The organism is Labrys sp. HAY1-8F (assembly GCF_056754975.1).
On the sequence record NZ_JBPGWZ010000001.1, the window covers coordinates 1,260,646 to 1,318,316 of the forward strand.

Annotated in this window: 46 protein-coding genes and 2 pseudogenes (2 of these 48 only partly in view); 25 read left to right on the plus strand and 23 right to left on the minus strand. The window is 58.6% G+C overall.

Annotation, left to right across the window (positions count from 1 at the left end):
- The 4 genes in view from ACR9ZN_RS05745 to ACR9ZN_RS05760 are tightly spaced (at most 39 nt apart) and all read right to left on the minus strand, a layout consistent with a single transcriptional unit that may run on beyond the window.
- On the minus strand, positions 1-480 hold the 5' portion of the coding sequence (locus tag ACR9ZN_RS05745; protein WP_434960146.1) for an amino acid ABC transporter permease. The gene continues 171 nt to the left of window position 1, outside the view; the window shows 480 of its 651 coding nt (coding positions 1-480); it begins with the start codon at positions 478-480; the stop codon falls past the left edge of the window.
- Positions 481-489: 9 nt separating this feature from the next.
- Positions 490-1,158, minus strand: a complete 669-nt coding sequence (locus tag ACR9ZN_RS05750) for an amino acid ABC transporter permease (protein ID WP_481271575.1) — start codon at positions 1,156-1,158, stop codon at positions 490-492.
- A gap of 12 nt (positions 1,159-1,170) precedes the next feature.
- Positions 1,171-1,926 (minus strand): amino acid ABC transporter ATP-binding protein, encoded by a 756-nt coding sequence (locus ACR9ZN_RS05755; protein WP_481271576.1) that lies wholly within the window; start codon positions 1,924-1,926, stop codon positions 1,171-1,173.
- 39 nt (positions 1,927-1,965) lie between these two features.
- Positions 1,966-2,439 carry a RidA family protein gene (locus ACR9ZN_RS05760; protein ID WP_454819271.1) on the minus strand — a complete coding sequence of 158 codons (474 nt, stop codon included), beginning with the start codon at positions 2,437-2,439 and terminating at the stop codon, positions 1,966-1,968.
- Between the two features lie 475 nt (positions 2,440-2,914).
- On the opposite strand from ACR9ZN_RS05760, the gene ACR9ZN_RS05765 reads away from it, so the two are divergent.
- The 7 genes and pseudogenes from ACR9ZN_RS05765 to ACR9ZN_RS05795 all read left to right on the plus strand — a co-directional run bounded on the left by ACR9ZN_RS05765 (position 2,915) and on the right by ACR9ZN_RS05795 (position 8,569).
- Positions 2,915-3,664, plus strand: coding sequence for a FadR/GntR family transcriptional regulator (locus ACR9ZN_RS05765; RefSeq protein ID WP_481271962.1), 750 nt, complete (start codon positions 2,915-2,917; stop codon positions 3,662-3,664).
- Between the two features lie 65 nt (positions 3,665-3,729).
- A pseudogene (locus ACR9ZN_RS05770) lies at positions 3,730-3,924 on the plus strand (CapA family protein); the annotation flags it as partial.
- Positions 3,914-4,045 (plus strand): DUF3761 domain-containing protein, encoded by a 132-nt coding sequence (locus ACR9ZN_RS05775; RefSeq protein WP_481271963.1) that lies wholly within the window; start codon positions 3,914-3,916, stop codon positions 4,043-4,045. The pseudogene ACR9ZN_RS05770 and the gene ACR9ZN_RS05775, both read left to right, overlap by 11 nt.
- Positions 4,046-4,164: 119 nt before the next feature.
- On the plus strand, positions 4,165-5,616 hold the full coding sequence (locus ACR9ZN_RS05780) for a hypothetical protein (protein WP_481271577.1): 1,452 nt from the start codon (positions 4,165-4,167) through the stop codon (positions 5,614-5,616).
- Positions 5,617-5,668: 52 nt separating this feature from the next.
- A complete protein-coding gene (locus tag ACR9ZN_RS05785; RefSeq protein ID WP_454817194.1) occupies positions 5,669-6,421 on the plus strand; it encodes a hypothetical protein in 753 nt (250 codons plus the stop codon).
- 62 nt (positions 6,422-6,483) lie between these two features.
- On the plus strand, positions 6,484-7,497 hold the full coding sequence (locus ACR9ZN_RS05790) for a hypothetical protein (RefSeq protein WP_454817192.1): 1,014 nt from the start codon (positions 6,484-6,486) through the stop codon (positions 7,495-7,497).
- Positions 7,490-8,569, plus strand: coding sequence for an OmpA family protein (locus ACR9ZN_RS05795; RefSeq protein ID WP_481271578.1), 1,080 nt, complete (start codon positions 7,490-7,492; stop codon positions 8,567-8,569). Before ACR9ZN_RS05790 ends, ACR9ZN_RS05795 begins: the two co-directional genes overlap by 8 nt.
- Positions 8,570-8,866: 297 nt before the next feature.
- Here the strand turns inward: ACR9ZN_RS05795 and ACR9ZN_RS05800 are convergent, their stop codons facing one another.
- Positions 8,867-9,241, minus strand: coding sequence for a VOC family protein (locus ACR9ZN_RS05800; protein WP_481271579.1), 375 nt, complete (start codon positions 9,239-9,241; stop codon positions 8,867-8,869).
- 346 nt (positions 9,242-9,587) lie between these two features.
- On the minus strand, positions 9,588-10,406 hold the full coding sequence (locus ACR9ZN_RS05805) for an AraC family transcriptional regulator (RefSeq protein WP_481271964.1): 819 nt from the start codon (positions 10,404-10,406) through the stop codon (positions 9,588-9,590).
- Between the two features lie 76 nt (positions 10,407-10,482).
- On the opposite strand from ACR9ZN_RS05805, the gene ACR9ZN_RS05810 reads away from it, so the two are divergent.
- Genes ACR9ZN_RS05810 through ACR9ZN_RS05820 form a run of 3 tightly spaced genes read left to right on the plus strand, consistent with a single transcriptional unit; the run spans position 10,483 to position 13,702 of the window.
- Positions 10,483-12,597: an FUSC family protein gene (locus ACR9ZN_RS05810; protein ID WP_481271580.1), complete on the plus strand. Its 2,115-nt coding sequence runs from the start codon at positions 10,483-10,485 to the stop codon at positions 12,595-12,597.
- Complete coding sequence (locus ACR9ZN_RS05815; RefSeq protein WP_454817184.1) at positions 12,594-12,809, plus strand: DUF1656 domain-containing protein; 216 nt, start codon at positions 12,594-12,596, stop codon at positions 12,807-12,809. Before ACR9ZN_RS05810 ends, ACR9ZN_RS05815 begins: the two co-directional genes overlap by 4 nt.
- Entirely contained in the window at positions 12,806-13,702 is an 897-nt protein-coding gene (locus ACR9ZN_RS05820; RefSeq protein ID WP_454817182.1) for an efflux RND transporter periplasmic adaptor subunit, read from the plus strand. Before ACR9ZN_RS05815 ends, ACR9ZN_RS05820 begins: the two co-directional genes overlap by 4 nt.
- Before the next feature lie 1,065 nt (positions 13,703-14,767).
- Here ACR9ZN_RS05820 and ACR9ZN_RS05825 read toward each other — a convergent pair.
- The gene (locus ACR9ZN_RS05825) at positions 14,768-15,025 is read right to left on the minus strand and encodes a hypothetical protein (RefSeq protein WP_454817180.1); all 258 of its coding nucleotides are present in this window, start codon (positions 15,023-15,025) and stop codon (positions 14,768-14,770) included.
- Between the two features lie 467 nt (positions 15,026-15,492).
- Complete coding sequence (locus tag ACR9ZN_RS05830; protein ID WP_454817178.1) at positions 15,493-16,434, minus strand: LysR family transcriptional regulator; 942 nt, start codon at positions 16,432-16,434, stop codon at positions 15,493-15,495.
- Positions 16,435-16,810: 376 nt separating this feature from the next.
- Here ACR9ZN_RS05830 and ACR9ZN_RS05835 point away from each other — a divergent pair, with 376 nt between their 5' ends.
- The 6 genes from ACR9ZN_RS05835 (at position 16,811) to ACR9ZN_RS05860 (ending at position 22,328) form a co-directional block, all read left to right on the plus strand.
- Positions 16,811-17,611 (plus strand): amino acid ABC transporter ATP-binding protein, encoded by an 801-nt coding sequence (locus tag ACR9ZN_RS05835; RefSeq protein WP_481271581.1) that lies wholly within the window; start codon positions 16,811-16,813, stop codon positions 17,609-17,611.
- 13 nt (positions 17,612-17,624) lie between these two features.
- Positions 17,625-18,284, plus strand: a complete 660-nt coding sequence (locus ACR9ZN_RS05840) for an ABC transporter permease (protein WP_454817174.1) — start codon at positions 17,625-17,627, stop codon at positions 18,282-18,284.
- 11 nt (positions 18,285-18,295) lie between these two features.
- Positions 18,296-19,027 (plus strand): ABC transporter permease, encoded by a 732-nt coding sequence (locus tag ACR9ZN_RS05845; protein ID WP_481271582.1) that lies wholly within the window; start codon positions 18,296-18,298, stop codon positions 19,025-19,027.
- Entirely contained in the window at positions 19,017-20,150 is a 1,134-nt protein-coding gene (gene alr / locus ACR9ZN_RS05850) for an alanine racemase (protein WP_481271583.1), read from the plus strand. Before ACR9ZN_RS05845 ends, alr begins: the two co-directional genes overlap by 11 nt.
- 28 nt (positions 20,151-20,178) lie before the next feature.
- Positions 20,179-21,024: a transporter substrate-binding domain-containing protein gene (locus tag ACR9ZN_RS05855; RefSeq protein WP_454819264.1), complete on the plus strand. Its 846-nt coding sequence runs from the start codon at positions 20,179-20,181 to the stop codon at positions 21,022-21,024.
- 68 nt (positions 21,025-21,092) lie between these two features.
- Positions 21,093-22,328, plus strand: coding sequence for a CapA family protein (locus tag ACR9ZN_RS05860; RefSeq protein WP_481271584.1), 1,236 nt, complete (start codon positions 21,093-21,095; stop codon positions 22,326-22,328).
- Between the two features lie 212 nt (positions 22,329-22,540).
- On the opposite strand, the gene ACR9ZN_RS05865 is transcribed toward ACR9ZN_RS05860, so the two are convergent.
- On the minus strand, positions 22,541-23,449 hold the full coding sequence (locus ACR9ZN_RS05865; protein ID WP_481271585.1) for a LysR family transcriptional regulator: 909 nt from the start codon (positions 23,447-23,449) through the stop codon (positions 22,541-22,543).
- 108 nt (positions 23,450-23,557) lie between these two features.
- Here ACR9ZN_RS05865 and ACR9ZN_RS05870 point away from each other — a divergent pair, with 108 nt between their 5' ends.
- The 3 genes and pseudogenes from ACR9ZN_RS05870 to ACR9ZN_RS05880 form a co-directional block, all read left to right on the plus strand.
- Positions 23,558-24,616, plus strand: a complete 1,059-nt coding sequence (locus ACR9ZN_RS05870) for an alkene reductase (RefSeq protein ID WP_481271586.1) — start codon at positions 23,558-23,560, stop codon at positions 24,614-24,616.
- A 269-nt stretch (positions 24,617-24,885) separates the two neighbouring features.
- Positions 24,886-25,583 (plus strand): IS6 family transposase gene (locus tag ACR9ZN_RS05875; protein ID WP_481271587.1). Its coding sequence is split into 2 segments (ribosomal slippage): positions 24,886-25,549 and positions 25,549-25,583, totalling 699 coding nucleotides; the frame shifts between segments, so codons are not numbered across the junction.
- A gap of 65 nt (positions 25,584-25,648) precedes the next feature.
- Positions 25,649-26,518: pseudogene (locus ACR9ZN_RS05880) on the plus strand (recombinase family protein); the annotation flags it as partial.
- A 486-nt stretch (positions 26,519-27,004) separates the two neighbouring features.
- Here the strand turns inward: ACR9ZN_RS05880 and ACR9ZN_RS05885 are convergent.
- From ACR9ZN_RS05885 to ACR9ZN_RS05940, 12 genes are all read right to left on the minus strand, one after another.
- The gene (locus ACR9ZN_RS05885) at positions 27,005-28,696 is read right to left on the minus strand and encodes a recombinase family protein (protein WP_481271588.1); all 1,692 of its coding nucleotides are present in this window, start codon (positions 28,694-28,696) and stop codon (positions 27,005-27,007) included.
- A 20-nt stretch (positions 28,697-28,716) separates the two neighbouring features.
- Positions 28,717-28,968, minus strand: a complete 252-nt coding sequence (locus ACR9ZN_RS05890) for a hypothetical protein (RefSeq protein WP_481271589.1) — start codon at positions 28,966-28,968, stop codon at positions 28,717-28,719.
- Between the two features lie 214 nt (positions 28,969-29,182).
- Entirely contained in the window at positions 29,183-29,653 is a 471-nt protein-coding gene (locus tag ACR9ZN_RS05895; protein WP_481271590.1) for a Ros/MucR family transcriptional regulator, read from the minus strand.
- A 278-nt stretch (positions 29,654-29,931) separates the two neighbouring features.
- The gene (locus ACR9ZN_RS05900) at positions 29,932-30,732 is read right to left on the minus strand and encodes a class I SAM-dependent methyltransferase (protein WP_481271591.1); all 801 of its coding nucleotides are present in this window, start codon (positions 30,730-30,732) and stop codon (positions 29,932-29,934) included.
- A gap of 464 nt (positions 30,733-31,196) precedes the next feature.
- Complete coding sequence (locus ACR9ZN_RS05905; protein WP_481271592.1) at positions 31,197-32,549, minus strand: M48 family metalloprotease; 1,353 nt, start codon at positions 32,547-32,549, stop codon at positions 31,197-31,199.
- A 94-nt stretch (positions 32,550-32,643) separates the two neighbouring features.
- A complete protein-coding gene (locus ACR9ZN_RS05910; protein WP_481271593.1) occupies positions 32,644-32,928 on the minus strand; it encodes a hypothetical protein in 285 nt (94 codons plus the stop codon).
- A gap of 68 nt (positions 32,929-32,996) precedes the next feature.
- On the minus strand, positions 32,997-34,463 hold the full coding sequence (locus ACR9ZN_RS05915; protein WP_481271594.1) for an HlyD family type I secretion periplasmic adaptor subunit: 1,467 nt from the start codon (positions 34,461-34,463) through the stop codon (positions 32,997-32,999).
- Positions 34,463-36,631: a type I secretion system permease/ATPase gene (locus ACR9ZN_RS05920; RefSeq protein ID WP_481271595.1), complete on the minus strand. Its 2,169-nt coding sequence runs from the start codon at positions 36,629-36,631 to the stop codon at positions 34,463-34,465. The genes ACR9ZN_RS05915 and ACR9ZN_RS05920 overlap by 1 nt, the downstream gene beginning before the upstream one ends.
- Positions 36,632-36,676: 45 nt before the next feature.
- Positions 36,677-37,081, minus strand: a complete 405-nt coding sequence (locus ACR9ZN_RS05925) for a hypothetical protein (protein ID WP_481271596.1) — start codon at positions 37,079-37,081, stop codon at positions 36,677-36,679.
- A 108-nt stretch (positions 37,082-37,189) separates the two neighbouring features.
- Complete coding sequence (locus ACR9ZN_RS05930; protein ID WP_481271597.1) at positions 37,190-48,616, minus strand: DUF4214 domain-containing protein; 11,427 nt, start codon at positions 48,614-48,616, stop codon at positions 37,190-37,192.
- A 60-nt stretch (positions 48,617-48,676) separates the two neighbouring features.
- Complete coding sequence (locus ACR9ZN_RS05935; RefSeq protein ID WP_481271598.1) at positions 48,677-48,955, minus strand: hypothetical protein; 279 nt, start codon at positions 48,953-48,955, stop codon at positions 48,677-48,679.
- 590 nt (positions 48,956-49,545) lie between these two features.
- Positions 49,546-49,830, minus strand: coding sequence for a helix-turn-helix domain-containing protein (locus ACR9ZN_RS05940; protein WP_481271599.1), 285 nt, complete (start codon positions 49,828-49,830; stop codon positions 49,546-49,548).
- 107 nt (positions 49,831-49,937) lie between these two features.
- On the opposite strand from ACR9ZN_RS05940, the gene ACR9ZN_RS05945 reads away from it, so the two are divergent.
- The 3 genes from ACR9ZN_RS05945 to ACR9ZN_RS05955 are packed head-to-tail and all read left to right on the plus strand — an operon-like array spanning position 49,938 to position 51,305.
- Positions 49,938-50,282, plus strand: coding sequence for a hypothetical protein (locus ACR9ZN_RS05945; protein WP_481271600.1), 345 nt, complete (start codon positions 49,938-49,940; stop codon positions 50,280-50,282).
- Between the two features lie 34 nt (positions 50,283-50,316).
- On the plus strand, positions 50,317-50,913 hold the full coding sequence (locus ACR9ZN_RS05950; RefSeq protein ID WP_481271601.1) for a hypothetical protein: 597 nt from the start codon (positions 50,317-50,319) through the stop codon (positions 50,911-50,913).
- A gap of 59 nt (positions 50,914-50,972) precedes the next feature.
- A complete protein-coding gene (locus ACR9ZN_RS05955) occupies positions 50,973-51,305 on the plus strand; it encodes a hypothetical protein (protein ID WP_481271602.1) in 333 nt (110 codons plus the stop codon).
- 30 nt (positions 51,306-51,335) lie between these two features.
- Here the strand turns inward: ACR9ZN_RS05955 and ACR9ZN_RS05960 are convergent, their stop codons facing one another.
- The gene (locus ACR9ZN_RS05960; RefSeq protein WP_481271603.1) at positions 51,336-51,548 is read right to left on the minus strand and encodes a helix-turn-helix transcriptional regulator; all 213 of its coding nucleotides are present in this window, start codon (positions 51,546-51,548) and stop codon (positions 51,336-51,338) included.
- A 130-nt stretch (positions 51,549-51,678) separates the two neighbouring features.
- On the minus strand, positions 51,679-54,729 hold the full coding sequence (traA, locus tag ACR9ZN_RS05965; protein ID WP_481271604.1) for a Ti-type conjugative transfer relaxase TraA: 3,051 nt from the start codon (positions 54,727-54,729) through the stop codon (positions 51,679-51,681).
- 167 nt (positions 54,730-54,896) lie between these two features.
- Here traA and ACR9ZN_RS05970 point away from each other — a divergent pair, with 167 nt between their 5' ends.
- From ACR9ZN_RS05970 to ACR9ZN_RS05980, 3 genes are all read left to right on the plus strand, one after another.
- A complete protein-coding gene (locus ACR9ZN_RS05970; protein WP_481271965.1) occupies positions 54,897-55,223 on the plus strand; it encodes a conjugal transfer protein TraD in 327 nt (108 codons plus the stop codon).
- Between the two features lies 1 nt (position 55,224).
- Entirely contained in the window at positions 55,225-55,443 is a 219-nt protein-coding gene (locus ACR9ZN_RS05975) for a conjugal transfer protein TraD (RefSeq protein WP_481271605.1), read from the plus strand.
- A gap of 457 nt (positions 55,444-55,900) precedes the next feature.
- Positions 55,901-57,671: the 5' portion of an NACHT domain-containing protein gene (locus tag ACR9ZN_RS05980; protein ID WP_481271606.1), read on the plus strand. 1,631 nt of this gene lie beyond the right edge of the window; 1,771 of the gene's 3,402 nt are visible here — the first part of the coding sequence; the start codon lies at positions 55,901-55,903; its stop codon lies beyond the right edge, outside the window.

Genomic DNA, 57,671 nt, shown 5'->3' on the forward strand with positions numbered 1-57,671 from the left:
CAGGGCGGTGCCCTTGATCAGGTTGACGAGAAAACCAATGGTTGCGGGAAGGCCGATGCGAAACGCCTGCGGCAAGACTACGTCGACCATCCGGTGGAAATAGCCGATGCCAAGAGCGCGAGCAGCCTCACTCTGGCCCGAGGGAACGGCTTGGATACTGCCGCGCCAGATTTCGCCCAGGAACGCGCTGGCATGCAGCGACAGGCCGATCGTCAACGCGATCCAGATGTCGACTTTCATGCCAAGGAGCGGCAGACCAAAATAGACGAAGAAGAGCTGAACCAGCAGCGGCGTGCCCTGGAAGATCTGGATATAGGCGGCCGTCAGCCCGCGCAGCATCGTCCATTTTGCGGTGCGGCACAAAGCAACCGCAAGGCCAAGGGCGCCTCCGCAGACAAAGGCGAGCAATGATAGGATGATCGTCCAGCGAGCCCCTTCAAGCAGGAACGCAAACTCGCCGAAACCAAATTCGCGGATCATCGCCACACCTCACTTTGCCGGATAGGAGAAGTAGGTTTTGCCGACGAGCCGGAGGGCGACGGCGAAGAACTGCGACAGCAAGAGATAGATCGCCCCGAGCACAAAATAGATCTCAAAACTACGAAAGGTCTGCGCATCAAGCGTCTGAGCAACATAGGTCAGTTCTTCGGCCGACACCGAAGCGACCAGGCTCGAGTTCAGCATCATCAGGATGAACTGGCTGCACAGGGCCGGATAGACCGCACGGATTGCAGGACGAAACACGATGAAGCGATAGATATCGAGGGTATGAAGGCCCAATGCTCTGCCCGCCTCGATTTGGCCTGGTCGGATCGCCTGCACGCCGCCCCGGACGATCTCGGCCGCATAGGCCGCACAATTGAGCGTCATGGCCAGGACCGCAGCCTCCTCGCCGCCCAAACGCACGCCGAGAGACGGCATGCCGAAATAGATGAAGAACACCTGGACGAGAAAGGGCGTGTTGCGGATCAGTTCGATGTAGCAGATTGCCAGCAGCCGGAGTGGGATGAGCCTGCTCATGCGCATCAGCATGAAGATGATGCCAAGCGCCAGGCCCGCGACCATGGAGATCGCCGACATCCGCAATGTCTGGATGGCGCCCTCCACAAACAAGGGCCAGGCGGCAAAAACCGGAGCGAAATCGAAGGTATAGTGCATCCCCTTCCCCGCTCAATGATTGAGAATTTGGCTGAGAAAGGCTTTGGTGCGCTGGTGACGCGGATTGCCGAAGAAGTCCTCCGGCTTGGCGCTTTCGATGATTTCACCGCGGTCCATGAAGATAACGCGATGGGCCACTGCACGGGCAAAGCCCATTTCGTGGGTCACGCAGATCATCGTGATGCCGTCGTCGGCAAGCGAGATCATGGTGTCGAGGACTTCCTTGACCATCTCGGGGTCAAGAGCGGAGGTCGGCTCATCGAACAGCATGATCTTGGGGTCCATGCACAGAGCCCTGGCGATTGCGACGCGCTGCTGCTGCCCCCCCGACAGCTGCGCGGGATATTTCAGCGCTTGCTCGGCAATGTGCACACGTTCGAGATAGCGCATGGCCTTCACCTTGGCCTCAGCCATGGAAGCCTTGCGCACCCGGCGCTGCGCCAGCATGCAGTTTTCAAGCACGCTCAGATGGGGGAAGAGATTGAACTGTTGAAACACCATGCCGACATCGCGGCGGATATGATCGGCGTTCGAGCCCCTCTGGCTGAGCTGCGTGCCGTTGACGGTAATCGCGCCTTCCTGGATTTCCTCCAGGTGATTGATGCAGCGGATCAGCGTCGACTTGCCTGACCCGGACGGGCCGCACAAAACGATATGTTCGCCACGAGCGACGTTCAGGTTGATGCCCTTCAGTACCTGTAGAGAGCCGTACCACTTGTTGACATCGACCATCTCGATGGCTTTTTCCAATATACCGCTCTGGCCCATGACCAGTTCCCCTTCCTGTTGTTGTCAGGATTTTTGCCGTCAGGATTTCGGTGTGACTTCGAATATGGCGTCGACTTCTACCGAGGAGCCACGCGGCAGCGATCCGGCACCAAGCGCGGTGCGGACATGGCGCCCTTTGTCGCCGAAGACCTCAACGAGCAGATCGGAGGCGCCATCGATGACGGCAGGATGGTCTTTGAAGTCGCGCCGGGCATTGACGAAACCACGAAGCTGGAGACAGGCGACCATGCGGTCGAGATCACCATCAAGCGCGGCGTGGACGCGTGCCAGGAGGTTGAGCGCACAAAGGCGGGCCGCCTGATAGCCCTCCTGCGGTGTTACGTCTTCGCCCACGACGCCAGGAAAATGGTCCACGCCGTCGATCTTCGGAACCTGACCGGAGACATAGAGAAGATTTCCAGCCAAGCGGCAGGGGAGATAATTCCCCGCAGGCGAGGCTATCGCAGGTAATACGATCCCCAACTTGGTAAGGCGTGCAGAAACATCACCCATCGTCGTTTTGCACCTGTTTTTGAAGGCACGAATGCGCCCATTTTCGCTCCCGGGCCGCTCGCTACGTCCGGAAGGATCCCGAAAATTGCGGTTGGCGCACCTTTTTCTGAAGGTGGAGATTATAGAAATAGTATCTCATGTCAACCTTAGCAGAAGAGATATTATCTCTTTGCGATTTTATAAGCTATATTAGAAAAACATTTATATTTTCAATAAGATATGAAAATTGCAGATCGCGATCCCAAATCCGGAACCAGCTCAATGTCGAAAAAATTTTTGTTTTTCGACGCTGGACAGGCCCGAGTGAGCGCCAATCACACGGGTGATACTATCAGTGAGCACCTGTCCAGGAGCCGTAGACTCGTATTGAGGTAGTACCACTAATCGACGTTGTGCTACCTTGTGCTGGATCGTGAAATCCCTATCCACAAAGGCGGCAGGCTGGATGTGGTGGAACGAACTGGACGGGTGGCATTTGGATACTTTGACAGGCCGGACAATCAAGGCGCTGAAAACGCATATCGCAGAGGGACAGCTTGCCAGAGGACACAAGCTCGGATCACTCAACGAATTGTCGCAGACGTTTGGCGTAAGCCGGACGGTCATACGCGAAGCCGTATCCGCACTGCGCTCGGATGGTATCGTCGAGGCTCGTCATGGAGTGGGCGTGTTTGTCGTGACTCCTCCCACGCCCGCCTCTGAGACGCATGCCGAACTTGAGGCCGAAGCGGCACTGGCCCCGCTCGCACGGCTGAAGACGTCTTTCATGGATCTTCTGGAGCTGAGAATGGCCTTCGAAGTGCACGCCGCCGGGCTGGCCGCTTCGCGCCGCTCCTGGGCTCAGGAATCAAACATCTGGAATGCCGCCCGCCAATTCGAAGCGTCGTTGGACGACGAAGACTCGCTCGACGATCTCGACTTCGTCTTTCATCGCTCCATTGCCGAGGCAACGAACAACGGTGCGTTCATCGAGTTCTTCAATCTGATGAGCTTGAAGATCTTGCCCCAACCGGCCTTCTCCCGAGAACTCAACCCGGCGCTCATCACACCGGGCTATATCCAAAATACCGTTGTCGAGCACCGTGCCATATGCGAGGCGATCGGCGTCGGAAATCCAGAACTAGCGCGCGAAGCGATGCGGGCTCATTTGAATAGAAGTCATTTGCGCTATCGAGGGTTTTCCGATGACAATGCATCTCCGTTGAGCAACATCGCTGGAGAATGACCCAGGCCCGCTCACGAGCGCGGGCGGAAGACCGCTGTTCGCTGCTGAACGGCGATATCGCGGTGTTCGGTCGTCACGGCGGATGGCCGATGAAGGGCAACTATTTCGGTTGCTCGAAGCCTATAGTTCTGAATGTGTTGAAGGACATTTGCTTCAATGCCCTGGCGCTCTCCAATAACCATGCCTTCGATCTGGGCCCGCCCGGCTTCCTGTCCGCTCTCGAAGAGGTTGCGGCCAGGGACTTCCTTCATGCCGGTATCCAATCATCGCGACCGCAAACACCAGATCGCCGTCTGCAGGGACGGCTCGACAAGCCACTCCTATCACCCTCGAGGCACATGCTCGCGTCATGGCGGTGTACGAAGTTGGCTCAAGGGGTAACGGCAAGGCACTTCCCGCCGCAGAACCGCCGCTATGATACGCTTGGCACTGCCTGTATAACGATGACGTCGCGAATAATCTCGACCCTTTGTCACGTTTGAGTTTCCGGATAATTCATCTTGAAGAGCACTGCCCTCGCCCGCCTGTTGCAGGGGATCACGAAGCCTTCTCACGACCAGCGTCCATCGATCGAGACCTTTGCGGATATCGACACGGACCGGCTCGCTGTCGAGCTCGATCTCGCCAATCGAGGGGCAGAACGCGGATCGAAGGATGAGCCTCCCACCGCGTCGGTAACGGCCGATCCTGTCGAGGCTCAGATCATCGAGCGGATCGAAGCGGCCAAGAAAGCCGCCCACGCCACGATCGAGGATGAGCTGCGCACCTATGCCGAGCGTCTGGCGGCGCTCGATTTCGAGGATAGGTTCACGCAGATCCAGCACACAGCACCTGCGGCCGTGGGTGATTTCAAGCTGGAGGCTCGCGCAGGCAGAGACGACCTTTATGCCTTGCGGCGAAACCTGCGCGACCTCGATGCCGAACAGCAATCGTTCCGCCGCAAGCACAAGATCGACCGCACCGCACGTGTCCATGGCGGAGGGGCGACCTTCCTCAAAGTCGCCCTTCTCATCGTGATGTTCGTGATCGAGGCCTTTGCGAACGGCAACTTCCTGGCCAAAGGCAATGAGCAGGGCTTGCTCGGCGGCGTCACCGAGGCCATCTCCTTTGCCGCCCTCAACATTTTCGGCACCTTCGTCATCGGCCATTTCGGCGTCAAGCAGATCGCGCACAACAGCGTGGTCCGCAAATGCCTTGGTGTGCTCGCCTTTTGCTTCTATCTGGCCTTTGCCCTCGGCCTCAACCTCGCCTTGGCCCACTACCGCGATGTATCAGCCCAGTTGCTGGACGGTGGCGGCGATCGTGTCATGCAAGCCATGGCTGCGACGCCGTTCCAGTTGCGCGATATCAATTCCTGGCTCTTCTTCGGACTTGGCCTTCTGTTTTCGGTGGTCGCTCTCATCGACAGTTTGACCTTCTCCGATGCCTATCCGGGCTATGCCGATGTCCAGCAGCGGCTCGAAGATGGCAGGGATGCCTATCGCAACCGCCGGGCTGAGCTCGATGAGAACCTGAAGGACGTCCGGGACGAATATCAGGAGAAAATGGAGGACATCAGCCGGGACCTGTCGGTGCGCCGGGGTGAGTATGAGGCGATTGTCGCCAATCGTTCGCGCATGCTGAAGCTCTTTGCCCAGCATCAGGAGCATCTGGAGCGGGCCGCCAACGCGCTGATCAGCCTCTATCGCGAGGCCAATATCAAGGCCCGCAAGACGCCGCCGCCGACACGGTTCGCCGCGGCTTTCTCGCTCACCAAGGTAAGCGTGGAGGCCAACACCGACGGCGAATGGAGCCTGCGCGACCTCAGATCACGCATCGAGCAGATCCAGGACATGCTGACGACCGAAGTGAAGGAGATTCACACCGCCTATCAAACCACGATGGACGAATATCAGCAGCTCGACGACGTCGTTCCCGAGCCGGGAGTGGGTGATGGCTCGAAACAGGCGTAGGCGCTCGCGCAGCCGGGGTGGCATGTCGAGCTACCTAATTGGCGCTGTTCTTTTGCTCATCGCCGCCGCCGTCGCCGGTGGGTTTGCCTATCTCAAGCTGACGGCAAAGGTTCCGCCAAAACTGGATAAAACGACGCTTTGCCCGCTCGATGGACCGACCTCCATGACAATCGTGCTGCTCGACGCGTCAGACGCGCTGCCGCCGATCGGCCGCCAGCAATTGATGACGGAGCTCATCGATCTGGCTGAGTCCACACCCGACTATGGCCTGTTCGAACTGCGTGTCCTGGAGCCGAATGCCTCGGGCGGTGCCGTGAAATTTCATGCGTGCAATCCCGGAGACGGATCGGGCGTGGACGCTTTGACCGGCAACAAGGAACTTGCCAGGAAGAAGTGGACGCAAGGCTTCAAGCTGCCTCTTGAACAAGCGCTTGCCGCCGATCTGGGCGGTGTGCCGTCCGACAACTCGCCGATCATGGCCACGATCCAGGCGATTGCGGTCGAACGGTTTACAGGCGCCAAGGCGGACGACGTTGCCAAAAAGCTGGTCGTCGTCTCCGACATGATCGAGAACGAACGCGATTACAACCAGTATCGCGGCGATCTTTCGTTCGCGCGTTTCAAGAAATCCCTCGCCTACCGGCAATACCGGACCGATCTCGACGGCGCCGAGGTGAAAATCAAATATGTGCAGCGCCAAAAGCCGCCGATCGATAGCGTTGCCCATATCCGTTTCTGGCAGGAGTGGATCGCCGACAACAACGGCAAGTTCGACAGCGCCGACCGGCTGCAGGGAGTGAACTGAGGATGGCCAAGGACAAGAGCTGGTCGACGACCGACAGCGCCATCAGCGCCAGCCTCTTCAGCGTGTTCGTGCTGGCCGGCAGCGCCTATATCATCGCAGCCAAGCTCCTGCATTACCCGTCCTTTCTGGTGACGTCGGTGCCCGTTGTCGTGATGGTGATCTACGCCTTGGCGATCGTTGTGCTGAGGCGCTTTCGCCTGCGCTTGGACCAGGCGGGCGACAACATCTACTACATGGGCTTTTTGTTTACGCTGACGAGCCTTGGCGTATCGCTCTATCAGTTCCAGGCGGAAGGCGCGGTCGAGGAAATCGTCCGCAACTTCGGTGTGGCGATCGCCTCAACCATCGCCGGCGTCGCTCTCCGTGTGCTGTTTGGACAGATGCGCCAAGACCCCTATGAGGTGGAGCAAGCCTCGCGTCTGGAGCTGTCGGAGGCCACGCGGCGGGTGCGCCGGGAACTGGACACCATCGTCGTCGAAATCGCCAATTTTCGCCGGTCTTCCCAGCAAATGGTCATCGAAGGCTTCGCCGATGCGCGCGAGGGCGTTCGGGATGCAGCGAGCAGAGCACTGGGTGATTTCCAGGATTTGACGAAAAAGGCGGCCGGACCGATCGAAGCGAGCGCCGATGCCAGCACCACGATCCTGAAGGCATTCGCAAAATCAGCCTTTGAGAGTGTCGAGGCTGCCAACACGAAGTTCGCTGCGGAAACAGCCAAATTATCGGAGGGAACGGACAGACTCGCAACGACCTTGGAATCTGTATCGGATCATCTGAAAAGCCTGCAGGTCCCCGCAAACGTCATCGAGGAAAAGCTCCAGCCCTCGGTCGGCGAACTGACGCAGGCTGTTGCGCAGCTCAGCCGAAGCCTGGCCACATTCATCGAGCACAACTCGCCCATGACGCCCACGCAGGTTCTCGACGCCGAAGCCAGGCGCAACGAGCGCATCGATAGCCTGGCTGACGCGATCGGCAGGCTGACCAAACAGATGGAAGCGGCAGCGGCCGACAAGCAGAGCCGACCCTTGCGATATATCAAGCGCCTTTTTCGCAAATCGGAAGCGGTCGATGCCTAAGGCGACCCCAATCGCATCCGATGGGGCAGCCTATCGGCGCGGCATCGTGCTTGGGCTGACGATGGCCGAGATCATGCTCTTGCTAGTCTTCTGCCTGTTGATCGCCTTGACCGCAATGTTCAGTCGAGAACAACAGCGCGGCAGGGATCTGGCCGCTCGCCTGAAGCAGGCCGAAGTTGCGCTCGCCAAGGAACAGCAAACGTCGAAGGATCTGGCCGCTCTCCTCGATGAGTTCAAGCGCGCAGGGGCTATTCCTCAGCAAGTGGACGATAGCTGGCGCAAACTGGTCGAAGCCCGCGATATCGTCGACAAGCTGCAAAAAAGCGGCGTCGATCCGGAGCAATTGACCCAGCAGGCTTCGAAACTCAAGGACCTCCTGCCCACACTCACCACCGATGTCTCGGGAACCGATCTTGCGGCGGCTTGGCGGCAGATCGTCGAGGCCAAGAACCGAATGGCGACGGTGGGTCTGGGCGAGCTTGCTGTTTCCGACTTGAGCGATGTGCTCGTCCAAGGGGCAAAGACACGCCAGGCGATGCGGCAAGGCCGCGGCGAGCATGATTGGCCACCCATCATCAATCTGAGCGAGGCCAGCGGCTATAATTTTGCGATCGGACGTGCGGATCTGTCGGCGGATTTCGACAAGAAGCTGAAGACAAGCGTCGTTGATCAGGTGGCCAGGATTGTCGCCGAGTATAACGTCGATGTCGTCGAGGTGATTGGCCACACCGACGAACAGGCCGTCAACAATCGCGTTTCCAACCTGGATGGCAAACTCGTCCCAGCCCTCGCCGGCAAGGTTCAAATCGATGGGTTGACCCCAGCGGATAATACAGGACTTGGCATGGCCCGCGCAGTTTCTGTCGCCAGGGTTTTGGAGGGCGACCCTCGGCTAAAGGGCGTTACTATCCTGCCGCTGTCGGGAGGGCAGATGATACTGCCCGGTGACAAGGTCACGGATGGCACCAGCAAGGGAGACGTGAAGGAACGGCGCAGGATCGAGATCAGAGTGAGACGCTCGACAAGCAGACTAACAAACGGCGCCACACCTCAATCTGAGGTGCAGCCCTAATGTGAATATCGCTATAGTGGCCCATAAGGACCCCCAAGTAAGCGGCTGCAAGTGACCGCTTAGCGCCCCAAGCGGACATCGCCCGCGCGCCGCACCACGACTTCGACGTCTGAGTTCGAATCTCGTCCGGCGCGCCAACTCTCCCCTTTCCGCCACGCAGATACCAAGATCACCGCCGATAGCCGCCAGGGTGACGCCTTTCGTCTGCTGACAATTCTACGTATTTGTTCAAGCGCAGTCCCGGCTGATTGATCCATCAGAGCGGGCGGATGATCGCGGGCGCGGCTGGCGCCGATCTCACTTCGTTGGATGAGACCGTGCGGTGAGTTTGTTTCCGTCCGGATCGCGAAGGTAGGCGACGAATGAGCCGTTCGGGCGCTCCGCAGGCGGGCTCTCGATCGCTGTACCACCATGCTTGGTCCCGGCTTCGTGCCATGCCAGAACATGGTCGGGGCTCGGGGCGGCGATACCGATCGTCCCACCGTTAGCCACGGTGGCCGGCTTGCCGTCGATCGGTTTCGTGATCATCAGTCGACTGCCTTCGTGGGTATAGATCAGCCTGCCTCTCGCATCCATCTCGCCGGGCCTGCCTCCCAGCGCAGCGAACGTGGCGTCGTAGAAGCCTCTTGCCCGCTCCAGGTCGTTGCTGCCGATCATGACGTGCGTGAACATATTTCATCTCCAGTAATATACACAATGGATCCCCAACCTAACGTATCCTACGTACCCATGGGCAGCTGCGAAAATCCCGGCTAAAGCGACGGTTCTGCACCTGGCTTCTGCAAAAAAGCCATTGATGACAATGGCCTCCATAAAGGGTCCGGTTTCAGGAGTGACGGCCGTCGATACGAACGTCCAGGATTGGGTTACTAGCCGCCACGGCCGATCTTCAGGATAAATCAGGTTCGCACATAATCGGCGGTTCTCAGTGCCGTTTAGTACGACTGCTGTGATGGAAGGCATTATGGCGCGACGAAGTACAATTCGCAGACCGGGAGCATTGCCGAGAATCCGAATATCATTCGCACGGGTTAGGGGCTGTAAGCAGCGTCGCCCTGCGTTGCGCAAAATACTGCGCGGGTGTGCTTCCTAGAGCCTTCTTGAACATCGTGATGAAGGCGTTGACCGAGTCGTAGCCAAGCTCGGCCGCTACGGTCTGCACCGTCGCACCGCTGGCCAGTTCTCGAAGTGCGACGACAAGGTGCAGTTGCTGCCGCCAGCGTCCGAACGTCAGGCCTGTCTCCGCGATCATCAAACGGGTGAGCGACCTCTCACTCATCGCCACGCGCTTCGCCCATTCGGCCAACGTACTGCGGTCGGAAGGTTTAATCGTCAGGGCATCCGCTATCGTAAGGATCTTCGGATTGCTGGAGATGGGCAAGTTGAAGCGTTCATGCGGCATTTCGGCCAGTTCGTCGAGGGCCACCCTCGCAAGCCGGGCCGCATGGCTATCCGGAGGATAGTCGGCAGGCTCGTGAGCCAGCCGCTTGACCATTTCCCGGATCATCGGGGAGATCGACAGAGTACAGCAATCCTCGGGTAGCTTCGCCGCTCCTGGCTCCACGAAGAGGTAGTTGAGTCGGGCATTCACTGTCGCCCGGGCGCTATGCGGCACTCCGCCCGGGATCCAGACTCCGCAGTTGGGCGGCACGATCCAGATCTCGTTGTCCGCGGTACAGGCGACTGCCCCATGCAGCGCGAGGATCACCTGGCCCTTGCGATGCTGATGCATCGGCACCTCCGCCTCGTAATCCGCGAAGTCGAGTTGCCGCGCGACGGCCGGCTGATCCGTAAGGTCTGGGTTGAAGACGGAGACGGCTGATCGCGAAAGGAGCATCGATTGGCAGTTTTTGAATATTTTTTGACAGAATACCGAATTTATTCGCGTTTGCAACGCAGCGATAATGGCTCGCATGAGCATCTTACTTGCAGCGAACAGATCGATAGAGAAGGCCGCCACTGCGATAGCGGGTTCGGTTTCGCATTTCTGGCGAGCCCACACCACGAAGTCGGATGCGGATGCGGTTCTGTTCTCTGCGAAGAGCTTCGCCGCGGCGATGCTGGCTTACTACATTGCGCTGCGTATCGGGCTGCCCAAACCTTTCTGGGCCATCGTCACCGTCTATATCGTCTCTCAGACCTCCGCCGGCGCATCGCTCAGCCGCGGCGTTTATCGGTTCGCAGGGACGCTTATTGGCGCCGTGGCGACGGTAGCGATCGTCCCGAATTTCGTGAACGATCCGATCGTATGCAGCGCGATTCTTGCCTGCTGGATCGGCCTTTGCCTCTTTTTCTCGCTGCTTGATCGCACGCCAAGAGCCTACGCCTTCGTTCTTGCCGGTTATACAGCGAGCCTGATCGGTTTCCCCAGCGTGCTCGATCCGGGCGTGGTCTTCGATACGGCCTCGGTGCGGGTCCAGGAAATTTCGATCGGGATTGTTTGCGCCGTGCTGATGCATCGTTACGTCCTGCCGAAGCGCATGACCGGCCAGTTCACCGGCAAACTGTCGGCAACGCTGCGGGATGTCCGTCGGCTGGCAGGCGACGCGCTGACTGGAACGCCCGGAGAGAATCGCAGCGAACGTTACCAGCTCGCAGCGGACCTCCTCGCCCTGCAGGGGCTTGCAACGCACCTGCCGTATGACGCAACGCCCGTAACGCCGGATGCCAAAAAGCTCCAACTGGTCCATGACCGGCTCGCCCGACTGCTTCCGCTCGCAACCGAGATCGAGGACCGGATCCATTCTTTTGGCGCCGAGGGCGACAACCCGCCCGATGAACTCATCGCCTTCCTCGGTGAGGTCGGGATCTGGATCACAATCGTCGAGGCGGCCGCGCGGGAGAGCGCCGCAATCCATCTGATCGCGCGCGCGCGATCGATCCAGAAGTGTTTCAGCGCGGAGGACGCGACACCTGACGCCAGGCTCGCCGCCAATCTCGCCGGCCATCTGGCCGAGATGATCGGCCTGCTTCAGGACTGCGACAGGCTTGGGCGGAATATCGCGACTGCCGACCGCTCGCACGAAGCGGCACCGCTCCATGGGCCAGTGCATGCGAAGGGATACGTCTATCACCGGGATCCGGAGATGGCGGGCCGCGCCGCGCTGGGCGCGATTCTCGGCATCCTCATCGGCTGCGCCTTCTGGATCTGGTCGGCCTGGCCGGAAGGCGGAACGGCCGTCTCCATTTTCGGGGTATGCTGCACCCTGTTCGGGAATGTCGACGCGCCGGCGCCTAACGTCGTCAAGTATATGGTCGGCTCGATCTATGGGGTGGCGATCAGTCTCGCCTACAGCTTCGTCATCCTTCCCCAAGTCACGGACTTCGCCGTCCTTATCGCGGTGCTCGCGCCGGCGTTCCTGTTCGCTGGTTCCCTGCAAGCACGTCCCCCGACGACGTTCATGGCGCTTGGAATCACCCTCACCATCCCGATCCTCTCGGGTCTGAACGCCAACTACACCGGCGACTTCGCCGCGTCTCTCAACACCGTCATCGCGCTCTTTGCGGCAGTCGGTTTCGGGGCGGTGAGCCTGTCCCTGTTCCAGACCGTACCAGTCGATGCGGCGATCAACCGGCTGCTTCGCTTAAGTCGGAGAGACGTCAGACGACGAGCCCTTGGTGGCGCGTCCGACGAAGCACACTGGATGAGTCTCATGATCGATCGGACAGCGCTGCTGCTTCCTAGGTTGCGCGTGTCTGAGAAAGACTATTCGGACGTTCTCGACGATATGTTGCACCATCTTCGCATCGGTTACGCCGTTAGTCAGCTTCGCAAGACGATCCCGCGAACCAAGGGCGAAGTTGGCGACAAGGTGAGCGATCTTCTTTCCGCGATCGCCATACGCTTCAGCGCTGCAGGCCTGATGGGACCGGTCGATCACATCGACCTTGATCATCGCATCCAGACGTTGACGACGATGATCGCGGGCAGCTCGATCAAGAACCGCTTGCGGATGCTTGACCTGCTGATCGACCTTCGGTTCGCGCTCGGTTCCAGTGGCACGCCAGATGGGCGACGCAGCTCATGATCGTTGATCTCAATGTTGGCGGCGTCCTCATCCCCGGCCTCCTGGTGCTCGCGTTCGCAGCGCTTGTCGGCACCATTGCGGTGATCCGCATCCTCTCCGTCGCGGGCATCTATCGCGCGTTCGCATACCGGCAGCTCGCCGAGCTCGCCATCTTCGCCATCATGTACGGTCTGCTCGTGCAGCACCTGCCATCTATCGGGTTACTTCAATGAAGCCTTTTCTATCCCTGTTCGGCCGTTACGCCTTGACCCTTTGCCTCGTCGCGACCGCCGCTCTAATCGCGCTGCCGGTGTGGGGGCGCTACGAGCAGACGCCATGGACACGGGACGGGCGCGTGCGCGCTGATGTGGTGCGTCTCGCGCCCGACGTGTCCGGCCTCGTCAGCGAGGTGCTGGTGCATGACAATGAACAGGTTCATGCGGGCGACGTGATCTTCCGCATTGATCAGGCGCGCTATGCGCTTGCCCTGAAAACGGCGGAAGCCAAAGCGGACAGCAGCAAGGCCGCGCTCGACATGGCCAATCGCGATCTCGTGCGTTATCGCCAGCTCGGGGACGCGAGCGCCACCCGGCAAAAGTTGGAACAGGTGGAGACCAACGCCCGGCAGGCTGGGGCAAGCTATCGGCAGGCGCAACTCGACCGTGACCTCGCCGCGCTCGATCTAGCACGATCTTCGGTCAAGGCTCCGGTTGACGGCATCGTCACCAATCTGGGCATCCATCCAGGAGACTTTCTGGCGGCCGGGGTGCAAGCGGTGGCCCTTGTCGACACCGCCTCGCTGCGCATCGAGGGATACTTCGAGGAGACGAAGCTGCGGCAGGTCGCGATCGGCGACCAAGCCAGAGTCCGGCTGATGGGAGATGATGCCGAGATCACCGGCCGCGTGGAGAGCATCGCCGCCGCTATCGCCGACGACCAGCGGGGCGACACGGGTAATCTTTTGCCGAAGGTCGTGCCTACCTTCTCGTGGGTCAGGCTCGCGCAGCGCATCCCGGTCCGCATCCGCATCACCCCCGTTCCCGCCGGCATCAGGCTGATCTCCGGCCGTACCGCGACCGTCGAGATCATCCCCGCTAGCGCCAAGTCCGCTAGCGCGGCGAACTGAGATGGCGATGGTCCAGTGCCAATCAGTGGGCTTTATTCGAACCCACCCCCGCGCACCTTCGTCGGCAGAAGCGGCTCGATCACCGACCACTCGAAATCCGTCAAGTCAAAGCGCGCGATCTCAACCTCCAAGGTCGAGATCAATGAATTAGAACGCGCCCGCTCGGGGAACTCCGTTTATGGTATAAGACTAGGGCTTACGGGTGCACCGCTTGATCAATCGTCACCGTAATACTCATCATCGCGTTGATACGGTCGATAATAGCATCGATAGTAGCGAGGCTGGTCGTCGTAATAGTAGCTGTCATACTGGCGTCGGCAGCCGTAATATCCAAGCATCTGATCAGGATAGCGGCGAAGATAAAGCCTTAGCTTGCAGCCGCCATAGCTCGTGATCTTGTACCCCGGGGGCATCCGTAGCCGTAATATTGGATCTGCGTTGCAACGGGAGAGGCGCCATTGGGCGCGAACTGGACTACAGGAGCTGCACTTGCTGCCGAAGCCAGAGCTGTTGCCGCTCCCAAAGCTAGGCCGAAAATCATCGAGCGAGACATCGTTGTTCTCCCACTGATATTCGCGCAATCCTAGTAAGCCCGCACTGAACGCAACCTGAATAATTTCGATGGCCCGGTTTCTGGGTGACAGCACGATGTTTCGAGCCCGCCTGGGAGACGGTGGCGGGTTTTTCTTTCAAGCAGGCAGACGGACGAGGCTTTGGCCCGTATGTCCGCGCCGGGATGTGGGAGCAAGGGGGCGACCTCGCCCCCTCGGCGCCAAACCACCGAAGGCGCAGGCGAGCCGGGATGGGTAGCGAGTGGTCTAATCCTGCTTGATATAGCGCTAATTCTTGCCCCGCCTACGATTGGCTAGGTTGGTCAGAATCGTAAGCGGAATGCTGCCGGCCAATCCAACAATCAGAGATCCATGCAGCGTATCGATCACGTTCGATACAAGATGATGCCAGGCGAAGACAGCGCGAGAGACCAAGCAGCTCGACACGAGCACCAAAGCGTAAAAGGCCAACTGTTTAAGCTTGGACATGAAGGTTCACTCTCGAAACTCTTGATCATGCAAGCACGGCCGGCGAGGTCGAAGCTTCATAGCTCACGGATGAATGGCTGCGCTTGCCAGCCAAATATGCAAAAATAAGCGGCTTGAAGTGACACATGACGCTTGTTGTAGTCGAGTCCAAGGTTAGTTTTTCAATGGCGTATCGACCGAGAGCCCGATGGATGATGTCAGCGCTCTTAGACATTAGATAAAATTTGAAATAATAATTAAATGCCTCTTCCGATTTTTCTCTCAACACAAGAAGAAGATACATTCGGCTTTCATTCATGACACTCTGTGAGAGGTCATTGACGCAGGAGCAGTCTTGGCCGCCGGCTTTGGCATTGAGGCATCCCGGCTGCATGAACACCATTCGCTCTGTGGTTCCGAGATTTGGGGTTGGCTGTTCAACGGATTATGTGACGTTGAAATCCAGGCGGAATGCCAGGCGGTCCGGTTCCTCGGTACATGCTGGTCATCGCCCTGCGATGGAGTGATCGATGTGCAGCAACATATCGAGTGAGGCATGCTCTATCGGCAACTGTATGTGGCCGCCGCCACGCTGAAAATGATCCGCGATACTGTCACGCGATGATTAGTGATCGCTACGAGGCGCCGTGCAGTGGCGATACCTCTGCCGCCTGGTCAACGGGCCACGATCTCAAGAGTTCATGGAATGCTTATTGACGCGCGGCGCATGTAAACATTGCCAATCAAGAGTCTGGGCGATCCTCGTGTGCCTTATGGGTACGTGCCGGCGTCTTCACGATCTTCCGCATCGACCTGCGCGCATTCCACCAGCACTTTGATCGTTTCTTGGAGCAGCGTTCCGAGCCTGCGCCCCTTCTGCCAGAATACGACATAGTGATAGAGGGCGCTCGGCTCGAAGGGGCGAACTTCGACCGGGAAAGACGTAAACTGGCTGGCGGCAAAGGTGTTGCTACTCGATATGCCGAGACCCGCAGCAACGAAACTCACCTCCTGGCCGATGACGTCGACCTGGATGGCCAGATGCGGTTCCGCACCCATATATCTCATAGCGTTCTCATTCATGAGATGGGACTGCATCCCTGGTTCGACATCCGCGAGCGGCTCCCCCACGAGATCTTCAGGCCTGATGATATCTTTGTGGGTGAACCGGTGACCGCGAGGGCAAATGTAGACATTGGTCGCGGTTGTTGCCGGACACCAGTCGAAGACATTGCCGTCCAAGGGCAGCCGAGCAATTCCAAGGTCGGCCCGTCCCTCCAGGACATGCTCGGCCACCTCCGGGTAGGTGCCCGATTTGAGCACGATCCCTGCGATCGGTTGGTGTGAACGCAGCTTACGGAAAGCCTCGGGCAAAAGTCGGAGCGAGAAGATGTGCGGCGCGGCGATACTGATCGTGTCGCTATCGACCCCCTTCAAGGACGCAACCGTTTTGGCGACCCTTTCGATCTGGACGAAGGTGGCGTCGGTATCGCGAAAAAGGGTCATCGTGTGGGCCGTCGGAACAAGCCGCCCCTTGTCGCGCACGAATAATTGCACGCCGAGCAAGCCTTCTAATATCCGAATTTGCTGGCTGACGGCAGGCTGGGTGATTTCAAGTGCTTTGGCAGCACTGCGCTCCGAGCCCGATCTGACGACCTCGCGCAGGATCTGAAGCTGGCGAAGCGTGACGCCCGTCTTTGAGATTTCCACCATAATATGGCTTTCGCGCAGCTGCCGTTGTCGCCTTTCGATACAAAGATCAACTTATACAGTCCTGCCGATCGTGCCACTCCGATTGTCTGCCACGGGGCAATAGATGGTTATTCGCGTTGGGGCGACGTTAGACCCTATTAGCTGAACTTATCGAAAAATAATTTCGCTTATAAATTGATCTCGGGAAGCGCGCGGGCAATTCTGGGTCAAGACGCAGTTCCAAAAGCGCTCGCCGCCTCTGGAGCAGAGGGGTGTCCCACACATCGACAACAGAACTCAAAAAAGAGTGGTGCCGCTCCATGCGTGCAGCAAGCGCTTTGCCATGTCCAGCATTCCCCCGTACCGGCGGCACCCAGCCTCCAGCGCGGGGTGCCTGATGCAAAGTGAAGCGACGTTCCCCCGGGCCGTGACGCGCGGTATCCGAGCCCAGCGGATCGAAAAACGGCTCGGCGACAACGAGGTCCTGCGCGGCGTCGATCTCGACGTAAGGCCTGGCGAAATTCTCTCGATCCTTGGCAGCAGCGGCTCGGGCAAGAGCACGCTTCTGCGCTGCCTCAACCTCCTGACGGTGCCCGACCGGGGCGATATCTGGGTCGACGGCGAGAAGCTGGCGATCCGAGTTGCATCGCGGCGGGGCGGCCAACCCAGCATCACCGACCATCGGCAGGTCCGGCACATTCGGGCCTCGATGGGTATGGTGTTCCAGAACTTCAATCTCTGGCCCCACAAGAGCGCACTTGAGAACGTCACCGAAGGTCCCGTCCTCGTCAAAGGGATCCGGCGTAATGCGGCCGCCGATCTCGGGCGTCATTACCTCGCCAAAGTCGGGCTTTCCGACAAGGCGGACGCCTATCCCCGCCATCTTTCCGGCGGCCAGCAGCAGCGCGTCGCGATCGCTCGCGCGCTCGCCATGGAGCCGAGCATATTGCTCTTCGATGAGCCGACCTCGGCGCTCGACCCGGAGCTGGTCGGCGAGGTCCTTCGCGTCATGACGGCGTTGGCGAAGGAAGGACGCATGATGGTGATCGTCACCCACGAACTCGCCTTTGCGAGGCAGGTTTCGACACGGGCAGCCTTCATGCACCAAGGCTTGATCGAGGAAGAAGGTCCCCCATCGGAGTTCTTCTCCACGCCTGCTTCCAGCCGGCTTCGCAGCTTTCTTGCCTCCCATCGATAAAGGGGTTTCCCGCATGGACGGCTTTGCCGTGCAATTCGTCAACGGGCTGAAGACGACGGTACTGCTGGCGCTTGTCAGCGGCATGCTCGGCATGGCGCTCGGTCTGCTCGCTGCCGCCGGGCGGCTATCGCGGTGGAAAGCCATCAGCCTCACCGTCGGCTTCTACACCACGATCATTCGCGGCGTGCCCGAACTCATCATCATCCTGTTGATCTATTTCGGAGGCACGGTCGCCATCAGCGCCTTCTTCGGCCGCTATGTCGAGGTCAATGCGTTCTTGGCGGGCGTGGTTTCCCTCACCGTGGTCTTCGGCGCCTACACCGCGGAAATCTTCCGAGGCGCGGTGCTCAGTATACCGGCGGGACAGATCGAGGCGGCCCGCTCGCTCGGGCTGCATCCCTGGCAGACCTGGCTGCTCGTCACTTTTCCGCAAATGCTGCGCATCGCGCTGCCGGCGCTTGCGAACCAGTGGATCTCCCTCGTGAAGGAGACCTCGCTGATCTCAATCGTCGGACTGACCGATATCATGCGGGTCGCCGCCATCGGCGCGGGCTCGCTGCGGGCGCCGCTGAGCTTCTATCTGGCCGCTTCCGCCCTCTACCTCACGCTAACCAGCCTGGCGCTGGTGATCTTCAATCTGCTCGAACGGCGTTTTGCCGTTCCCGGTCGGTGAGGCGTTCAACGATGGATATCACCCTCCTCCTCACCAGCACTGTCACGCTTGCCGGCGGCATTCCGCTGACACTTCTCCTGACCTTCGCGTCGCTCCTGGCAGGCTTCGTCCTCTCGGTGCCGCTAGCCTTCATGCGTGCATCGTCCCGGCGCTGGTTGTCCTTGCCTGTCCTCGCCTACACCTATGTTTTGCGTGGCACGCCGCTGCTCGTTCAGCTCTTTATCGTTTATTATGGCCTCGGCCAGATTGGCCTCATCCGCTCGAGCAGCCTGTGGGTTCTGCTGCGCGACCCTTTCTGGTGCTGTCTGCTCGCCTTTTCGCTGAACGGCGCCGCCTACACGACGGAGATCTTTCGCGGCGGGATCCAGGCCGTCGCCCCTGGCTTGGTCGAGGCGGCACAGGCGATCGGCATGTCGCCCTTGCAGATCAAGCGCCGGATTATCTTCCCGATCGCCTTCCGAAGCGTGCTTCCCTCCTATGCCAATGAAGTCATCAGCCTGGTGAAGGCAACGTCGCTGGCCAGCACCGTGACCCTACTCGAGATCACTGGGCTATCGCGAAAACTGGTTTCAGAAACGTTCGCACCCTACGAGATCTTCATTGCCGCAGGCTTGCTCTATCTCGGCCTGACATTCCTGCTGACCGCCGCATTTCACATGCTGGAGACGCACTTGAATGGCGCGCCGCGGGCCAAATCCCGACCAGGCCGGGTCGCCCTCGCGCAGGTGGCCCATGAACAATAGTCACCACCAAAATCCGCTCCATGAAACCGCCTGGCGCGAGATCGATCTGTCGGCGATCGCCTCCAACTACCGCGCCATTCGAACAGCGATCGGCCCGAACACGAAAATCATCGCCTGCCTCAAGCAGGATGCCTATGGATGCGGAGCGGAGAGAGTCGCTTCCGTCTTGTCCGCAGCAGGCGCCGATGCCTTTGGCGTCGTGTCGATTGCCGACGCTCTGGCGGTACGCAAGGCGGCGCCGGGAAAACCTATCCTGATGTATCCGGGCATCGGCCCGAACGCCGTCGATCTTGTCCGGGATCTTGATCTGACGATTTCGATTTCCGGTGAGGAGGATCTGCGTGGCTGGCTATCGACCGGCGTGCCCCTCAAGATCTTCGTGAAGGTGGATCTAGGTTTCTGGCGCGCGGGCGTGGCGCCCTCGGGCCTTCGGTCCCTGATCGATCTGTGCACGTCGCAGGCCAATATCGTGGTCGAGGGTCTTTATGCCCATCTCAGCGAATTCGGCCAGGCTGGAGCCTCGGCGCAAGAGCAGGTTGCGCGCCTCACACCTCTTCTCAAGGGACTCGAGGCGACAGGCCACCGTCCCGCGGCGGTCATGGTGTCGAGCAGCGAAAGCCTGCTTCGCCATCCGGAGTTCGACATGGATGCGGTCGATCCGGGTGCGCTCCTTTTCGGACTAACCGGTGCCCATGCAGGTCGCCGAGGGCTGCTTATCCGCCCTGCCCTGTCAGCGATTAAGGCACGCATCGTCGCGCTTAAATCGAGCGACGACAGCATGGGCACGCCGCCGGACCTTCCAGGATACCATGGGGCCATGCGCCTGGCGGTTCTGGGCATCGGCTGGGGGCATGGGGTACCACGACGTCTGGGTCTCAAGGCCACAGTACTGCTCCGAGGGCAGCGCGCTCTGATCGTGCCGCCTGTCCATCTCGAGCACCTTCGCATCGACGTCACCGATATCCCCAGCGCAGAGCTCGGAGATGAAGCGACCCTGCTCGGCGCCGTGGGCACTGAGCGCATCACGTTGCAGGACCTCGCAGATGCATGGGGCACTGACGAAACAGGGGCCGCCTGCGGCCTCCGGGAGAGCCTGCGGCGGATATATATCGCCGAAAAATAAAAACCGAACCAAGAAGAAGGGGAACGATATGAAACGACATCTGGCTTTGGCTCTTCTAGCAACCCTGCTGGCCGGCGGGCTTGCCTGCGCCGAGGAGCGGAAGATGATTACCATCGCCTCGGAAGGAGCTTCACCGCCCTGGGACTATATCGACGCGAATGGAGCACTCGTCGGGTTCGACATCGACGTGGGCAACGAACTCTGCGCCCGGATGAAGCTGCAATGCACGTTCGTCGCCCAAGACTGGGACGGGATCATCCCCGGCCTTCTGGTCAAGAAGTACGATGCGATCATCGCCGGCATGTCGATCACGGAAAAGCGCAAGAAGTCGATTGCCTTCTCCGTTCCCTATGCTGTGGGGCCAAACCAGATCGTCATGCGCCGCAACCTCGGCTTGCCGCCCGGCGATACCAAGGCCAAGCTGAATCTGACGGACATCAATGCGGAGAAGAAGGCGCTCATCGGCAAGCTGAGGGAAAGCCTGAACGGCAAGACGCTCGGCGTCCTCCGATCCTCGAATTCGGAGGCCGTCGTCCAAGAACTGTTCGGCGATATCGCGCAGGTGCGCAGCTATGACAGCCAGGAAAACCTGAAGCTCGACCTTACATCTGAACGCATCGACGGCGGATTGGGAGACTATCTCGTCTGGAAGCAGTTCCTCGAAACGCCGGAAGGAAAGGTTGTCGACTTCTTTGGTCCCCAACTCTCCGGGGGCAGCTGGGGACCCGGTGTCGGGATCGGACTTCGCAAGGAAGACACCGATCTCGCCGATGCCTTCAACAAGGCCATTGAGGCAAGCGCCGAGGACGGGTCGCTCGGCCGGATGAGCCTCAAATGGTTCGGCATCGATATTTCTCCACAAACCGGAAAGTGACCGCTCCCTGCCTCCTTCCGCGGCCGGAGGGTCGCGTCTTTCTGAATTCATTTACAAGGTAAGCCGTTATGCCTTCGCCGTTCACGCTCGTCCTGACCGGGCAATCCCTGATTCATCATGATGTTCGACAGGTTTCCGACGAGGGATTTGCCGCGATAAAGTCGTTGATCCGGCAGGCCGATATCGCCTTCACCAACTTCGAGACCACTATATTCGGTCAGCACGGCGGATGGCCGATGAAGGGAAGTTATTTCGGATGTTCGGCGCCGGTGGTCCTGGATGCGTTGAAGGACGTCGGCTTCAACGCCCTGGCGCTCTCCAACAATCATGCCTTCGACCTCGGCCCACCCGGTATCCTGTCCACCCTCGAAGAGGTTGCGGCCAGGGACTTCCTTCATGCCGGTATCGGCGCCGATTTATCGCAAGCGCGGCAGCCTGGTATCAAGACCTTCGGCAAGAGGTCGGTGGCGCTCGTGGCAATGGATGCCGGCCCGGGGCCGGCGACGATGTATGCCGCCGACGCAACGGACCAACGACCAGCACGACCAGGTGTCAACGGACTTGAGGTTTCAAGAATATTTGAGGTCGACGCATTGCGCTTTGAAACGCTGAGCAGCATTCAAGAGACGTTCCAGAGCAGTGCCATGGAGCGGGGCAACTATGCCCAACCCCACGATCCGCCCGACTTGCAATCCGCTGACGACATCGATTTCTATGGCACGATCTTTCGCAGAGCGAACGAGAACAAGCGCAGGATCCTGGTGGACGAGGCCAGCCTGGCGATTCACCTGTCGGCAATCCGCAAGGCGACCGCAGAGGGTGCCTTCGTGATAGCCTACCTCCATCATCATCACTGGGAGCCGAGCTGGCGCGAGGTCCCCATATGGGTCCAGACATTTGCACGTGCCTGCGTTGATGCAGGCGCGGGCGTGTTCGTCAGTCATGGCGCTCCCGTCCTGCAGCCCGTAGAAATCTATCGCGGCGCGCCGATTTTCTTCGGGCTCGGCAATTTTCTGTTCCATCTCAATGAGGGCGAAGTAGTGTGGAGTGCGCAGGAAGTCTGGAAGAGCGTCGTTGCGACGTGCCGCTTCGACGCCGACGCTCAGCTCCAGTCGATCGATCTCTATCCCATCGTGATCGGCGGCGAGAGGCTGGAGGCCCAGAATTATCATGAGCGCATCGCGCCTGTTCCGGCACCCGCAGCTCTGGCAACCGCGATGATCGAGGATCTGGCTGCCCGCTCACGCGCACACGGTGTGTCGATTTCTTTCGAAGCCAATTACGGAATGATAAGTCAGTATTGACCCTGCCGAGACGTGGGGAACGCCCGCCAATCAGAAATCCGGCATCTGACTGAGAACAGTTGCAGCCGTCCGCTTCGGGGCCGATTGCAGCATGGCGGTTTTCAGCGCGCCTTCGCGGTAAGCTGCCATTCAGAAACCGCCCCCCTTTTCGGTCCTCCAGTCTTCTTGCGTGCTAACCTGGAAGCAGGCGCAAGCTAGCTGTTGGCTACCTCCTAAAGCGCCCCAGCGTCGGCCCGCCGAACGAATTCGTCCACCACAATGCGAACCCGTGGGAGCATCGCACGGGTCGCCGGCCAAACCGCGTTGAACAACGATTGCACTTGGCACCGATCAGGCAGTACTATCACAAGTTCGTTTCGATCGAGGTGAGGCTGCAGAAGAGACTGTGGCATTTGGCAAAAGCCGAAACCGGAAACCGCCATGTCGATGACTACCTCCCCGTCGCTTACCAGGTGCGTTGCTGGTGGATCGACGGACTTCACACGCCCTTCCTCATCTAGGAAGCGCCAGGATGCGGGTCTGCCCGGTCTACTCCCCAGGATGCAGGCATGATTTTGCAGATCGTCTAGGTTTGTTGGTTCCCCTGCTGCTTCCAGATAGCGTGGCGCCGCACAGAGAACGAGGCGTTGTGATCCGAGAGGTCGGGCAGCGATATCAGTTCGATCGCTTAGCTCGCCAAACCGGAGACAGAGGTCTACTCCTTCCTCAAGTGGATCGATGATCCGATCCGAGAAGCTGGCGGCCAGGCGGAGGTCAGGGTGCGCTCTAAGGATGTCCAAGAGGATCGGCATGGCGATACGCCGTCCGAATGCCGCCGGCATATCCACACGCAGCACTCCTCGGACTGTACTGGCCTTTGCCCGGGCAGCATCTTCCGCTGACCGGAGCTGATCAAGGGCGGCTTCGGCTTGCTCGAGGTAGGCCACGCCTTCAGGAGTCAACGACAGCCGACGTGTTGTCCGATGCAACAGCTTGACGCCAAGCCGACCCTCCAGTTGAGCCACAGACTTTGCGACTGCTGACTTGGTGATGCCGAACCTAGCCGCTGCCGCAGTGAATGATCCGGTTTTCACCACTGTGATGAAGATGTCCACGCCGGCGAAGGCGTTGGTGAAAGCCATAGAACACGCGCCCCTATTGACAACCTGAGGTGTACGATCTTGCAACCTGTTGGGCAATTGTCCACAGGGCGGTGCGGAGCTATGTCTGTGGTGTCCCAGGAGATGCAGATGTCTCGTTTGTTCGATCCGTTGCAGATTGGTGCTCTCAAGCTGCCGAACCGCATCATTATGGCCCCGCTCACGCGCAAGCGCGCCGGCGTTGAGCGCGTGCCCAATGCCATGATGGCCGAGTACTATCGGCAACGGGCCGGTGCAGGATTGATCCTGAGCGAAGCGACCTCCGTGTCCCCACAAGGCGTCGGCTACTGGGGAACGCCCGGCATTTGGAACGATGCCCAGGTTGAAGGCTGGCAACACGTCACGCGGGAGGTCCACGCAGCCCGTGGTCGCATGTTCCTGCAGCTCTGGCACGTTGGCCGCATCTCCGACCCCGACCTCCTCGATGGCCAGTTGCCCGTAGCGCCGAGCGCAATCGCCGCAGCTGGTCATGTCTCGGGTTTGCGACCAAAACGGCCGCATCCCGTTCCACGGGCACTGGAAACCGAGGAAATCCCTGTCATCGTCGACGACTTTCGAAGGGGCGCGGAGCGGGCGAAGGCTGCCGGCTTTGACGGCGTCGAGTTGCACGCCGCCAATGGCTATCTCATCGACCAGTTCCTGCAGGACAAGACCAACAAGCGGAATGATCGCTATGGTGGCTCGGTCGAGAACCGCGCCAGGTTCCTCCTTGAGATCGTGGACGCGGTGATCGAGGTGTGGGGGAGCGATCGGGTCGGGGTGCATCTCCGGCCCCGGGGCGAGGAGCACGATATGGGTGACAGCAATCCCAAGGCGATTTTCGGCTATGTCGCCGACGAGCTAGCAAAGCGGAAGATTGCGTTCATTTTCGTCCGCGAGATTGAAGCCAAAGATAGCCTGCTCGGTGAGATCAAGCGCCGGTTCGGTAGCGCGGTCATCGCCAATGAGCTGATGTCCAAAGAAGACGGGGAGCGCTTTATCGAGGCTGGGCATGCCGACGCCCTGGCATTCGGTCGCGACTATATCGCCAACCCGGACCTAGCCGAGCGACTTATACAGGGATTACCACTGAATACGCCAAACAAAGACACGTTTTACGGTGAGGGCCCTGACGGCTACGTCGACTATCCGAGCGTGCAGAACGTTTAAAGTCGCATTAGGTGCTTGAATTGAGAAGGCTTGGAATAATCCAGGCAGGAAGGTGATCGCCGTGGAGTCGGAAACTCCGACGCGGAAGTTTCTGCACGTCTCCGCTGGTTCAAAGTTGAGGTGCCTATCGACCACCGACCGGATATCAGCCAATGCGCGCGAGATGACGGTTGCCAACTCCCTTGCGCGAGGCGTCGGCTGGTTCTGTCGCAAACTGGGCGTCAACCTTGTGACGGCATGAGTGTTCGCCTCATTCAGAGGATGACTTCATGTTTTCAGGCCGCCATTTCGACCGCTCGGTGATCCTGCTGTGCGTGCGTTGGTATCTGGCCTATAATTTAAGCCTGCGCGATCTGGAAGAAATGATGGTCGAGCGCGGCATCCGGGTCGACCATTCCACGATCCACCGCTGGGTCGTTCGCTTTTCACCGCTGTTGCTGGAGCGGTTCAACCTGCGAAAGCGCACAGTCACCGGGAAGTGGCATGTTGAGGAGACATACATCAAGGTTCGCGGCCGTTGGATGTATCTGTATCGCACGATCGACAGCGTCGGCGACACTGTCGAATTCCACTTCAGCGAGCACCGCGATTTGATGGCCGCCAAGCGCTTCATCCGCACGGCATTGAAGCGTCACGGCAGACCCGAGTGCATCGTCATCGATGGAAGCCAGACCAACCGGCAGGCCATTATCGCCTGTGATAGTGAAAGCCGACTGCGAAGCGAGGGACGGTTGGAGCTGAAGGCTATCGGCATTCGCGCCAGCCAATATCTCAACAACCGCATCGAGCAAGATCACCGTCGCATCAAGCGACGGATCCGGTCGATGCTTGGCTTCAAATCAATGGCCTGTGCGGTGACGATCACGTCTGGCATCGAGATGGTTCATATGATGCGCAAACGACAAGCGAGGTATTCTTCAATCCAGCACCGTCCCTTGCCGAGCAGTTCGAAATCCTCTCCCTCTGAACCGGATCAGGTCCGCCCATGCCCGTCTACAATCCAACTTTGCGACAGAGCCATTCCAACTGATCCTGGCCGAAGCCATGGATCGCCTCTCCCGGGACCAGGAGGACATCGCCGGCCTCTACAAGCGCATGAGCCATGCCGACGTGAAGATCATCACCTTGTCGGAGGGCGAGGTCTCCCATCTGCATGTCGGTCTCAAAGGCACGATAAACGCCCTGTTCCTCAAGGATCTGGCCGACAAGACCCGGCGCGGGCTGCGCGGGCGGGTGGAGGCCGGCAAATCCGGTGGCGGCAACGCCTATGGCTACGATGTCGTCAAGAAGTTCGGGGCAGGCGGCGAGCCACTCTGCGGCGATCGCAGCATCAACGAGGCCCAGGCCGAGGTCGTGCGCCGCATCTTTCGCGACTATGCCAGCGGCAAGTCAGCCAAGAGGATCGCGGTCGAGTTGAACCGGGACGGCATTTCGGCGCCGGGCGGTGGCGACTGGGGCGTCAGCACCATCAATGGCAACCCCAAGCGGGGCAACGGCATCCTCAACAACGAACTCTATATCGGCAGGCTGGTCTGGAACCGCCAACGCTTCGTCAAGCATCCCGACACCGGCAAACGTCAGGCGCGGCCCAATCCCGCATCAGAGTGGATCATTCAGGAGGCCCCTGAGCTGCGCATCCTCGACGACGGCCTCTGGCAGGCTGTGAAGGCGCGCCAAGCCAGGAACGCGATCGAGCGCAACGATAGGGGCGCCGCCGACCTCGGCGCCATCAACTATCGCCGGCGGCCCAAATATCTGTTTTCCGGATTGACCAAGTGCGCCTGCTGCGGTGGCGGCTATTCGGCCATCTCAGCAACCCTGATCGGCTGCTCAACGGCGCGCAACAAGGGGACCTGCGACAATCGGGTCAACATCCGGCGTGACCAATTGGAGGCGCGTGTCCTCAATGCCCTGCATCATCATCTGATGGAGCCGGCTCTATTCCAGACGTTCTGCGAGGAGTTCACGCGCGAACTGAACCGGCTTCGGATGGAAGGTCGAGCCTCGATCGATGCGACTGAAGCCCAGATTCGGAAGATCGACCGTAAGCTGGACAAGCTGATGAAGCTCATCCTCGCATCAGACGACGACGCCGCGCCAACCCGGATGATGAAGCAGATGAAGGACCTAGAGGCGCGCAAAGCCGAACTCGAACATCAGCTTGCAAACGTGGAAGAGCCGCCTCCCCTGCTTCACCCCAATATGGCGCAGCACTATCGCGCCCAGGTCGAGGATTTGCATGCGGCGCTTCAGGAAGAGTCGGAGGCCAAGCGCATGACCGCCGCGGATGTCCTTCGCTCCCTGATCCGGGAGATCGTACTCACCCCGGAAGGCGGCTCGCTGCAGATCGACGTTCGTGGCGATCTGGCTGGTATCCTTGCCGTATCCCTAGAACGCAAAAAGCCCGCCGGAGAGGCGGGCAAATCGCAAGTTAAGATGGTTGCGGGGGCCCGCAACGGCTTTCATCATAACATCGCCAACCCTTTGATTTCGTTCAGGATTGACGAATTCGAGAATGCCAAACAACTCACCGCGTAGCTCGGCATGGATCTCGCCGCGCTTCTCGCCGGGTGTGATCACGATCTGCCCGATCAATGAGCGCAGAGCCTCGGCTGCCTGGCGTCCGCCCTCATCATCGGCGAGCGCCTGTGTGAAGTGCTCCACCCGCTTGCGATAGAGATTGGCGATGTTGGGATGCAGGTCGGGCATGTCGCTGGGAGCCTGAGCCAGGCGCTGAGTGATCTCCACCTTCTGGCGCTCCAGATCCTCCATGCGCGCCTTCATGGTCGGTTGATACAAGCCGTCTTCGATCGCCGCCATGATGCCGGCGATGGCGCGTTCGATCTTGTCGAGTGCCTTGCGGTCCTGTTCGCTGTGGGCGCGACGCTCCTGGTTGAGACGGTTGGTCTCCTGGGCATAGGCCTTGACCGCCTCGGCTACGGCATCGGCTGAGACCAGCCTCTCCTTCAAGCCTGAGAGAACGCGCTGCTCGATTTTCTCCTGCATGATGGTCCTGCCATTGTCGCAGGTACCCCGGCGCTGGTGGTTGAGGCAGGCATAGCGCTCTTTCGTGAACAGGCCATAGCGTCCACCACAGCAGCCGCAAGTGAGCAGGCCGGAAAGGAGAGAAACCGGCCGCTTCATGGTGTGCAGCCTCTTGGCCCTGGCGCTTCGGACGCCGATGGTCACGGCTTCGAACTTGCTGGCGATGACCTTCTGTCTGTCCTTCACGACCTGCCAGAGCTTGTCGTCGACAATTCTCAGATGTGGCACCTCGGTGCGGATCCACTTGGCTGGCGGATTGATCCGCGACACGCGCTTGCCGCTTGTCGGATCCTTGATGAAGCGCAGGCGGTTCCACACCAGCACGCCGCTATAGAGCTCATTGTTGATGATACCGGTACCCCGGATCACATGCCCTCTTACGCTGGTGTCACCCCAGTGCCGGCCGAGGGGGCCGGGAATGCCTTCCTTGTTGAGATCGACGGCAATGGCCTTCGGGCTCTTGCCCGTCGCGAACTCTTGGAAGATGCGGCGGATGATCTTGGCTTCCTCCGGCACGATCTCGCGGTCACCGCGGATGGGCTCGCCCTGGGCATCGAGCTTCTTCACCACTCGATAGCCATAACACAGCCCCCCTCCGGTCTTGCCCTTCTCCACCCTGCCCCGTAGGCCTCGATGGGTTTTGAGGGCGAGGTCTTTGAGGAACAGGGCATTCATGGTGCCCTTGAGGCCGACATGAAGCTCGCTGATCTCGCCCTCCGCCAGGGTGACGATGGTGACACCGGCGAATTTGAGGTGTTTGAACAGCGTGGCGACATCGGCCTGATCGCGGCTGATACGGTCGAGAGCCTCGGCCAGCACGATCTCGAACTGGCCGCGCTGGGCATCGCGGACCAATTGCTGAATGCCATGTCGTAAGATGGTGCTGGCGCCAGAGATGGCCGCATCCTGATAGGTTCCGGTCACGTTCCAGCCCTCGCGCGTGGCCTGCTCACGACAGAGCCGAAGCTGATCCTCGATCGAGGCGTCCCGTTGACTATCGGAGGAATAGCGGGCATAGAGCGCGACACGTGTCATGACGGATCAACCTTTCTCTTTCACAGCGGGGGTTCGTCTTTCTTCCCCCTGCCCTCTTCCTTTCGGCGGCCCGGCCGATTGTCATTGGCCGCCTGGTGCTTCTCGAACGCTTCCCGCGCCAGCTGCCGGCCGATCGAGCGCGCGATATCAAGCACGATGCGATCCAGCTTTGCGGGATCCCTATCCTCGCCGGTGCGGCTCGAACCGGCGAGATCGGAATTGTCGTTGGACGGGGCCGAAGGTGTCGGCTCCGTCTCGGTCTCTTTTGCCATCAGGTCGCTCCCAAGAATGGATCGACCTGTCATCAGATGCTTCCGAAGAGCAAAGGAAAGCACGAAGTTCATGGCGTAGGGCCATGGCGTACAATGACTTGCGAATTGCGGTTTTGCTTCGCACCTCATGCCTACCGGACAACAGGCTGCAGACTCTCGATCTCGATCCATGCCGGCATCCACAGATCGGCCGATCCCGCCTTCGCTCAGATCGCTATGACGCCTTTTTCTTCCGGCTCTTGCTTGGAGCAGCAGGAGGCGGAGGCGCGGCCTTGGCCTTCTGGCGGATCTGGCCGAGGCCAAGCTCCTTCGCCAGACGGGAGCGCTGGGCCGAATAGTTCGGCGCGACCATGGGGTAATCGCTGGGCAGGCTCCATTTTTCCCGATACTGCGCCGGCGTCAGGCCATAGGCGGTTCGCAGATGTCGCGTCAGCGATTTGAATTTGCGGCCGTCTTCCAGACAGACCAGATAATCCGCAGTAATGGATTTCTTGATCGGAACGGCGGGCTTCAGTGGCGCATCCGCCTCAACCGGTTTGGGATTATTCAGACCGGTCAAGCTTCCATGCACCGTGCGGATGAGATCCGCGAGGGAAGCGGTGGCGACCTGATTGTTGGCGACATAGGCTGAGACGATATCGGCGGTCAGGTCGACCAGACTTGTGTCTTCTTCGAGCATGTTCATTCACTTTCTTTTTGTGTTGCTGTCGAAGTGAGTGACGTTTTTTCTTTATGAACGCAGCATTGTGGACCCGATCGCTGCGGTGGCTCCGATTCTCAGGCAATTTCAGGTAACTGTAAAGTTCTTCTTCAAAAACGATCTCAGTTTCCGGCGAAACTATTTCGAGCTTGTTCAGATTTTGCTTCAATCGCTGGCTCTCTGTGTGTGAAGTGGGACAAAGGTCGATGATCAGAGAACATTCAATTTACATTCGGCTATTCCCCGATCATTGAGCAGTCTCCTTAAAGCAAGACGAGCTGCCCGCATCCGTTCGCCAAGGCCTGCGCCCGACGACGTTCCCGCCATTCGGCGAATTCCATCGTGACGATCTCGCACACAGGTGCGACGCTGCGCCATTGATCGCGGTAGAAGCTGGTATCGATGCCGATGCCGCATTCCATGAACAGGCCTGTTCGCTGCTCGAAGTCGACACCCGGGCCTGAGGTCAGACGCTCGAAGCAGGGGCGGCCGGAATAGCGAAACGACGTCGAACCTTGCGGCAGAATGAATGCGCCATTGTCCGCGATCTGGGAGGCAATATCGATCACGGCGAATTCGAAAGATTTGAAGCCACGACGATCGCCCGAGGTCATCATCTTGCCAAAGGGTGGATTGGCGATCGCCCAATCGAAAACGCATCCCTCAAGCTCGTCCTTCCACCAAGCTCGCCAATCAAGCGCATCGGCGCAGATCCAGCGCGCTTCCGGCAACAGCTTGCGACCGATCTCGACGAAACTCGGATTGATCTCGACGCAGGTCAATTCCACGCCGCCCCGCCATTTGGAGCGCTGCTGAGTCCAATAGGCGAGACCGCCGATGCCGGCGCACAAATCGATCACCCGGCCACACCCTGGCTCAAGGGCGAAATCGGCCGCCAGATCCATCGGCGTGAAGAACACGCCTGCCGCCGCGACATTGTTCTCCGCGCCCGGGTGCCAGTTCTCAAGAACGAAATCCTTCTCGTCCTCGCTCAGCACATCCTTTCTCAACACAGCTTCCGCCTCCGCGTGCGCCTTCATCTCCACCTTGCTCAACTTGCCCATTTTGCTGCCCTTCCCTCGGATCGGCGAAGCAGGTGCCCGCCTGCTTCCCGGGGCCGCGTGAGCGGTGGGCTGGAAGGGGAAAACAGGCTTCGCGGGGAACCGCCTGCACGGAACGCCCGCATGGGCGGGCGTGGAGGAAGGTGGGCGGAAGCCTGTTTGGGGAAGAGAAGGGCGAAGCCCTCGGTCCCCTCAAGAAGCCGCAATGTCGCGCGAATACATCATGGCTTGGCCGAAGGCCGACTGGACGAACGATCGTCACGCCGCGGGCGCAGAAACACGGACCTGGGTTCGGTAGAACGGCGGCGTAGAGCCTGGCCCGAAGGGCGCGCCGGCATGCGTTCGGTTCGCAGCGATAAGGAAAGTGGCCTCAAAACGGCCGGTCAGGATTTCACAAAATCGCAGATCAGGAATTGGCGACGCACGCCGCTCAGCCTCGAAGCAACATTCCATTGTTGTTGCCATTTTCAACGAGATCGAGGAGCGCTCTCCTCCGGCGGTCGTGCATGCCCTGCAGCAACAAGCCATTGCTGTTGCAACGTAGACAACCCTTCCTCGTAGGCACTTGCCCTTTGAAACAACGTGATGGAGCGATCGTCCCCGTCAGGAACCAGGATCTCGGTGGAAATCATGTCCTGCCTTATCCCCATACGATCGAGCCGGACTGACGTCGGTGGATGGGTGTCGATCGGATGGCCGACCACCCCTTCATCGAATGCGGCTGCAAGCAGTTGCTCCTTTGACCCCGAAAAGGCATTGGCGCAGCAATGCAGAAAGAAATCGGAGAGGTTCGTATAGGCACGCCCCTTATTCAGGATAGAAACGGTGTTGCCCAAAACCTCGCCCCACAATCGGGAATAGAGGCCAACTTTCAACAAGGATGTGCCCAGATCCATCGGACTGGCGGCGCGAGCCCCAATAACGTCGGCCTCAAACTCGCGTTCGCGACTAATCTGGCTCGCCGCTTTCGAGAACTCATATAGGCAAAGGCCGAGTATCGCCTGGACAGGGATGGAATAGAGAGCGCTCCACCCTGTGGCGGCCTGCGAAGCTGTCAATGTGCGGCCAAGTCGAACAAAGGCCGGCGCGAATTTACGGGAATAGGCGGTATCCCTGCCGATAAAATGCCCAAGCTCATGACCGATGACAGCCGCAAGTTCCTCTTTCTTCAACACGCGGCAAAGAGGAAGGGAAATATAGAGCGTTTCGCCCTGGAGGATTTCGTCACCACCAACCAGACTTATCGGTTCCGAGGTGACATAAAATGTCGGCTCCAACCCGACTACGACATGGTCCGGCGGAGAAGCACTCAACCTCTGTGCAAATCCATCCAGGAAAGTGAAGAAAGATGGTTCCTCCTCGCGAACCAAAGTGTGGCCCAGCACTGGCATCGGTGTGCGCTTGAGGAAAGCCATCGAAGCCATCAGTACGGCGATGCCGACCAGTATCCCTCCTCCGCCAAGGATCAGAACCAGGTTGAAGTGAACACTGCCGAGTGTTTGAGTTTCCGCCCGAATAATCGTCGCTGCCACCAAGATACCCTGCAAGATGACGGCAAAGCCGACAGCCAAGGTTACGATGCGCACGGTTGGCCCGAACAGTCGAGCAAGCGCATTCCTGTTTCGGCCCACGGCGAACGGCACGACCAGTGAAAGTACAATCGCCATGGCCCCCAGAAGAAGGGTCAAATAGATAGTGCTATCGAAGAAAGCGAAATCGGACGGCCTCGATTTCTGGGCGTGAACGATGAGCCAGGACAAGGCCGGCACGAGCGCGATCGAGACGATAAGAACAGCAACTCTCTTGAGGACATACAGCACGTCTAGAGCTTTCTAAACGGGATCCAGGAATGGGCAGAAAGGGACAGGTCGCAGGATGGCCTCGTCCCTTGCGCCTAACCTTCAGATACCGCCACTAATTGCGATTCAGCCTGTAATCATATTGCCTGGTACGGCCAAAATTCGGATCGTTTCCTATACGAATCCCTTGGTTCCCTGTCCCAGAATTGAAGCTCTTTGGTGGACCGCTTTCATCATCAACGCTCCATTTTGACGCTGGCGACGGCAATGCGGGATCGGCCGTCCTGGCCGGAAGTCCAGCATTGTACGACTTTTTGTGGTTGAGCTTCTTGTTTCCCGCCAATGCAGGGTTTGCGAGCAGCGAGCCTATGGCCACGGCTATAACCAGAACCGTTTTCATTCAGTCACTCCAGAATTTCCTTATTTTCATTGGTGCTGGCAAGAGTAGGCTACATCAGCGGATATCGCCTACCTCTCCTTCAGTGCCTCGCTCGCAACCTCGACGAGGGGCGAGAACACATATTCAAGGATCCTGCGGCTGTCGGTCTTGATCTCGACGGTGGCGGCCATGCCTGGGGTGAGCGCGACGCGATGGCCATCGGCATCCATCACCTCGCGGTCGGGGGCGAGCGTAACCGGGAACACTAGGTTCTGGGTGCGCTCGGCACCGGCAAATGTCGACTTGGCGATCTGCGCAGCCGGATTGCCCTCGAGTTGGGCAGCATCGGGCTCAGGGATAGCATCGGTCGCCACCGTGGCGACCGTGGCATTGATGGTGCCATAGCGCGTGAAGGGGAAGGACTGGATCTTCACCACCGCTTCCTGCCCCGGCCTAACGAAGCCGATATCGGTGTTGAGCACATAGACCTGCAATTGCAGCTTGGAGTCATCCGGCACGATGCGCATGACCTCCTGTCCGGGCACGACGACCTGGCCGACGGTACCGATGACGGAAGCCTGCACCGTGCCGGAGATCGGGGCGAGAATGGTTTTTCTCTCACGCTGCGCCGTGGCCTTGGCGAGCTTCTGGGTGAGATCGTCGATCTGGCGCTCGGCCTCGCCAAGCTTGACGGCGTTGTCGGAGACGAAAGTCTCCACCGTCTTGTCGATCTCTCGCGCCAGCACCTCGGCGCCGGATTCAGCCTCCGCCAGTTCGCCCTGATGGATGGCAAGCTGGGTGATCTGATACTTCAAGGTCTCGGTGGCATCGATGACACTGGCCTTGGTCACCGCCTGCTTGGCTTCGGCTGTCGAGCGCATGGTGACACGCTCCTGCAGCGTCGCAATCAGGGACTTCTGGGTCTCGACGGTCTGCTCGCTGCGATCCCGCGCGATCAGCTTGGCCTGGCGCTGCGCCTGCAGCGAGGCGAGGCTCGAGCCAAGCTGGCTCAGATCGGAGGTTAGAATGTGCTGCTCCCGGTTGCGGAGAAGCTCGGGAATATCGTCGCTCCAGGTAATGGAGGGAGGCGGTGTGAGCTTGCGCTGATGCGCGGCCTCGATGGCCGCGCGCCGTCGTGCCGCCTCGGCGTTGAAGGAGGCGAGGTTGCGGGTAAGGCCCGCCTCTTCCGCCTGTTCCTCGGTGGCGTCGAGTTGGAGGACAACTTCACCCTGTTTGACATGGCTGCCGTCTATGGGTGGCAGGGCCTTCACCTTGCCCGCCTCCAGTGGCTGGATGATCTTGACCTTGCCGGTCGGTTCGAACTTGCCCTGCGCCGCGGCGATGATGTCGATGCGGCCGAAGTAGGACCATACCAGCGAGACCACCACGAAGGCGCAGATGATTACGATCAGGGCCATGCGCACCGGCGATGGCGGCGTCTCCAGGATCTCCAGGGCCGGCGCCAGGAACTCCTGGTCCGAACGGCGTGGCTTGAGGCGTTTGGGCGGCCTGGGGATGGGCTGGCCTGCATTGGGCGGCGGAGACTGCGCGTTCATTATTCCGCTGCCTCCATCCTGTCGTTCTGCAGGGCCCAAAGTCGGGCATAGACGCCGTCGGGCCTGGCCAGCAGCTCGGCATGGCTACCGATCTCGACGATGCGGCCATCTGACATGCCGACGATGCGGTTGCAGGGCCGCACAGCAGCCAGGCGATGGGCGATGATGATCACCGTGCGGCCCTGGACGATCTGGCGCATATTGGTCTGGATCACCCGCTCGCTCTCATAATCGAGCGCCGAGGTCGCCTCGTCGAAGATCAGGATCGGCGGATTGGTGGCGAGGGCTCTGGCAATGGCGATGCGCTGGCGCTGGCCGCCGGAGAGATTGGCGCCGCGCTCCTCGATGATGGTGTCATAGCCTGCCGGCAGCTTGGCGATGAACTCGTCGGCGCCGGCAAGCCGAGCGATGGCGATGACATTGGCCCGCGGCAAGGCTGGATTGGCGAAGGCGATGTTGTCGTGGATGGAGCGGTTGAACAGCAGGTTCTCCTGCAGCACCACGCCGATCTGGCTGCGTAACCAGGCCGGATCCACCTGGGAGAGATCGGCGCCGTCGAGCAGGACCTGGCCTTCCTCCGGCGTATAGAGGCGCTGGATCAGCTTGGTCAGGGTCGACTTGCCCGAGCCGGAGGCGCCGACGATGCCGATCACCTCGCCGGGCTGCACGGAGAGCGAGACCGATTTGAGCACTTCGGGTGAGCCGGGCCGGTAGCGGAAGGTGACATTCCTCAGTTCGATTAGGCCCCGTGGCGGCGGCAGCACCAGGCTGGTCTGGGGCGAGCGCTCCGTCGGGGTGTTGAGGATGTCGCCGAGCCGGTCCATGGAGATCTTGACCTGCTGGAAGTCCTGCCAGATCTGGGACAGGCGCAGCACCGGCTGGGTCACCTGCCCGGCGATCATGTTGAAGGCGACGAGAGCCCCGACCGAGAGTTCGCCATCGATCACCGCCTTGGCCCCGAACAACAGCAACAGGGCGGTGGAGAGCTTGGAGACATATTGAATGGCGTTCTGGCCGCCGGCCGCCAGCATGGTGGCGTCGAAGGAGGTCCTGACATAGGCGGCCAGGCGCTCGGACCATTGGGCGTGCATCACCGGCTCGACCGCCCCGGCCTTCACCGTCTGAATGCCGACCACCGCCTCGACCAGGAATTGCTGGGAGATGGCGCCGCGATTGAACTTCTCCTCGATCATCTTGCGCAAGGAGGGGCGCACCGCCACGGCGATCAGGATGTAGAGCGGGATGGAGCCGATGACAATGAGGGTGAGCTTCCACGAATAGGCCCAGAGCACCGCGATGAAGACGATAGTGAAGACGAGGTCGATGGCCGAGAACAGCCCCTGTCCTGTCAGGAAGTTGCGGATGGTCTCAAGCTCGCGCACCCGGGCCACCGTCTGGCCGGCCGAGCGGGTCTCGAAGTAGCCGAGCGGCAGGCGCAGGAGATGGCCGAACAGCTTTTGGCCGAGCTCGACATCGATGCGGTTGGTGGTGTGGGAGAGGGCGTAGCTGCGTAAGTACTGCAGCACCACGTCGAACAGGCCGATGATGGCGATGCCGGCGACCAGCACGAACAGGGTTGAATAGCCCTTGTGGGTGAGGACTTTGTCGACCACGACCTGGAAGAACAAAGGTGTCACCAAAGCGAAGATCTGCACGAAGAGCGAGGCCAGCAGCACATGGGCGAGCGGCTTCCTGTAGCGCCACAGCGAGGGCAGGAACCAGCCAAGGCCGAAGGAGCGTGGATCCGAGCCCGCTCCGCGCAGACGCCGGCCGACCAACAGGACCTGGCCGCCGATCTCGGCGAGCACTACCTCGAGGGGGAGTTCGCGATCGATGCGGGTGATCGGATCGACCAGGCGGAACTTGCCGCTGGGGTTCTTGCCACCGAAGACCTGGAAGGAGCCATCGGCCACCCGCACGATTGCCGGCACGGGGATGGTCTCCAAGCGTTTTGGCGTGAGCCGACCCACGATACGGGCTTTGAGGCCGATCATCGCTGCGGCGCGCACCAGGTCGCGCTCGCCAGCGAGGCGCCCGGTCAAAGCGAGTTCCCCAGCCAGATGCTTGGGATCGGCGGCGATGCGGAAGAAGGCGGCGATGCCGCACAGGGCCCTCAGGCCGGAATCGAGCGGCTCGGTCGGAGAAACAGGGGCGGAAGCTTGGTCCATGAAGACTCGGAGGGAAACAACGGAAAGCGCCGCGGGCCGGCGTGCCTATCGGGAAGACGAGCCCCAGCCACCATGGGTGGGCTCGCTGCCACTGCCGGAAGCCAGAAACCCAACTTGGAAGGGATCGTGATGCTGGCCGATGGTGGCCGAGCCCGACTGGGTCCAGGAGGCCAATGTGTTGATCCAGCCATCGAAGAGGCTGTCCAGGGCTTCGGATGCCGGTGTCGAGACCGGCTGGCCGCGCACATCGCCAAACCAAGACGAGACGCCAGAGCCGCCGCGTGCGGGCTCGTAGACGAAATGCGCGCCCTGGTCGCCGACGCCCGCACTGCGGCCATAGGCGGCAACATGCCAAACGGAGGAGCGTTCTTCGTTGGGAGAGGGTTGGCCGACTTGAGAGGCCGTTTCACGAGGAGCGGACCAAGGGCGCAGACTGAAATCGCGAGACATGAGAAATGATCTGAACTGGGAGGAAGAAGAGCGGGAAGGAGACCACCCCTCCCGCCTCGGCGGCATTGTCGGTCGGGCTGCCGCGGCAAGCCCGACCGGGAGCACCCCTCAGGTGAAGTGGAAGTTGCCCTGCTGCAGGCTCGACACCGTGGTGTTCTTCAGCGAGATCACGTCGTTGGCGTCCGCCGTGATGATGGTATCCGCACCCGACTGCGTGGTGTGCGAGAGCAACGTCGCCCAATCGGCAAAGACCGTGTGATCGATGTTGATCTGGTCCGCACCGGTACCCGAGGCCTGATATCCGATGATCGTATCCTTGCCGAAGTTGGGCGAGAACACGAAGGTCTCCGACGTGCCGGTCACACTGATCGTAGAGTTCGCCCCAGCATTGATGACGTCGTTGGAGCCGGTCAGGGTAAGTGAGGCGTTCGCACCCAGATTGACCGTGCCATTGGACATCGTCGCTTTCTCGCCGGTCTGGGAGGCGTTGAGCGTGTTGCCGGTGCCATTGACGGTATAGGTGCCGTTGGTCTGCCCCAGGTTCAGGACGTTGTTGTTGCCGTTCACCGTCATCGAACCGCCGGATCCCATCCAGACGGTGCCGTTGGAGATGTTCGCCGTATTGCCCGTTCCGGACGCGTTAGAAACGACAGCGCCCGCTCCTGTTGCCGTGAGCGTATTACCGGTGCCCAATACCACGCCGGTGCTGCCGCTGGCGACATTGAGAGCATCGTTGTTGCCGATGACGTTGATATAGGCGCCCGCAGCAACGTTAACAGTAGAAGAACTCACCGTTAAGGACGATGCGTATCCATTGCCATTTATGATAGTGCCGGTACCAGTGGCGGTTATTGGCGCTGAATTTCCATTCAGCGTTATGGAATTGTTGTTACCAGCGATCGTGCCTCCAGCTCCATCCTCTACGGTAATGTGGCCGCCGCCTCCGGTGATCGTGACCTTCTCACCAGCTCCTGTCATATCGACAATGTCAGTCGCGCTCGATACCGTTACCTGGCCTGTCCCTTTGATCTTCACCGTGTCATTGGTGCCGGTAACGGTAGCAGTAGCACCATTCTCGATGATAATGCTGGCATTCGATACATTCACTTGATTGGCCGTACCAGTAACGTCGACAATCAAGTCAGGTCCTGACGCCGTTAAGGTATCGGACGTTCCCAGATTAATCGTGTCACCGTTGCCCGTAACAGAAACAGAAATACCGTTTTGAACGTTCACAGTTGAATTCGAGACGGAGATCGTATCGCTGGAGCCCTTGACGGTCAGCACGTTGCTCGCACCGACGATTGAGACATTGTCCGAGGCCCCTAGGACAATCGCATTGCCACTGCCAGAAATCGTACCCGAGCTCGAATTTCCGAAGGCAATGTTTGCATTCGTGGCATTAACCGCCTCAGACGTTCCCGTTATTGTCAACGTCGAACCAGAGCCGACTGTGACCACATTGGTGTTGCCGACAACGGACAGCGTACTCACAGAATTCATCGTGATATTGTCACCGGACCCGGTGAGCGTCCCCGAGGCACCAGCAGCCACCGTGATGGTCGCATTGCCGATCTTCACCGTGTTGTTCGGGCCGCTAATGTCCAACGCTGCAGTGCCATGAACGTTGCCGATTTGAAGATGCTCGGCGCTACTGGCCAGAAGCATGACCATGTCCGCTCGGGTTACTGTATTGGCGTTGAGCTGCCCAAGCCAGAAACTCGCTTCACTGGATGTCGGCAGCCGTCCCAGTGCGTTAACGAAGAGTTGAGTAAGAAAATCACCATTCGACAGCGTCCCGTAACGCGACGCAAATTCAGGAAGAGCGAGCAGCTCCGCGGCAACCTGCGGCTCCGTGCCGGCGCCGGTGACGATCTGCGTGACATATGTAGACAACTCCGCCGTCGTCGGTTCACGATCAAAGGCGACATCGAACAAGCGATTTACAAATTGCCCCGCGATCACCTTGTCGGTCGTGTGCACATAGCCTCCCGTTACCGCGACACTGTCCTCATGTTGATTGCCTGTCGCGATATGCTCGGCGCTGTTGGCCAAGGTGACGATCATCCCAGCCCGCGTGGTCGCGCCGGATGTCAGCTGTGACAACCAATTGGTCAATTCGGTAAGAGAAGCGCTACGACCGAAGGCGTTACGATACATTTGCTGAACGAATTCGCCATTGGTCAGCGAACCGTACTTTCTCAAGAGCGTGTTGTAAGTCATCGTAGTGACTATTTCGTTCTTGCCCGTCATTACATAATTAACATATCCGACGGCATCAAACTTATTTCCACTTACGAACTCTGCAATAGTATTTTTCTGAATATCTTCGGCGTCTTCATCCAAAATTACATCATCAATCCGACTCTGAAAATCATAATATATCGAAAGTATTTTTGAATCCATCGTCTGAGTCAGATAAAACCAAGGAATTCCCGAAGAGCGGTAGTGATTTGCTTCGCTGTCGAGATATGAATATGTATCTACCCCGTTGCTATTTATCTTATGCTTCGCGCCAGACCAACATGAATTACTCCAAGCCGAATAACTACCCTGTACGATATCAATATCATCTTGATAAAGAGAAATCTTGGTGCCCGCAGGTATATAAACGCTAACTCCGTCTCCAGCACCCATTTCACCAAGCGGAATCTGCGTGCGACCGTCTGCACTTGTCCAATTGCCTTGCGCAGGCGCTTGTTGACCCGTGTACCAAGCAATACCGTCAGTATAGCTTTTCTGCTCTAACTTTGAACCGTCTTTGGCAGTTGTGACTGTATCGGTCTCATCGGTCTTGCCATCACCATCCATGTCCAGCTGTCGGGTCGTGATGCTTCCATCGGCACTCGTTGTCGTCGTGGCGCTGCTTTTCAGCGTGCCGTTGGCGTACGAAAGACTATCGCTCACCGTCGTGGAGCCGTCGTTGTTGACGACGGTCAAAATGCTTTCCGTTTCGTCGATAACTCCGTCGCCATTCAGATCCATCTGGATGGTCTTGGCAAGGCCGTCCGCGCTGGTCGTAATAATGGTTCGGTCGCGCACGGACACGCCGTTATCGAGGAAGCTCGTGATCGTTTCGACCTTACCCCCGTCGGCGCGCGGGGTCGTAATATCAGTCTTAAGGTTGTCGACGATGCCATCGCCATTCACATCGACCGACATCGCGACCGATAGGCCATCGGCACTTGTCGATCTCACTGTTCTTGCTAGCAAATTGCCATTGGCGGCATAGTCCGAAAGGGAAACCGTCTTGATCCCCGTGGCATCCGTTGCATCGACTTCGATCTGATCGAAATGACCATCGCCATTCAAATCATGTTGCAACGTCTTCGTCATGCCGTCGGCGCTCAGTTGAACAACATACGTTTCCCGTAACAGACCGGTCGTCGTATAATAAGAGGTCGTATCGACAGAACTCCCGTCTATATTTTTTATTATCGTTTCACGACGCTCCACCACGCCGCCAATCGTAAGCGTATCGACTTCTTGCAACCCGTTTGCGCTGGTGACTTTCGTCAGGACATCCGTCACCGAGCTGATCTTGCCACCAACGATGTTGGCGCCATCCGTGATCGTCTGGGTCTTGGAACCATCTGCATTGAAAACCGTGACGTCGGTCGTCGCCTTGGGGTCGCCTCCCGTCCAAATCGTATTCACACTAAGGCCGTTGGCCGAGGTCGTAATCGCGGCTTGCGTCAGCACGCCTCCATTGCTTGCATAATCCGTCTTGGTCTCAGTCTTGCTGCCGTCAGCCTTGAGAACGGTGACCTCCGTTTCCTTCTCCGTAAAGCTCGTCACGACACCGCTCGCATTGACGACAGGATTGATCCACTTCGTCATCGACAGACCGTTTGCACTGGTTGTCGTCATGACGGTTGAGGTTGTCATCGTACCTGCACTGGTGACCGATCCTGCCGTGACGGTCTCGGTGGTCGAGCCGTCGGCGTTCGTCACGGTTTTCGTCGTCTTGTTCGGGATTGTAGAACCACTGGCGTAGTCGGTGGCGGTTGAGGTCAGGCCATCCGCCGATGTCACTGTCACAACCTTTTCGGCCTCGGCGTTGTTGGAGCCGGCGCTCTTGATCACCGTTTCCGTCTTGGAGCCGTCGGCGTTGAGCACAATGACATCGGTCGTCGTCTGCTGGGGCGCAGTTGCATTGCCGAGATAGATCGTCACCGTTTTCGAGAGACCGTTTGCGCTGGTCGTGGTTACGGTCTTGCCGATCTGAACCGAGCCGTCTCCGCTATATCGGGCAACCGTTTGTGTGGTCGAGCCGTCAGCATTGATGGCATTGGAGGTTTGCTGTTTTGCATCGAAGACACCATCGCCATTGGCATCCGCCTGCACGATTACGGCCTGACCATTTCCGGACGTCGTCGTCACCGTTCGCGACAGCAGTACCGTTCCGTCAGGAGAGTAATTCGACACCGTGTCGACAGTACTTCCGTCGGCCGCCTTGCCGATCATCTCCACGATGTCATAGCCACCATCGCCATTCTCATCTGTCTTGATCGTCTTACTCAAGCCATTGGCGCTGATGGTGGTCTGCGTCTGCTCGCTCAAGGCCCCGCCAGCATTGCGATTGCTCACGGTTTCGGTCTTAGAGCCATCGGCATTCAACACAATAATATCGGTAACAGTTCGATCGAAAGTTCCGTCGCCATTTTCATCGATCTGGCTGGTGATCGACAACTGGTTTGCTGAGGTAGTCGTTACCTTTTGAGTGATCAGGCTTGTTCCCGCGCCATTGAATGTCGAGAGTGTTTCGGTCTTAGACCCATCGGCATTCAGCACGGTCGTGTCAGTAACAACCTGATCAAACACACCGTCTACATTGGCATCGACCTTGCTGGTCCCCCTCAGCCCATCGGCGCTGGTGGTCACTACAGTCTGGTTCGCTTCATTGGCAGCGGCCGTGCCCGAACCATGAAAGTTGGTCGATGTCCGCGTCGTCGAACCGTCCGCATTGAGAACGCCTGTCACAACGCTGGTTGCATCAGTCACACCATCCCCATTCGCATCCTGCGACGTTGTCGTCGTCAGGCCATTTGCGCTTACGACAGTGGTGGTCTTGCTAACGAGCGCGGTACCGGCGGGGTTATAGGTCGACTGCGTCGTGGTCTTCGAGCCATCCGGGTTCGTCACCGAACTCGAAACCGTCTGGGCCGCGCTATTGGTGTCGACATAGGTCTTGGTCGTCGTGCTCAATCCGTCGGCGCTGACTGTGGTTACGGTCTTGGCGGTCTGGACCTGATTGGCGCCACTCAGCGTCGTCCTTGTGTCGGTTGTCGAGCCGTCCGCGTTCGCAGCCTTGACGTCAGTCGTGGTCAGATAGGGTGACGCCTGATTATCCAGGTAGGACTGCACCGTTCCGGACAGGCCGTCAGCACTTATGGTCGTAACGGACTTACCCACCAATATGGTTCCGCCGCCATTATAGTCCGCCACGGTCTGGGTTTTCGAACCGTCGGCATTGAGCACGGTCGTCGCGACTTCCTTGCTGTCAAAGGTGCCTGAGCCATCGACGTCCTTGTAGACAGTTTTAGTCAAGCCGTTCGCACTGGTGATCGTCGTCACAGTCGACAGGGTCTGGGTACCTGCTGAATTGTAGGTCGAGACGACATCGCTGATACTACCGTCCGCGCCAACCGAGATGTCTTCCGAGGTCTTGCTTAGATTGCTGCCACCTTCGGTGGTCCACTTATGGATGACGGAGCCGTTGGCGCTGGTTGTGGTTACAACCTGATCAATGAGAGTACCATCTTTGCCCCTGCGGGTAATGGTCTGCGTTTTAGAGCCATCCGCATTCAGTGCAGTGCCGTCTGTTGTCGTAATGGCAAAACTGCCATCCGCTTGCCAATAGCTTTGTGTTGTCTTGGTCAAACCGTCAGCACTGACCTTGGTTACCACCCGATCGATCAGTGTCGTTCCAGAACCGTTATATGTCGACAACGTCTCCGTCTTCGACCCGTCCGCATTCAACGTCGTGACATCGCTGCTTTGATTGTCGAAGGTCCCATCACCATTCGCATCAATCTTTGTTGTCACCGACTGACCGTTCGCGCTGGTGACCGCGATGACCTGGCTGGTTTCGTGGGCAGCATCGGTGGCTGCCCCGCCATAGGTCGTTGTTGTCTGCGTCTTCGAACCGTCGGCATTGAGAACAAGCGCGACCACTTTGGTGGTGTCGATTGTCCCGTCACCATTGGCGTCGGTCTGCGTTGTCGTGGTCAAGCCATTGGCGCTCTGGGACGTAACGGTCCGGTTCACCAGGTTCGCGCCATTCGGACCATAGATAGAAATGGTCGTCGTCTTCGAGCCATCAGCATTCACCACCGAACTGGAGACCTTCGCCGGCTGCGAATTGGCATCGACATAGGACGTAATCGACTGACTCAGGCCATCGGCGCTGGTCATTGTCACCGTCTTGCTCGTTTGCACCAAACTAGTGCCGCCCAGCACGGTGACCGTCTCGGTGGTCGAACCATCAGCGTTTAGGACTTTTACATCCGTCGTGGTCGAATAGGGTGATGCCTGGTTGCCCAGATAGGCCTGAACCGTCATAGACAGGCCGTTGGCACTCGTCGTCGTCACCTTCTTACCGATCTGGACCGTACCGTCGCCATTGAAGTCGGCAACGGTTTGTGTCCGGGATCCATCGGCGTTTATCGTCGTAGAGGCTATTTCCCTACTATCTGCTGCGTTGTTACCCGAGACATTAGCGATCACCGTCTTGGACAAACCATCGGCAGAGGTAATCGTCGTGATATCAGACAATACCTTCGATCCATCGGCCGTATAGGTCCAGACATCGTGCTGGATACTGCCGTCAGTGCGCACATAGGTATTCTCGTGGCTTCGGACGGCGTTGGCATCATAGGGGATGGTCCACTTTTCGACGTGATCCCCAGCCGCATTGGTATTGGTGACGGTCTGGCTTATCATAGTGCCATTGGCACTCATCGTGTTGACCGTTTGTTGGGTCGAGCCATCTGCATTCAAGGTGGTGACATCGCTGATGGTCACATCCACCGTGCCGTCACCGTTGATGTCCCGGGTGGTGGTCTTTGACAGGCCGTTACCGGAGGTCGCGACTACAGTCTTATTGATAATACCCAGGTTACGATTGTAATTGATTATCGTCTCTGTTTTGACGCCTTTGACGTTGATTTGTGTCTGATCGATGGATTGGCTATCCGTTAGGCCATCCCCGTCTTCATCATTTTGGGTTGTGATGAAAAGACCATTGCCACTCGTTGTAACAATGGTCTGATTGATTAAGGCTCCATTGCCACTGTAGTTCGCCTTTGTTTCGGTCTTCGACCCACTAGCATACAGCGTGACTAGATCGCTGGTCGAACCGTCATAGATACCGTCGCCATTAAGATCACTTTGAACCGTCGTGCTCAGCCCATTAGCACTGATCGTCGTCGCTAACTTATCGATCAAGCTACCATTGGCCGCAAAGTCTGAGATTGTCTTTGTCGTCGAACCATCAGCATTGGTGGTGTTGACCTGGGTCTGATCGACATGACCATCGCCATTCTGGTCTAGATTCACCGTCGAAGTCAGGCGGTTGGCGCTGGTTGTCGTTACAGTCTTGGAGAGCAGCGTACCTGCACTGCTTATTACCGATAGGGTCTCGGTGCGGCTACCGTCGGCGTTGAGTATGATGGCATCCGTCGCTGTCCGGTCGACGGTACCATTTCCATCGAGATCCTGCTGCTTCGTCTGAGTCAGCCCATTGGCCGAGATCGTCGTGATCGATCTGTCGACCAGCGTGCCGTTGGCGCTGGTGTCCGTCACCGTCTCGGTAATGGAGCCATCCCCGTTCTTGACGATGACATCAGACTTAACTGCATCATAGGTTCCATCGCCATTGACATCGGACTTGGTCGTTTTCGATGAGCCATTGGCCGAGGTCGCAATCTGCGTACGGTCGACCAGCGTGCCGCCTGGAGCAAAATTCGACGTGGTTTGAGTAGTCGTGCCATCGGCGGCAGTTACGATCGACGTGGTCTGATCCGCTACACTGTCGCCGTTGGCGTCGGTGGTTACGGAGATCGACTTCTTGTCGGCGCTCGTCGTCGTTACGGTTTGGCTGATAAGCGTGCCGTTGCCACTTTTGTCCCAGACAGTTTGCGTTCTCGCGCCATCGCTGGCGATCACCGTGCCGTCGAAACGGATCTCGTCGGCCGGCCCATCGCTATTCCAGTCGAAGTATTCCGTCTTCGACAAACCGTCCGCGCTCAGATTGACGACATGAATGGTTCGTTCCGAGCCGTCCGCGTTCGAGTCGACGATCCAGGTTGAAATGGTCCCGTCCGCGGTCACACTTCTCGTGGTCTTCTCCACCGTGTCGAAATCACCATACCCCATGTGGTCGATCTGGATGGTTGAGGTAGCACGATCCGCGCTGATGGTCGTGACCGTCTTGCTAGGAATAGTCCCGTTGCTGCCAGTATTGGTAACGGTCTGTGTCCGGCTGCCATCGGCATTCACCACGGTCACATCGGTCGTGATCTGATCAAAAGTACCGGAGCCTGCATGGTCTGTCTTCGTCGTCTTGGACAGGCCATCTGCGCTGGCTATCACCTGCACTTGGCTGATTGTTGCGCCGTTGACGGCGAGGTTCTTGGTGGTCGTCGAGGTCGAATGGTCCAGATTGGTGACGAAGACCTGTGACTGATCCCAGATGCCGTCACCGTTCTCGTCGACCTGCGTCGTTACAATTTTGGTATCGGAACTTGTGGTTGTCGAAGTGCGGTCCTTTAGCGAGCCATCAACATTGAAGTTGCGGATGGTCTGGGTGGATGAGCCATCGGTGTTATTAGTTGTATTGACGGTTTGCGAGTGGTCAAAGACACCGTCACCGTTGTCATCATATTTGATGGTCTTGCTCGTGCCGGCCGCGTTTGCCGTGACAACATTCTCGAAGGCCTTCGAGCCATCCTTATTGTATCCGAGAATATCTGTGGTGACGGACCCGTCAGCGCTCGTGGTCTTCGTTTGATTGACGATATAGCTGCCGGATTCCGTCGCCAGAATGGCATCTCCGACCGCGCCAGTCGAACCGTCGGTGCGCGTGAAAGTCGTCGTACCGGTGATGGCGGAACCATCGTTGAAGGTCTGCCCACTCCCAGTCGGAGTGAGATCGATCGATTGGATGCCAAGGGAGGCAAGGCTCACCATCTGGCCGTCGACCATCACCTTGAAACTGGCCCACTTGGCGTCACCGGCGTCGAGCTTGCCGTTGTGATTGGTATCGAAGATGTTCTTCAACGCCTCAAGGTCGCTATCGGCGGTCGAATCCCATTCGGTGAAAGCATATTCCTGGGAATTGCTGATCTTGCCGTTGCCGTCGGCATCGAAAACGAGCACGCCATCGCCTGCCCCTGCCCAGGCCGTACGGCTCTGATAGCCATCCCCATCCTGGTCGATGAACTGGCTGGATGACGACAAAGCGTCGATGCGCAGGCCGTCGCCATTCAAATCCAGAATAACGGGAAAGCCGAAAGAGATTGATATGCTCGGGCCATTGAAATTCCCGCCGGCAAAACCTGGATTATATCCAATAGTTACGCCTCCGCCATTACTGATCCCGCCATAGCCGTTATTGCCAATGAACTGCCACCCTGAACCCGTAGAGAAATTGGCGGCCAGTTGATAGGGGGCAGACGCGGCTTGGTGGAAGTTCGCGACCTGTTGAGCATAGGAGTCGCTGGAAGACTGCCAGAAGCTCTGGAGATCGTGGAGCAGGCTGCCGCCCATCGCTGCCAGAGCACTCTGATTGAGACCGGGCAGGCTATTGCCTGCGAGGAATGCGCTCGTCTGCGAGGCAGCATCGATCTTACTCCAGGCCGAAGCGGCACCTGCATCAGTCAATTTACCTAACGCAATCGCGCTTTCCCACATTTGTACCGGCGACTGGCCCAGGAATTCGGAATAGGGATCGATCGTGTTCGGTTCACCCGTATAAGCGGCAGGCCACGGGAAGTCGGGCTCGGTCAGCCGGGCAATGGCCGAGAAGTCACCATTATCCGCAGCCCAGCCCAACGGCTTAGTAGGGTCGAAGGCAAAATGAATGACCGGAGACTGGCTTGCCCGCATGAATCCGGAATAGCTTTCGGGCAGCACGCCAAAACGTGATGCCGAGGGCGCAGCGATCGACTGAGCTGCGGGTGAGCCCAGATAATTCTTATCTTGAGCGTTCTGAAAAATTCTTTGGAAGGCTAAATATTCGACCGCTTGCTGAAAAGTCGTATTTTGGTTCGCTTCTGAAAATGATGGATTCTGACTTAGGTGAATTTTACCATCGGGAGTTTCTCGAGCGGTCGCAACTGTCCACCACGCTTGGCCTAGTGCGATCGCCTGGGCTCTAGCTAAGGCTTCATCACCATGGTTTGCTGCCAGTATTTCATCCCAATGGTCCCAAACCTGACTTGGAACAGTGTGAATGGGATCGTCGCCCCCCGTAACAAGAGATGGAGCCAGAAAGCCCAGTGCGCCTCCCGCCGCCCCTAGCAACGGTGTAGCAATAGGTTCAAACGGCCCAAAAGCGAAACCACCAGCTGCTCCCAGTTGAGCGCCAATGTAAGCGCCACCAAGTCGACTAGCTCCTTCACCAACGACACCGGCCGCGTCGAGATACTTACCATTATAGGTAAGATTACCAGCCGAGTACAGTGTTTCTCCGACATAGTACGTAGTTCCGACGGCGCCCACTCCCCGAAGGAGCCCAGACAGAACCTCCCCCGTCGCGCCAATTACATTTTCTGCTGTGAGTGTATATCCCGCCCAATTTCGGAGTGAAGTTACATCTCTAGACATTGCGCCGATTACGTCGCTATCGGACACTCCCTCCGAATACAGATTCCAGATACTAGAACTGTTATATCTCTGTAGTTGGAAATCTATATTTGCAAGCTTTTGGCTGACCTCCACCCCCTTAAACTGAGAGGTCCCCCGATAGTTGTCCAAAATACTCTGAAAAGTATTAGCATCTACGCCATACTCTCCAAGATAGCCTACCTCACGAAGTATATCTGCACTAGAAAGAACGTTAGACTCAAGAATCGGAACCTCCAGAGGAGATCCCTTCAATAATTGCCCAACACTATTTTTTTGAAAATATCCATAGTGGGTATCGAGAGAGAAAAATTTGTCATCACTGAATATATAAGACTCAATTCCCCTCGACCATAGCGTGTTTACCGCCTCAGCCATCGAAATATCACCGGAATCCTTTATTTTAGATCCGGGATTATTTAATATATATGTCTGTAGCTCTATATATGTATTAGTGTTTATAGTACGAACCGTGTAATTACTTTCCCACGAACTTTGAATGATATTTCCTGTAGCATCGACCTTGCCAAGAGGGCCTTTCAGCATCTCATCACGGACGACATCCGTCACTGCAAGGGCTAAGCCGCGCTTTGCAGCGTATGATGCCAACGCATCGAGAAGAGGCCTCCCTCCGTTTTGGTACGCAAAAAGCAAAGAGTTATTGTCAACTAACAGTATTCCAGCCATTTTGCTACACTCGCCACATTCAATTATCAATAAATAACTCGATATGAGAAATTTATATTTTTATTTATTCATCTTATTAATTTGGACATATCTTCGTATCTCACCAAAGAGAGAACCTAAATCGAATTGCGAGCGGTTGGGAAAAACTGTAGACAGCTCCACCACAAACCCCCGATGAACCTCGTCGGAAATCACCTCATCTGCTCGCTCTTCCCTAAGATATTGATTCCACAAAGAGGGAACATTAGCTTCTAGATAAAGTACGGCCTCTTCTACAACCGACCTTGCCCATGACCAGCTTTCATCTATTCTCTTTTTGGCATTCTCTTCTGATTCCACAATCGCTCCATATTTTTAAGGAATGTATTATATGTAAATAGAATGTATTCCTATACCCACATCAACATGAACCCCATCGCGTCATTTTGTATATGAAACGGCGGTCATTACAATTCGGTAATGTGTTCATTTTGCGCGAGAACGCAAGTCGAAAATTGTCGAGCGCGAATCCAGAGTCTGCCGACAGGTAACAAGATACTTTGTCCAGCTTTGCGATAAATATTGAGAGAATGAAAAACCGAAACTCCGTCCTCTCTCGCACTTGCCCATCAGCGCTTAAATAAAGATGGTATATCTACAGATAAATTCTCATTTATCCCTAAAAACGACGATTCAAATTATAGAAACAATAGTATAGATTAATAATTTTCGCATTATTATAAATAATATTATTAAACGAAAGGGACTGATACGTATACTGCAGCCGCAAATATCTTATATATTCCTTCCATAAGGCGCCAACGTTTCTGATAAATCCGAATATCGGCTTAATTCTATCGTAAATGCGTTGTCATTCAAAACTAAAGGACCTCTGGCCCGCTACGGCCAGACCACGTCAAGCAGGCGACCAAAAGTAATGCTCTAGCGAACTAAAGCTTTTTTAAACGTACGCCAATACCACCACCATTTTCGGGAATGAGTTCGATACCGGCATTTTCAAGCGTTTTTTGAAGGAGGTATCGTGTTCCGGTTTGAGGAACAGACCGATCATTCTCGAAATTACGAATGGTAACAGCACTCACGCCAGAGCGAACGGAGAGTTCCTCTTGCGTCCATTTCAATAGCGCCCGTGCAGCGCGACATTGACCAGAATCCATACCACAAATTGATGTTAGCTTGCGAAAATCGCAAGCTATTTCGGAAAACGTTGACAATGGCTTTCTAAAAACAGACAATCCTTTCGTTTTTAGAAAGCGGCCGCATCAAGTGGGCGAACACTTGATACGGCCTGACCACAACCAAGCTGCAAGGAGCTCGGATCATGGCTGATTCCGACCATAGCACGACTTTGTCTTTCGTCACCCGGCGACGCCTGCTGATTGGCACGACCTTGACCACGCTGGCTTGGCCATTTCAGGCCAAGGCGCAGGCAGCCGAACTGCGGACTGGTCACGACAGCCCTGACCCAGCACTGCTGGCGTGGCAGGCGTGGAAAACCGTAGCGCTCAGGACCGAAGCGCTCTGCCACAAGCAGCAGCGTCTTGAGACGAAGCTCGTTAGGGAAATCGGCTTCCCCCGGACCACACTTCGCCTGCCGGGGGAGCAGCGAGGCGCTGGAATTCTTCTCGCCGGAAGACATCGAGGCGATTTGTGGCTCAGCCCCTGAGATAGCTGACCTGCGTACGAAGGCCAAGGCTGAGTTGGCCGCGCATCAAGCACGCTGGGATGCGGTCGATGAGCGCATCGGCTATTCGGCCACCAAGCAGGCGGAGGTGGAATCGGGTGAGCGCGAACAAGAGCTGGTCGATTCCTTGACCCTCGCACCAGCCACCTCGCTTGCCGGCATTGCGGGCAAGCTCGATATGATCTTTCATGAGGGCACGATCTGGGAGGACGACACCGAATTTCCCCAGCCGCAGATCCGCTCGGCGCTCCGTGATCTGATACGCATCGCTCGGGCTATGGAGCCGAATATCATCATGCCGGCAGCGACCGGGAGGCTTCTCGCGCTCGCCGTGCTGGTTCTGAAGCATAGCCTCTCGGGGTGCCTTTGCCTTCACCAGAACTCGCTGCCCTCGCCCTTGGACGGCCACGATACTGGATCCGTGATCCAACCGCCGATCTCGGATCCATGCCGGCCCGCTCCCGATGCTCATCTGGACCTGGGGGTGCTTTCGAAAATCATCCGGTGGATGTGTGAGCCGAGACAAGCCGGAAGTTCTCGCGGAGCACAGAGGTCAGCCCTGCGTTTCGGCAATCGGGGAATGCCACGCTGCGACAACCAAATCGCGACTTGAGTCTCGTCGGCGGCTCATCCAGATTGTCGAAAAAGCGCTTTCGATCTGTCGAGACCCTTATGAACATCTGGCTTTTCGCTGCGGGCTTCTGCCTCATGTTTGTCAGCGGCATCATCCTCAAGCTCAGCGTGATCGGCACCATCACCCGCACTCTGCAAAAGTTGCTCACCAGTGCCCTGTTCGGCTGGTTTCTGCGCAAGACGGGAACGGACCACCCAGCCACTCGGAAGACTGCGAGCCTGTTCGGCTATGATGTTTCAGGGGCAGAAGGCGGTGCCGAGCACTTGAACAAACTACAGCTCAAGCCTCGGGACAAAATCATCGGCTACACCGGCCTGGTCGGTGCCACTGGCGGCTTCGCCCTGTGCTGCTACGCCATGCTTGGTTATTGAAGGCAGACCCGGTAGCGGCCTGTTCTTCAGTCAGAGCTCATCGAACTCGCCTTCCGGTCGCCATCCGACAGGATTGGCTGTCCAGCGACTGATCTCGGATTCATGCCACCCTGCCCCGTTGATGCTGATCTTGATCTGGGCCGGGAACGTGCCTTCAGCGATCTTGCGGTAGATCGTGGACCGGGAGAGCCCGGTTCGGGCAAGGACGGTTCTGAGGCGGATGATACGCTCCGGTTCACGCATAGCTGACCTGCCTCCTGCTGGCTATCCCTGGTCTCTGCCGGGACCAGACGAAACAAGGACTTTATCGTTATGCAAGAGACATTTAGCCGGCGTAGCGACCTGGCGTAGAATCGACGGCAAATAGGGCGGGTTACAATCCGATGCCACGGCCCCTGCCGAGACCATGGCTGAGGGTGAGTTGCTCGCTGATGCTCATCCCTCTCTCGAAGTCCATACTGATGCCGAGCTCCCGCTTGCGGCCCCGGAGCAGAGATTCCATCTGCGCATCACGTTCCAGGCTCATCGCCATATCGCCCATTTCCTTCCGCGCGGCCTGGTAGCCTAAATAATCGCCCGCCGCATACCGGCGTTCGCTGGCCCGGTCGAGTTTGCGCCAGTCCTCCACGAAGCGGTCGGCGCGCTGGGAGAGGTTATCCCGCTCCAGGCGCAGTTCGGTTTCGAGCGTGATGGCACGGATCATTCGGTTGAGCCTTCTGCCGTCCGCCGCCTCGCTGATCAGCGACGGATCCTTGACATAGACGGCTTCGGCATCGCGCCAGCCATGGGGGCGGATTTCCTCAAAGGCCTTGCGCGCATCGCTGAGGTCTCGCCTGAATTCCGGAGTGGGGTGTATCTTGCCATCCGCGTCGCCCGTATTGAACATCGCTTCGAAGGCACGGGCATGGCGTACCAGTGCCCGCGATCTCGCCCGACGCAACGCCGCTTCCGGGTCTTCCGCCGCCTTGCGCTCCGGCGCATCGGTCTCGCGTCGAATGGTCTGCGCCTCGCTCGGCTTCCGTTCCCGTTCCGGCAGTTGCACGGCCTTCCCATCGCGCGCGTCCTCTACGGGCGAGCGTAATCCGTCGATAAGACCATCGATCCGATCGCGCAGTTTTTCGGGCACGACCTTGCGCACGATTTCGACAACACGCTCGCGGAAGCTGATGCCGCGCCGCTCAGCATAGCTCTGAACTGGATCTCGTTGCTCGTAATCCGATGCCATGTCCTTGGATCGGTCACGCGACAGGGTACGGACAAGCCGATCTCGATCGGCGAAGTCGTCACGGCCATAATGCAACTCCATACCATCACGGTGGCGCGACAGGGCGACATAGCTGCCATGGGCATCCAAGCCTGGTGTTGCCAGCACATGGGTGTGGTCCACCGTCATGCCCTGGGCCTTGTGGATGGTGGCGGCATAGCCATGGTCGATGCGGTCATAGTCCTTGAGATCGAAGCCGATGGATCGACCGTCGTCGGTGCGTACCGACATAGATTGCTGGCTCATCTCGACGACGGTACCGAGCGTGCCGTTCTTCACCCCAAGGCTGCGCTCATTGCGCAGGAACATGATGCGGTCGCCTCTGGCAAAGCTGCGCTCGCCGCGCTCGACCGTCAGGCGCACGTCGTCGTCGAGATCGCCGGCGACTCGAAGCCGCTCCCGCGCTGCCTCATTGAGCGACCGTATCTCGACATTGGTGTGGGTGAGAATGATGCGGCTGGCGTCGGGTGAGACCAGCCGATCACGATCCCAGCGCTCAATCAGATCCTCGCGGGCCTGTTCGCGAGTCTGAGCGGCATGCACCCTATCATGGGCGCTATAGGCGTGGATGGCTCCGCCGATCCAGCCATTCGCCAGATCGCGGGTGGCGTCCCGCTGCCAGGCTTCCCGTTGACGCCGCACCTCGCCGATCTCGGCACCGCCATGACGATCATGGATCGAGCGAAAGACTGCGCCCGCTTCGATCGCCTGCAGTTGCTGGGGATCACCGACCAGCACGACCTTGGCGCCAGCCTCGGCCGCATGGGAAAGCACGCGTTCCAGTTGCCGCGTCCCCACCATGCCGGCCTCGTCGATCACCAGGACATCGCGGGAGGTGAGCTTGTCTTTGCCCTGGACCCAGCCATGTTCCATGCTGGCGATGGTGCGGGAGGCAATGCCCGATCCGCTTTCGAGGTTTTCCGCTGCGATGCCGGACAAGGCAACGCCGCGGACCTCATAACCAGCCGCTGCCCAAGCCTGGCGCGCCACGCCCAGCATGGCGCTCTTGCCGGTGCCGGCATAGCCGACCACGATGCCAAGATCGCGTCCATCGGTGATATGCGCCAGCGCATTGGCCTGCTCGCCCGACAGGACCAGGCCGCGTTCTGCCGCATGCATCACCGCTGCTTCGCGATCCGCGTACTCCACTACATGGCGTCCGCGTTCCACCATCAATTCGGCAGCATGGTGCAGGCGCTGTTCGGCTTCGATCATCGATCGGGTGGTGAAGCGATCCTCGCCGCGTCCGTCCTGGCCGAGTTCGATCAGATCAGGGGCGCTCCGCATCGCGCCTATCACCTGGTTGAACTGATCGAGACCATCGCTGTGACGATGGGCGAACATCGCCATGTCGCGCTCAGTCAAAGTCGATTGCTGATGGGTGATGGCATCCAGGGCCAGAGACGGATCGGCGACGATGCGTTCGCCATTGCCTCGCGCAATCTCGCGATGCAGTTCCGCACGATCGGCAGCGGCTCCCGGATCCTCGACGCCCGGCCCCTCTATCCCCTCGCGCTCGATGCGCTGCGCCGGCGCGCCGACCTGGCTTTGCGGTTCCAGCGCGATGCCCTGGGCTTCCAGGCTGCGATGGTCGATCCGGGCATCGATGTCGAGTTCGGCCAGGCGCTCATTGGCAAACTCGGCCCAGCGCTCGCGCCAGTGCTCGACCATTTCGGTGCGGTTCCAGTCGCGCACCTTCTGACCGAAGCCGTTCTCGTCCACCGAGCGTAAGGTCAGCATGACATGGGCATGGGGCTTGAGCATGCCATCCTCGCCCACATCCCAATGCACATTGAGATCGGCGATCATGCCGCGGTCCACGAACTCGGCCTGCGCAAAGTCTCGGGCAAGCTCGATGCCCTGGGCCTGGCTCAGTTCACGCGGCAAAGCGAATTCCACCTCGCGGGCAAGCTGGGCATCCTTGCGGATCTCGAAGGCTTCGACATCGTTCCACAGTCGCTCGCGGTCGCTCCACGCTTCGGGGGCATTGTCCGGCAGCATGACCTCGGAATGCACGACGCCGCGCTTGGCGGAGAAGTCGTGGCTGCGGTCGAAGCGCTCGTCCCGTAAGCGCGAACCAGAGCGGTAGGCGGCGGAAGCCACCGCGCTGGAGCCGGCCTTGCGGCCGATGACCTTGACGTGAAGATGATAGATCGCCACCGACCAGGATATGGCACGGTCGAGCTGACGTCGGAACGACGTATAAGCGCGCCCTCCCTCGAAAAAATCTCGGGAACGACTATCCGGTCCCAGCCAGTCTCGGCAGCCCTACAGCCTTTCGGCAAAGGCTCCACTATCATCGCCGCATCAACACTTTGGAGCACATGATGCGCAAACCACGCAACTTCGATGCCGAGCTGAAAGCCTTGGAAGACAAGGCAAAGGAACTCAAAACGCGCAAGGTGCAGCAGCTTGGCGAACTGGTTATTGCCACCGGGGCGGACGCTTTCAGCGTCGAGGAATTAGCGGGTGCATTGAGCCTACTGACCGAGACGAAGGATGCCGGCAGGAGGGAGGCATGGGCCAGGCGCGGGGCCACGTTTTTCCAGGGGCGAGCACGGCGAACTGCACCGTCAATTGAGCGCGACACGCGCAGCGCTCAAACGCAATCAGGCAGCCCGCAACCGCCATCAAGCGGCTCGGGCTCGACATGACATGCGAACCTGGCAGGTCGAGCGTCGCAAGCGCACGCGGCATCTCATCGAGCTCGGCGGGCTCGTCGTTAAAGCGGGCATCGTGGACCTAACCAGCGAAGATCGCGCCATGATCTACGGCGCATTGCTCTGGATGGCGGACAAGCTCAAGAGCGAACAAGGTGGGCAGACACGAGCGCTGTGGGTCGTTAAGGGAAAGCAGGCGTTCCAGGAGGATTGAACGCTCTCTACACAATCACTTTGATGAGATAACACCGCTTCTATTCGCACGCGTAAGTCCGACCAAGCATCATCTAAGCGTAGTGCATCCGTCCTTCTGCGAATGGCGGCAAGCGCAGGTCGCTTTGCAATAAGCCGTTCGGTATTAGCTTGCGAAATGGCTCCGAACGCCGATGTTTAAAGTCTGGCCCGGCGGCGCGGGACATACATCTCCGATCAGCTACATGCCGGAAAATATGCAAGGATCAAAGCCTAAGGCCATCATACATCGTGGCTTGGTTTACGAGAATCAGGACAACTAAGCCGGTCGCGCCACTTGAGCTTGGCCCGGAAGGCGCACCGGAATAGAATAGTGATAGGGTGGTAGCCATCCTATTATGCGTTCGCTGATGGGCGCCGGAATAATAAAGACAACGCTTCAAGGCTTGATTGGGAAGATCCTTTTCATGAGGCCGGACTTGGCGTCGGTAGAAATCTATATCGGAGCTCCCCTTGAGCATGGCTCCGATCGTCGGATCCTTGCCCGTGCGGCAGATCTGCTCGAAGCGCTTGGGACGCCGGCGATCCTGATCGCCAACACGCACCTCAGCGGGCGCCAGATTGATCTCATCGTTGCGGTTGAGCACGGTGCAGCGGTCCTCGAAGCCAAGTGCTTCAACGCGCCTGTCCGGGGCGGCGAAAATGGTGCATGGCAGGTGCGGCTTGCCTCGGGGGAATGGCAGAGCAGCCGTAATCTCCATACCCAGACTATCGACGCGCGGCATGCGGTGCGTGACGCCATGCGCCGATTTACCGGGGAGGAAGCGGCCTATCCAAAAGGAGCTCTGGTGTTCCTGCCCCGGCTGCCGGCGGGATCTTCGATCAACGCCGAAAATTTTAAGGTCACACTTGCGGACGAAGAATCCCTCGCCTCAGCGTTTCCCGTGGCTACGCAAGGAGGATGGCCCCTCGCGCGCTGGCGGGCCTTTGCACAGGCCCAACATCTAGCCCGAGTGTCCTCGCTCGAAGCTGCACTCGATCCACGCCTCCTGGAAGCAGAGGAAATGTTGTCCCGTTATGCAGGAGCATTTTCGCGCACCTACCAGCCGCTCGCGACAAAACTGGTGTCGGGAACCTGCCGCCTCGGCAATGAGGCGCTATCGTTCGATGAACTCACATTGCGTGCGGTGAATGAGCTGAGCATAGCGCTGATGGGGCCTTCCGGTTGCGGCAAAAGTCTTCTCTCCTACAGCCTCGCGCTCGCCGCCATGGCGCACGGCGGCGTGCCTCTCATTCTGGCGGCAAAGGATTTTGATGGAAGCTTGAGTGATGTTGCCAACCGAGAAGTGACGTTGCTCGGTGCACCTTCGGCACAGTTGCTCATCAATGCTGCGCGCCGGAGCGGCCGACCGCTCCTCTTTGTGATCGATGGCTACAATGAATGCTCGCCAGCCGAGCGCCAGCGGCTGACACGCAGCGTGGCCGCCATCGCGCGGCGCTACGAGGCACGCATCATTCTTTCCGGCCAAAGCCCGATCGAACGAGCCGATCTCTTGGATTTGCACGAATACGCCGTGCTGAGGCCAGAACGGGAAACCAAACTCGCCATTGCGCGTCTGTTTGCGGACCGGGCAGAAGATCACGTTTTACGGCCGCTGCTTGATGCGGTTGCAAGTGGCCTTGAGGCGAGGATCGTCGGCCAACTTGCCCGGCAGCTGCCTGCCGGGACAAGCCGCTACGGCCTCTTTGATCTCTACGTCCGCGCGCGCCTCGGCCCCGACGCCTCTAGCGGCATCAAGGCGCTTTCGCGCTTCGCCGGGGTGATGTTCGACCGGCTGAGTTTCAGCCTGTCATTGCGTGAGCTCGACCGGCTGCTCGATAAGGAAAACCTCAGTGCAAGCCTTGTTCAGACGTTACAGAGTCACGGTCTTCTTGAGCGCCGCGGCGACCGCTTCACGTTCAGTCACGAGATGTTTCTGAACGTATTCGCGGCCGAGGCAGTGGTTCGCCAAGCCGACGGCAGCACAGACGCAATCCTGCAGAGGATCGCTTCGCCGCGGCACGCGGAAACCAAAGCCCTGATCGTCGCGGCGATCGACGATGATGCCTTGCAGTTGCGTGTCCTCGATGGATCGACCGATCCCGAGGTTATCGAGGCCTGCCTACGGGGCCAATGCGGAAGGGCGGCGCAGCGCTGGGCCAATAGGCGATGCGACTCCGTCCTGGCCGGCGTTGCCGAAGAGATTAAGG

What these genes read in the sequence shown, in the direction of transcription:
- ACR9ZN_RS05900 (WP_481271591.1), bottom strand. Translation starts at nt 30,732, where the DNA reads ATGGGCAAGTTGAGCAAGGTGGAGATGAAGGCGCACGCGGAGGCGGAA.
- ACR9ZN_RS05930 (WP_481271597.1), bottom strand. Translation starts at nt 48,616, where the DNA reads ATGGCTGGAATACTGTTAGTTGACAATAACTCTTTGCTTTTTGCGTAC.
- ACR9ZN_RS05845 (WP_481271582.1), top strand. Translation starts at nt 18,296, where the DNA reads ATGGATATCACCCTCCTCCTCACCAGCACTGTCACGCTTGCCGGCGGC.
- ACR9ZN_RS05910 (WP_481271593.1), bottom strand. Translation starts at nt 32,928, where the DNA reads ATGAAAACGGTTCTGGTTATAGCCGTGGCCATAGGCTCGCTGCTCGCA.
- ACR9ZN_RS05860 (WP_481271584.1), top strand. Translation starts at nt 21,093, where the DNA reads ATGCCTTCGCCGTTCACGCTCGTCCTGACCGGGCAATCCCTGATTCAT.
- ACR9ZN_RS05795 (WP_481271578.1), top strand. Translation starts at nt 7,490, where the DNA reads ATGCCTAAGGCGACCCCAATCGCATCCGATGGGGCAGCCTATCGGCGC.
- ACR9ZN_RS05915 (WP_481271594.1), bottom strand. Translation starts at nt 34,463, where the DNA reads ATGAACGCGCAGTCTCCGCCGCCCAATGCAGGCCAGCCCATCCCCAGG.
- ACR9ZN_RS05805 (WP_481271964.1), bottom strand. Translation starts at nt 10,406, where the DNA reads ATGCTCCTTTCGCGATCAGCCGTCTCCGTCTTCAACCCAGACCTTACG.
- ACR9ZN_RS05750 (WP_481271575.1), bottom strand. Translation starts at nt 1,158, where the DNA reads ATGCACTATACCTTCGATTTCGCTCCGGTTTTTGCCGCCTGGCCCTTG.
- ACR9ZN_RS05885 (WP_481271588.1), bottom strand. Translation starts at nt 28,696, where the DNA reads ATGACACGTGTCGCGCTCTATGCCCGCTATTCCTCCGATAGTCAACGG.
- ACR9ZN_RS05970 (WP_481271965.1), top strand. Translation starts at nt 54,897, where the DNA reads ATGCGCAAACCACGCAACTTCGATGCCGAGCTGAAAGCCTTGGAAGAC.
- ACR9ZN_RS05925 (WP_481271596.1), bottom strand. Translation starts at nt 37,081, where the DNA reads ATGTCTCGCGATTTCAGTCTGCGCCCTTGGTCCGCTCCTCGTGAAACG.
- ACR9ZN_RS05800 (WP_481271579.1), bottom strand. Translation starts at nt 9,241, where the DNA reads ATGTTCACGCACGTCATGATCGGCAGCAACGACCTGGAGCGGGCAAGA.
- ACR9ZN_RS05830 (WP_454817178.1), bottom strand. Translation starts at nt 16,434, where the DNA reads ATGGTGGAAATCTCAAAGACGGGCGTCACGCTTCGCCAGCTTCAGATC.
- ACR9ZN_RS05865 (WP_481271585.1), bottom strand. Translation starts at nt 23,449, where the DNA reads ATGGCTTTCACCAACGCCTTCGCCGGCGTGGACATCTTCATCACAGTG.
- ACR9ZN_RS05755 (WP_481271576.1), bottom strand. Translation starts at nt 1,926, where the DNA reads ATGGGCCAGAGCGGTATATTGGAAAAAGCCATCGAGATGGTCGATGTC.
- ACR9ZN_RS05810 (WP_481271580.1), top strand. Translation starts at nt 10,483, where the DNA reads ATGAGCATCTTACTTGCAGCGAACAGATCGATAGAGAAGGCCGCCACT.
- ACR9ZN_RS05895 (WP_481271590.1), bottom strand. Translation starts at nt 29,653, where the DNA reads ATGAACATGCTCGAAGAAGACACAAGTCTGGTCGACCTGACCGCCGAT.
- ACR9ZN_RS05945 (WP_481271600.1), top strand. Translation starts at nt 49,938, where the DNA reads ATGGCTGATTCCGACCATAGCACGACTTTGTCTTTCGTCACCCGGCGA.
- ACR9ZN_RS05815 (WP_454817184.1), top strand. Translation starts at nt 12,594, where the DNA reads ATGATCGTTGATCTCAATGTTGGCGGCGTCCTCATCCCCGGCCTCCTG.
- ACR9ZN_RS05855 (WP_454819264.1), top strand. Translation starts at nt 20,179, where the DNA reads ATGAAACGACATCTGGCTTTGGCTCTTCTAGCAACCCTGCTGGCCGGC.
- ACR9ZN_RS05835 (WP_481271581.1), top strand. Translation starts at nt 16,811, where the DNA reads ATGCAAAGTGAAGCGACGTTCCCCCGGGCCGTGACGCGCGGTATCCGA.
- ACR9ZN_RS05920 (WP_481271595.1), bottom strand. Translation starts at nt 36,631, where the DNA reads ATGGACCAAGCTTCCGCCCCTGTTTCTCCGACCGAGCCGCTCGATTCC.
- ACR9ZN_RS05825 (WP_454817180.1), bottom strand. Translation starts at nt 15,025, where the DNA reads ATGTATCTTCTTCTTGTGTTGAGAGAAAAATCGGAAGAGGCATTTAAT.
- ACR9ZN_RS05955 (WP_481271602.1), top strand. Translation starts at nt 50,973, where the DNA reads ATGAACATCTGGCTTTTCGCTGCGGGCTTCTGCCTCATGTTTGTCAGC.
- ACR9ZN_RS05890 (WP_481271589.1), bottom strand. Translation starts at nt 28,968, where the DNA reads ATGGCAAAAGAGACCGAGACGGAGCCGACACCTTCGGCCCCGTCCAAC.
- ACR9ZN_RS05760 (WP_454819271.1), bottom strand. Translation starts at nt 2,439, where the DNA reads ATGGGTGATGTTTCTGCACGCCTTACCAAGTTGGGGATCGTATTACCT.
- alr (WP_481271583.1), top strand. Translation starts at nt 19,017, where the DNA reads ATGAACAATAGTCACCACCAAAATCCGCTCCATGAAACCGCCTGGCGC.
- ACR9ZN_RS05840 (WP_454817174.1), top strand. Translation starts at nt 17,625, where the DNA reads ATGGACGGCTTTGCCGTGCAATTCGTCAACGGGCTGAAGACGACGGTA.
- ACR9ZN_RS05820 (WP_454817182.1), top strand. Translation starts at nt 12,806, where the DNA reads ATGAAGCCTTTTCTATCCCTGTTCGGCCGTTACGCCTTGACCCTTTGC.
- ACR9ZN_RS05870 (WP_481271586.1), top strand. Translation starts at nt 23,558, where the DNA reads ATGTCTCGTTTGTTCGATCCGTTGCAGATTGGTGCTCTCAAGCTGCCG.
- ACR9ZN_RS05960 (WP_481271603.1), bottom strand. Translation starts at nt 51,548, where the DNA reads ATGCGTGAACCGGAGCGTATCATCCGCCTCAGAACCGTCCTTGCCCGA.
- ACR9ZN_RS05975 (WP_481271605.1), top strand. Translation starts at nt 55,225, where the DNA reads ATGCGAACCTGGCAGGTCGAGCGTCGCAAGCGCACGCGGCATCTCATC.
- ACR9ZN_RS05775 (WP_481271963.1), top strand. Translation starts at nt 3,914, where the DNA reads ATGCCGGTATCCAATCATCGCGACCGCAAACACCAGATCGCCGTCTGC.